Annotated in this window: 42 protein-coding genes; 28 read left to right on the top strand and 14 right to left on the bottom strand. The window is 71.0% G+C overall.

Going from position 1 to position 46096, the window contains the following annotated elements; genetic code table 11:
- On the bottom strand, window positions 1–1253 hold a 1253-nt coding region (locus tag OKJ99_RS37730; RefSeq protein WP_326022922.1), incomplete at its 3' end, for a PucR family transcriptional regulator ligand-binding domain-containing protein.
- 223 nt (window positions 1254–1476) lie between these two features.
- Here OKJ99_RS37730 and OKJ99_RS37735 point away from each other — a divergent pair.
- Window positions 1477–2994: an APC family permease gene (locus OKJ99_RS37735; protein WP_326022924.1), complete on the top strand. Its 1518-nt coding sequence runs from the start codon at window positions 1477–1479 to the stop codon at window positions 2992–2994.
- 51 nt (window positions 2995–3045) lie between these two features.
- On the opposite strand, the gene OKJ99_RS37740 is transcribed toward OKJ99_RS37735, so the two are convergent.
- Window positions 3046–4848, bottom strand: coding sequence for a glycoside hydrolase family 15 protein (locus OKJ99_RS37740; RefSeq protein ID WP_326022966.1), 1803 nt, complete (start codon window positions 4846–4848; stop codon window positions 3046–3048).
- Between the two features lie 538 nt (window positions 4849–5386).
- Between OKJ99_RS37740 and OKJ99_RS37745 the strand changes: the two genes are divergently transcribed.
- The 11 genes from OKJ99_RS37745 to OKJ99_RS37795 all read left to right on the top strand — a co-directional run bounded on the left by OKJ99_RS37745 (window position 5387) and on the right by OKJ99_RS37795 (window position 18197).
- Window positions 5387–7072: a CTP synthase gene (locus OKJ99_RS37745; protein ID WP_326022925.1), complete on the top strand. Its 1686-nt coding sequence runs from the start codon at window positions 5387–5389 to the stop codon at window positions 7070–7072.
- A 117-nt stretch (window positions 7073–7189) separates the two neighbouring features.
- Complete coding sequence (locus tag OKJ99_RS37750) at window positions 7190–7828, top strand: NUDIX hydrolase (RefSeq protein ID WP_326022927.1); 639 nt, start codon at window positions 7190–7192, stop codon at window positions 7826–7828.
- A gap of 322 nt (window positions 7829–8150) precedes the next feature.
- Entirely contained in the window at window positions 8151–10136 is a 1986-nt protein-coding gene (locus tag OKJ99_RS37755; protein ID WP_326022967.1) for a tetratricopeptide repeat protein, read from the top strand.
- A 144-nt stretch (window positions 10137–10280) separates the two neighbouring features.
- Window positions 10281–11396 (top strand): alanine dehydrogenase, encoded by a 1116-nt coding sequence (ald, locus tag OKJ99_RS37760; protein WP_326022929.1) that lies wholly within the window; start codon window positions 10281–10283, stop codon window positions 11394–11396.
- Window positions 11397–11738: 342 nt separating this feature from the next.
- On the top strand, window positions 11739–12920 hold the full coding sequence (locus OKJ99_RS37765; RefSeq protein ID WP_326022931.1) for a ParA family protein: 1182 nt from the start codon (window positions 11739–11741) through the stop codon (window positions 12918–12920).
- Window positions 12905–13486 carry a hypothetical protein gene (locus tag OKJ99_RS37770; RefSeq protein ID WP_326022933.1) on the top strand — a complete coding sequence of 194 codons (582 nt, stop codon included), beginning with the start codon at window positions 12905–12907 and terminating at the stop codon, window positions 13484–13486. The genes OKJ99_RS37765 and OKJ99_RS37770 overlap by 16 nt, the downstream gene beginning before the upstream one ends.
- 18 nt (window positions 13487–13504) lie before the next feature.
- On the top strand, window positions 13505–14476 hold the full coding sequence (locus OKJ99_RS37775; protein WP_326022934.1) for a segregation and condensation protein A: 972 nt from the start codon (window positions 13505–13507) through the stop codon (window positions 14474–14476).
- Window positions 14473–15105 (top strand): SMC-Scp complex subunit ScpB, encoded by a 633-nt coding sequence (gene scpB, locus OKJ99_RS37780; RefSeq protein WP_326022935.1) that lies wholly within the window; start codon window positions 14473–14475, stop codon window positions 15103–15105. Before OKJ99_RS37775 ends, scpB begins: the two co-directional genes overlap by 4 nt.
- An 11-nt stretch (window positions 15106–15116) precedes the next feature.
- On the top strand, window positions 15117–16322 hold the full coding sequence (locus OKJ99_RS37785; RefSeq protein WP_326022936.1) for a pseudouridine synthase: 1206 nt from the start codon (window positions 15117–15119) through the stop codon (window positions 16320–16322).
- A 112-nt stretch (window positions 16323–16434) separates the two neighbouring features.
- Window positions 16435–17181, top strand: a complete 747-nt coding sequence (locus tag OKJ99_RS37790) for an NUDIX hydrolase (RefSeq protein WP_326022937.1) — start codon at window positions 16435–16437, stop codon at window positions 17179–17181.
- Window positions 17178–18197, top strand: a complete 1020-nt coding sequence (locus OKJ99_RS37795; protein ID WP_326022938.1) for an ADP-ribosylglycohydrolase family protein — start codon at window positions 17178–17180, stop codon at window positions 18195–18197. Before OKJ99_RS37790 ends, OKJ99_RS37795 begins: the two co-directional genes overlap by 4 nt.
- A 14-nt stretch (window positions 18198–18211) precedes the next feature.
- Here the strand turns inward: OKJ99_RS37795 and OKJ99_RS37800 are convergent, their stop codons facing one another.
- The 3 genes from OKJ99_RS37800 to OKJ99_RS37810 are packed head-to-tail and all read right to left on the bottom strand — an operon-like array spanning window position 18212 to window position 19948.
- The gene (locus OKJ99_RS37800) at window positions 18212–18676 is read right to left on the bottom strand and encodes a Rieske (2Fe-2S) protein (protein WP_326022939.1); all 465 of its coding nucleotides are present in this window, start codon (window positions 18674–18676) and stop codon (window positions 18212–18214) included.
- Window positions 18673–19251 (bottom strand): DUF6529 family protein, encoded by a 579-nt coding sequence (locus OKJ99_RS37805; RefSeq protein WP_326022940.1) that lies wholly within the window; start codon window positions 19249–19251, stop codon window positions 18673–18675. The genes OKJ99_RS37800 and OKJ99_RS37805 overlap by 4 nt, the downstream gene beginning before the upstream one ends.
- A 31-nt stretch (window positions 19252–19282) precedes the next feature.
- Window positions 19283–19948 (bottom strand): hypothetical protein, encoded by a 666-nt coding sequence (locus OKJ99_RS37810; RefSeq protein WP_326022941.1) that lies wholly within the window; start codon window positions 19946–19948, stop codon window positions 19283–19285.
- 202 nt (window positions 19949–20150) lie between these two features.
- Here OKJ99_RS37810 and aroH point away from each other — a divergent pair, with 202 nt between their 5' ends.
- The 5 genes from aroH (at window position 20151) to der (ending at window position 24614) form a co-directional block, all read left to right on the top strand.
- A complete protein-coding gene (aroH, locus tag OKJ99_RS37815; RefSeq protein ID WP_326022942.1) occupies window positions 20151–20513 on the top strand; it encodes a chorismate mutase in 363 nt (120 codons plus the stop codon).
- On the top strand, window positions 20510–21595 hold the full coding sequence (locus tag OKJ99_RS37820; protein WP_326022943.1) for a prephenate dehydrogenase: 1086 nt from the start codon (window positions 20510–20512) through the stop codon (window positions 21593–21595). The genes aroH and OKJ99_RS37820 overlap by 4 nt, the downstream gene beginning before the upstream one ends.
- A gap of 125 nt (window positions 21596–21720) precedes the next feature.
- Complete coding sequence (cmk, locus tag OKJ99_RS37825; protein WP_326022944.1) at window positions 21721–22413, top strand: (d)CMP kinase; 693 nt, start codon at window positions 21721–21723, stop codon at window positions 22411–22413.
- Window positions 22410–23057, top strand: a complete 648-nt coding sequence (locus OKJ99_RS37830; RefSeq protein ID WP_326022945.1) for a lysophospholipid acyltransferase family protein — start codon at window positions 22410–22412, stop codon at window positions 23055–23057. Before cmk ends, OKJ99_RS37830 begins: the two co-directional genes overlap by 4 nt.
- Window positions 23058–23138: 81 nt before the next feature.
- Entirely contained in the window at window positions 23139–24614 is a 1476-nt protein-coding gene (gene der, locus OKJ99_RS37835) for a ribosome biogenesis GTPase Der (protein ID WP_326022946.1), read from the top strand.
- Between the two features lie 76 nt (window positions 24615–24690).
- Here the strand turns inward: der and OKJ99_RS37840 are convergent, their stop codons facing one another.
- Both OKJ99_RS37840 and OKJ99_RS37845 read right to left on the bottom strand, forming a co-directional pair.
- Complete coding sequence (locus tag OKJ99_RS37840) at window positions 24691–24978, bottom strand: hypothetical protein (RefSeq protein WP_326022947.1); 288 nt, start codon at window positions 24976–24978, stop codon at window positions 24691–24693.
- A 205-nt stretch (window positions 24979–25183) separates the two neighbouring features.
- The gene (locus OKJ99_RS37845; protein WP_326022948.1) at window positions 25184–25984 is read right to left on the bottom strand and encodes a hypothetical protein; all 801 of its coding nucleotides are present in this window, start codon (window positions 25982–25984) and stop codon (window positions 25184–25186) included.
- A 400-nt stretch (window positions 25985–26384) separates the two neighbouring features.
- Here OKJ99_RS37845 and OKJ99_RS37850 point away from each other — a divergent pair, with 400 nt between their 5' ends.
- Both OKJ99_RS37850 and OKJ99_RS37855 read left to right on the top strand, forming a co-directional pair.
- Window positions 26385–27038: a LysM peptidoglycan-binding domain-containing protein gene (locus OKJ99_RS37850; protein WP_326022949.1), complete on the top strand. Its 654-nt coding sequence runs from the start codon at window positions 26385–26387 to the stop codon at window positions 27036–27038.
- Between the two features lie 60 nt (window positions 27039–27098).
- Window positions 27099–27659 (top strand): transglycosylase family protein, encoded by a 561-nt coding sequence (locus tag OKJ99_RS37855; protein WP_407700842.1) that lies wholly within the window; start codon window positions 27099–27101, stop codon window positions 27657–27659.
- Here OKJ99_RS37855 and OKJ99_RS37860 read toward each other — a convergent pair.
- From OKJ99_RS37860 to OKJ99_RS37870, 3 genes are read right to left on the bottom strand one after another with little or no spacing between them, the layout of a single operon-like run.
- On the bottom strand, window positions 27634–28362 hold the full coding sequence (locus OKJ99_RS37860) for an ATP-binding cassette domain-containing protein (RefSeq protein ID WP_326022950.1): 729 nt from the start codon (window positions 28360–28362) through the stop codon (window positions 27634–27636). The genes OKJ99_RS37855 and OKJ99_RS37860 overlap by 26 nt on opposite strands.
- Window positions 28359–31049, bottom strand: a complete 2691-nt coding sequence (locus tag OKJ99_RS37865) for an ABC transporter permease subunit (protein WP_326022951.1) — start codon at window positions 31047–31049, stop codon at window positions 28359–28361. Before OKJ99_RS37865 ends, OKJ99_RS37860 begins: the two co-directional genes overlap by 4 nt.
- A gap of 13 nt (window positions 31050–31062) precedes the next feature.
- Window positions 31063–31527, bottom strand: coding sequence for a hypothetical protein (locus OKJ99_RS37870; RefSeq protein WP_326022952.1), 465 nt, complete (start codon window positions 31525–31527; stop codon window positions 31063–31065).
- A gap of 156 nt (window positions 31528–31683) precedes the next feature.
- On the opposite strand from OKJ99_RS37870, the gene OKJ99_RS37875 reads away from it, so the two are divergent.
- The 4 genes from OKJ99_RS37875 (at window position 31684) to OKJ99_RS37890 (ending at window position 35782) form a co-directional block, all read left to right on the top strand.
- On the top strand, window positions 31684–32256 hold the full coding sequence (locus OKJ99_RS37875; protein ID WP_326022953.1) for a hypothetical protein: 573 nt from the start codon (window positions 31684–31686) through the stop codon (window positions 32254–32256).
- Window positions 32231–33520, top strand: a complete 1290-nt coding sequence (locus tag OKJ99_RS37880; protein ID WP_326022954.1) for an ABC transporter substrate-binding protein — start codon at window positions 32231–32233, stop codon at window positions 33518–33520. Before OKJ99_RS37875 ends, OKJ99_RS37880 begins: the two co-directional genes overlap by 26 nt.
- Window positions 33521–33686: 166 nt before the next feature.
- Window positions 33687–34934 carry a glycosyltransferase family 4 protein gene (locus OKJ99_RS37885; protein WP_326022955.1) on the top strand — a complete coding sequence of 416 codons (1248 nt, stop codon included), beginning with the start codon at window positions 33687–33689 and terminating at the stop codon, window positions 34932–34934.
- Between the two features lie 65 nt (window positions 34935–34999).
- Window positions 35000–35782: a hypothetical protein gene (locus OKJ99_RS37890; RefSeq protein ID WP_326022956.1), complete on the top strand. Its 783-nt coding sequence runs from the start codon at window positions 35000–35002 to the stop codon at window positions 35780–35782.
- A gap of 4 nt (window positions 35783–35786) precedes the next feature.
- Here the strand turns inward: OKJ99_RS37890 and ctaD are convergent, their stop codons facing one another.
- On the bottom strand, window positions 35787–37472 hold the full coding sequence (ctaD, locus tag OKJ99_RS37895) for an aa3-type cytochrome oxidase subunit I (protein WP_326022957.1): 1686 nt from the start codon (window positions 37470–37472) through the stop codon (window positions 35787–35789).
- 377 nt (window positions 37473–37849) lie between these two features.
- Here ctaD and OKJ99_RS37900 point away from each other — a divergent pair, with 377 nt between their 5' ends.
- The gene (locus OKJ99_RS37900) at window positions 37850–38065 is read left to right on the top strand and encodes an I78 family peptidase inhibitor (RefSeq protein WP_326022958.1); all 216 of its coding nucleotides are present in this window, start codon (window positions 37850–37852) and stop codon (window positions 38063–38065) included.
- 127 nt (window positions 38066–38192) lie between these two features.
- On the opposite strand, the gene OKJ99_RS37905 is transcribed toward OKJ99_RS37900, so the two are convergent.
- Both OKJ99_RS37905 and OKJ99_RS37910 read right to left on the bottom strand, forming a co-directional pair.
- Window positions 38193–39182: a phosphatase PAP2 family protein gene (locus OKJ99_RS37905; protein WP_326022959.1), complete on the bottom strand. Its 990-nt coding sequence runs from the start codon at window positions 39180–39182 to the stop codon at window positions 38193–38195.
- 222 nt (window positions 39183–39404) lie between these two features.
- Window positions 39405–40538, bottom strand: coding sequence for a hypothetical protein (locus OKJ99_RS37910; RefSeq protein WP_326022960.1), 1134 nt, complete (start codon window positions 40536–40538; stop codon window positions 39405–39407).
- Between the two features lie 260 nt (window positions 40539–40798).
- Here OKJ99_RS37910 and OKJ99_RS37915 point away from each other — a divergent pair, with 260 nt between their 5' ends.
- On the top strand, window positions 40799–42448 hold the full coding sequence (locus OKJ99_RS37915) for an MFS transporter (RefSeq protein WP_326022961.1): 1650 nt from the start codon (window positions 40799–40801) through the stop codon (window positions 42446–42448).
- 31 nt (window positions 42449–42479) lie between these two features.
- On the opposite strand, the gene OKJ99_RS37920 is transcribed toward OKJ99_RS37915, so the two are convergent.
- Complete coding sequence (locus OKJ99_RS37920) at window positions 42480–42929, bottom strand: cell division protein SepF (protein ID WP_326022962.1); 450 nt, start codon at window positions 42927–42929, stop codon at window positions 42480–42482.
- A gap of 327 nt (window positions 42930–43256) precedes the next feature.
- Here OKJ99_RS37920 and OKJ99_RS37925 point away from each other — a divergent pair, with 327 nt between their 5' ends.
- The 3 genes from OKJ99_RS37925 to OKJ99_RS37935 form a co-directional block, all read left to right on the top strand.
- Window positions 43257–44552, top strand: a complete 1296-nt coding sequence (locus OKJ99_RS37925; protein ID WP_326022963.1) for a DUF5685 family protein — start codon at window positions 43257–43259, stop codon at window positions 44550–44552.
- Window positions 44553–44767: 215 nt separating this feature from the next.
- The gene (locus tag OKJ99_RS37930) at window positions 44768–45673 is read left to right on the top strand and encodes a S1 family peptidase (RefSeq protein WP_326022964.1); all 906 of its coding nucleotides are present in this window, start codon (window positions 44768–44770) and stop codon (window positions 45671–45673) included.
- 163 nt (window positions 45674–45836) lie between these two features.
- Window positions 45837–46096 (top strand): SPFH domain-containing protein (locus OKJ99_RS37935; protein WP_326022965.1); only part of this gene is annotated, 260 nt, incomplete at its 3' end.

The following is a 46096-nucleotide window of genomic DNA, read 5'->3' on the forward strand; positions in this document are numbered from 1 at the left end:
CCGACCACCACGACCGGCGGCAGCGCGCCCGCCCGCTGCATCCCGGCCCGCGCCACGCCCGCCCGCAGCGCCGCCGCGACCCGGTCCGCGACCGCCGCCCGCTCGGACTCCGTACGCAGCCCGAGCAGCAGCGGCACCCGCCCCTCCACGGGGCGCACGCCAAGCAGCACCGGCACCCCGACAGAGGCCAGCTCCTCGGACACGGCCCGCGCGAGCACCGCCCAGCCGCCGCCCGGCGAGGAGCCCATCGGTGTTTCCGGCGTCCCCGGCAGCTTCATCACGACGGGCAGCAGCGGCCCGCTCACGGTCGGCTTGAAGCCGAGGACGCGGGCCTGCGCCGGGGCGTCGTCCGGCGCGATCCGGCCCTCCGCGAGGTCGGTGAGGAAGTCGCCGCGCCCACGGGCGGCCAGCTCCTCCTCCTGGCGGGCCTGCATCAGCACCACGGCGAGCGACCCGGCGGCCCGCTCGGTGGCGATCCGGTGCACGGGCGCGAGCGCCCCCGACACCGGCAGCAGCACGAGCCTGGCCCGTACGGACCCGGCTCCGGGACCGCCGCCCGGCACGTCCACGAGGACGGCCCCGCCCGGCGGCTCGTCCTGATGCGCGGCGCGCATGCCTTCCCACACCTGGAGCGGATCGGTGATGTCGTCCTCGGCCCCGGCCGCGTAGAGCAGCTGCCCGTCGGCGGTCTCCAGGAAGACCGGATTTCCGCTGAACTCGGCGAGGATACGCAGGACTTGGGGGACTCCGCCGCCGTCGAGGAGGGCGTTCGTGCAGCGCCGGTGCACCTCTTCCGCCCGCTGCAGCAGCGCGTAGTGACCGTTGACGATCTCGGTGTGGATCTCCTCCGTCACCGTCACGAACGGCACCTCGCGGTGCAGCTGCACCAGCGGAAGGCCCGCCGCCCGCGCCGTCTCCACGAGCGCCGCGGGCAGCCGCGCGAACCGCTGGCCCAGCTCGATGACGAGCGCCGCGATGCCCCGCTCGGCCAGCTTGCGCACGAAGGCGCGCTGTTCGGCGGGGCGCGTCCCGACCCCGTAACCCGTGGTCAGCAGCAGTTCGCCGCCCTTGAGCAGCGACGCGATGTTCGGCACCTCACCGGCGTGCACCCAGCGCACCGTCCGCTGCAGCCGCTCCCCGCCCGCCACCACCTCGGGAAGCCCGCTGCGCAGTCCGGGCAGTTCCAGGGCGCGCCGTACGGTGATGCCGCCGGGCGAGGAGAAGGCGGAGAACTCGGGCGAGGTGCTGTCCATGACACGGACGCTACCGGCGCGGGCGTTTCCGGAACATCTCCACCCGGTCACGGGGGCGATCACGGGCGCCGAATCCGCGACAACTCGTCGCCCCGTGGCGGCATTTGTACGACCGGCTGTCTGTTGTGGCGTAGGTCACGTCCCGGCCACACTGGCGTTTCCGTAGGCGCACCGCATGTCGATCTACGGATTCCGCAGCAGCGCCCCCGAGAGAGGGACGAAAATGCCAAGAACAGCGCCAGACGCAGGGCGGCCGGAGCCGGTGCAGCGGCTGAAGGCGAATTCGGTGGGGCTTGTCGGCGTGGTCTTCATGGCCGTCGCGACGGCCGCCCCGATCACCGCGATGACCGGAAACCTGCCCATCGCCGTCGGCTTCGGCAACGGCACGGGCGCCCCCGCCGGCTACCTCTTCGCGACGCTCGTCCTCACCGTGTTCTCCGTCGGCTACGTCGCCATGGCCAAGCGGATCACGGCGGCCGGCGCCTTCTACGGCTACATCTCGCACGGCCTCGGCCGGATCGCCGGCATGGCCTCAGGGATGCTCGCCGTCCTCGCGTACATCGTGTTCGAGGCGTCGATCGTCGGCGTCTTCTCGTACTTCGCGCAGACCACCGTCCACGACCAGCTCGGCTGGGACATCCCGTGGATCGTGTACGCGGCGGTCATGCTCGCCGTCACCGCGGTCCTCGCCTTCTTCGACATCAACCTCACCGCGAAGGCGCTCGGTGTGATGCTGATCGCCGAGATCGCGGTGCTCTTCGCGGTGGCGACGGCGGTGCTGATCCACGGCGGTGGCCCCGACGGCATCCCCGTCGAGCCGATCAACCCGAAGAACGCCTTCACGGGCGCCTCGGCGGGGCTCGGCCTGTTCTTCGCGTTCTGGTCGTGGGTCGGCTTCGAGTCGACCGCGATGTACGGCGAGGAGTCCCGCGACCCCAAGCGGGTCATCCCGCGCGCGACCCTCATCTCGGTCGTCGGCGTCGGCCTCTTCTACGTCTACGTCTCGTGGATGACGATCGCGGGCAACGGCCTGGCCGGCTCGGTGAAGGTCTCCTCGGGGACCAGCCCGCTCGACCTCTTCTTCGACCCGGCCCACTCCTTCATCGGCGCGTGGGCGGTCGACACCTTCCAATGGCTGCTGATCACCGGCTCGTTCGCCTGCGGCATGGCCTTTCACCAGTGCGCGTCCCGCTACTTGTACGCGATCGGCCGCGAGGGCTTCCTGCACCCCGCGCTCGGCCGTACGCACCGCACGCACGGCTCGCCGTACGTTGCCTCGTTCGTGCAGTCGGTCATCGCGGTGGTGCTCGTCGGCGCGTTCTGGGTGACTGGCCAGGACCCGTACATCCACCTCTACACGCTTCTCGCGATCCTCGGCACGATGGCGATCCTCATCGTCCAGACCCTGTGCTCCTTCGCCGTCATCGGCTACTTCCGTCGCAACCACCCCGAGGACCGGCACTGGTTCAGGACCCTGCTCGCGCCGCTGCTCGGCGGCATCGGCATGACGGCGGTCGTCGTCCTCCTCGTCCTCAACATGGACACCGCCGCGGGCACGGCCGCCGGCTCCCTGTTCTTCAAGGCCATCCCGTGGATCGTCGGCCTCGTCTTCTTCGGCGGCCTCGCCCTCGGCCTGTACGTCAAGACCCGCCACCCGCACCGCTACGAGGTCATCGGCCGCGTCGTCCTGGAGGACGCGGCCGAACGCGAGGACCAGCCGGCCCCCACCCCCACCGCCTGACCACCCGACCGAAGGGGAGCGCGCCGCCAACGAGGTGATATATGCGGTGAGTTAACCTCCGTACGCGCCCGAAGCCGTCAGCCGCAGTGCCGTGTCGATCAGGGGTACGTGGCTGAACGCCTGTGGGAAGTTGCCGACCTGGCGCTGCAGCCGCGGATCCCACTCCTCGGCCAGCAGGCCCAGGTCGTTGCGGAGCGCGAGCAGCTTCTCGAACAGCTTGCGGGCCTCGTCGACCCGGCCGATCATCGCGAGGTCGTCCGCCATCCAGAACGAGCAGGCGAGGAACGCCCCTTCGTCGCCCGGCAGCCCGTCGACACCGGCGTCGTCGCCGTCCGTCGGGTACCGAAGGATGAAGCCGTCCTCCGTCGACAGCTCCCGCTGGATGGCCTCGATGGTGCCGATGACCCGCTTGTCGTCGGGCGGCAGGAAGCCCATCTGCGGAATCAGCAGCAGCGACGCGTCCAGCTCCTTGCTGCCGTACGACTGCGTGAAGGTGTTGCGTTCCTTGTCGTAGCCCTTCTCGCAGACGTCCCGGTGGATGTCGTCGCGCAGGTCGCGCCACTTCTCCAGCGGGCCGTCCGCGTCCCCGGACTCGATGAGCTTGATGGTGCGGTCCACGGCCACCCACGCCATGACCTTCGAGTGCACGAAGTGCCGGCGCGGACCGCGCACCTCCCAGATGCCCTCGTCCGGCTCGTCCCAGTGACCCTCCAGGTACCGGATGAGCTTGAGCTGGAGCAGCGAGGCGTAGTCGTTCCTCGCGAGGCCCGTCATGTGCGCGAGGTGCAGCGCCTCGGTGACCTCGCCGTACACGTCGAGCTGGAGCTGGTGCGCCGCCCCGTTCCCGACCCGGACGGGCCCCGAGTTCTCGTATCCGGGCAGCCAGTCCAGCTCCGCCTCGCCGAGCTCCCGCTCACCCGCGATGCCGTACATGATCTGGAGGTTCTCCGGGTCCCCCGCGACGGCCCGCAGCAGCCACTCGCGCCAGGCCCGTGCCTCCTCCCGGTACCCGGTGCGCAGCAGGGAGGAGAGGGTGATCGCCGCGTCCCGCAGCCAGGTGTAGCGGTAGTCCCAGTTCCGTACGCCACCGATCTCCTCGGGCAGCGAGGTCGTCGGCGCGGCGACGATGCCGCCCGTCGGCGCGTAGGTCAGGGCCTTGAGGGTGATGAGCGAGCGGACGACGGCCTCGCGGTACGGGCCGTGGTACGTGCAGTGCTCGACCCACTCCCGCCAGAAGTCCTGCGTCGCGACGAGCGCGCCCTCGGGGTCGGGCAGCGGTGGCTGGTCCTTGTGCGAGGGCTGCCACTGGATGGTGAAGGCGACCCGGTCACCGGGCGCCACCGTGAAGTCCGAGTACGTCGTGAGGTTCTTGCCGTACGTCTCGGTCTCCGAGTCCAGCCACACGGAGTCGGGCCCGGCCACGGCGACCGTACGGCCGTCCACCTTGTGCACCCACGGAGTGATCCGGCCGTAGCTGAAGCGCATGCGCAGCGTCGAACGCATCGGCACGCGCCCGCTCACGCCCTCCACGATCCGGGTCAGTTGGGGTGCGCCGTCGCGCGGCGGCATGAAGTCGGTGACCCGGACCGTGCCGCGCGGCGTGTCCCACTCCGACTCCAGGACCAGCGAGTCGCCGCGGTATCCGCGTCGTGCCGCTCTCGGCGGCTCGGTATCGGACGCATGGGCGGGGCCCAGGCGCCAGAAGCCGTGATCCTCGGTGCCGAGCAGCCCGGCGAAAATGGCGTGCGAGTCGAAGCGGGGCAGGCACAGCCAGTCCACTGTGCCGTCCCGGCAGACCAGGGCAGCGGTCTGCATGTCTCCGATGAGTGCGTAATCCTCGATGCGCCCGGCCACGTGCATCTCCAGTCGAACGGCCACGGTTGCAGTGAAAAGTTGGAGCGAAGAGTTGGAGCGAAGGGGTTGGGGGGATGAGACGACGGATCGTGTTGTTCCGTTGATACGCCGTCCGGATACGTGGTTGTCAAACGAACCGACGAGCCGGTTGTTCCGGTTGGGGATCGCGGCGAACGGACGGAGTGTTCCGATGAACGGTGGGGGACGGGCGGGGGTGTTGCCGTCGTGACGCCGTTTTCCGTTGTGACTCGCCAGCCGAGTGTCCGAGCAGGATACGTCGCGCTCAAGTGATCCGCGTGCCGCTCAGTGCATCGCGTTTCGGCCGTACGGGTGAGCGTCCGCGCCGTGTCCCACCTGCGTGGTGAGCTGTGCGCGGAGCGTGGCCGGAAGCAGCCTCGTCCCGTCGCTGATACCCTGGTAGCCCGTGAGCCGGTGGTCCTTGAACCCCCGAACCGCAGCGACGGCGCCTCCCAAAAACCAGGGCGAGCGCGTCGGTACGCACCCCCACGACCGCGACCACGGGAGCCCCCTCTTGGCCATGCAGCCGAAATCTTCGACGACCAAGCACATCTTCGTCACTGGGGGTGTCGCCTCGTCCCTCGGTAAGGGCCTCACCGCCTCCAGCCTCGGCATGCTGCTCAAGGCCCGTGGCCTCCGTGTCGTCATGCAGAAGCTCGACCCGTACCTGAACGTCGACCCGGGCACGATGAACCCGTTCCAGCACGGCGAGGTGTTCGTCACCAACGACGGCGCCGAGACCGACCTGGACATCGGGCACTACGAGCGCTTCCTCGACATCGACTTCGACGGTTCGGCCAACGTGACCACCGGCCAGGTGTACTCGCAGGTCATCGCCAAGGAGCGGCGCGGCGAGTACCTGGGCGACACCGTCCAGGTCATCCCGCACATCACGAACGAGATCAAGCACCGCATCCGCCGCATGGCGACGGACGAGGTCGACGTCGTGATCACCGAGGTCGGCGGCACCGTCGGCGACATCGAGTCGCTGCCGTTCCTGGAGACGGTCCGTCAGGTCCGCCACGAGGTCGGCCGCGACAATGTGCTGGTCGTCCACATTTCCCTCCTGCCGTACATCGGCCCGTCGGGTGAGTTGAAGACGAAGCCGACCCAGCACTCGGTTGCGGCGCTGCGCAACATCGGTATCCAGCCGGACGCCATCGTGCTGCGCTGCGACCGTGAGGTCCCGACCGCGATCAAGCGCAAGATCAGCCTGATGTGCGACGTCGACGAGGCCGCGGTCGTCGCCTGCCCCGACGCCCCCTCGATCTACGACATCCCGAAGGTCGTGCACAGCGAGGGCCTGGACGCGTACGCCGTCCGCAAGCTGGACCTGCCGTTCCGTGACGTGGACTGGACGCAGTGGGACGACCTGCTCGGCCGCGTCCACAAGCCGGACCACGAGATCGTCATGGCCCTGGTCGGCAAGTACATCGACCTGCCCGACGCCTACCTGTCGGTGACCGAGGCGCTGCGCGCCGGCGGCTTCGCCAACCGGGCCCGGGTCAAGATCAAGTGGGTCACGTCGGACGACTGCAAGACGCCGGCCGGCGCCAAGAAGACGCTCGGCGACGTCGACGCGATCTGCATCCCCGGTGGCTTCGGCGACCGCGGCGTGTCCGGCAAGGTCGGCGCGATCCAGTTCGCCCGCGAGAACAAGATCCCGCTGCTCGGTCTCTGCCTGGGCCTCCAGTGCACGGTGATCGAAGCCGCCCGGAACCTGGCCGACATCCCGGACGCCAACTCGACGGAGTTCGACGCGGCCACGGCCCACCCGGTCATCTCGACCATGGCCGAGCAGCTCGACATCGTCGCCGGCGAGGGCGACATGGGCGGCACGATGCGGCTGGGCATGTACCCGGCGAAGCTCGCCGAGGGCTCCATCGTGCGCGAGGTGTACGACAACAAGGAGTACGTCGAGGAGCGCCACCGTCACCGCTACGAGGTGAACAACGCGTACCGCGCCGAGCTGGAGAAGAAGGCCGGTCTGCAGTTCTCCGGCCTCTCCCCGGACGGCAAGCTCGTCGAGTACGTCGAGTACCCGCGCGAGGTCCACCCGTACCTGGTCGCCACGCAGGCGCACCCGGAGCTGCGCTCGCGTCCGACGCGTCCGCACCCGCTGTTCGCCGGTCTGGTGAAGGCGGCCGTGGAGCGCAAGGTGCAGGCCGCGCAGGGCGGTTCCGCGGGGGCCAAGAAGGCCAAGTAAGGGCTCTGCGGGGCTTGTAACACAAGCGATGTACGGTAACCGGGGTGTACGCCTTTTGCGGCGTGCGCCCCGGTTTCTTATGAGTACAGCTCATGCGTACGTAGGAGGGCTTTCGGTATGACGGCCAACACGCCGCTCGTGGACACCGCCGAGGAGTGGGAGGTCCGCGCGACCGACACCCCCTTCGTCGGGAACAAGACCTCCGTACGCACGGACGACGTCGTGATGCCGGACGGCTCCGTCGCCCGCCGCGACTACCAGGTGCACCCCGGCTCGGTGGCCGTGGTGGCCCTCGACGACCAGGACCGGGTGCTCCTCCTCAAGCAGTACCGGCACCCCGTGAGCATGAAGCTCTGGGAGATCCCGGCCGGTCTGCTGGACATCCCCGGCGAGAATCCGCTGCACGCGGCGCAGCGCGAGCTGTACGAAGAGGTGCACGTCAAGGCCGAGGACTGGCGGGTCCTCACCGACGTCTACACGACGCCGGGCGGCTGCTCCGAGGCCGTACGCATCTTCCTCGCGCGGGACCTCTCCGAGGCGGAGGGTGAGCGGTTCGAGGTGGAGGAGGAAGAGGCGGACATGGAGTTCGCCCGCGTCCCCCTCGCGGAGCTCGTCCGGGGTGTGCTCGCGGGCGAGCTGCACAACAACTGCCTTGTGGTGGGCGCGCTTTCGCTTGCGGCGGCCTTGGCGGGCGACGGCCTTGACGCCCTCCGCCCGGCGCTGGCGGAGTGGCCCGCGCGGCCCTTCGAGGCCTGACGGCCGCGGGGCTCCGCCCCGGACCCCGCGCCTCAAACGCCGACAGGGCTTGATCGTGGTCACATCATCCGCTGATCCGATCAGGTGACTTGGGCGCGGCGTCCGCCAAGGCCACCCACACCCCCTCAACTAGGCTCGGGACCGCCCCCTGCCGACCCCCGGAGGGGATGGGTGAGACGGAGCGTGGCCCGTGACGGATCAGGCGGTCGAGTCGGACGACGTGACGGAGGTCGAGTCGGCCCCCGGGCGGTCCCGCAAGAGGCGTCGCACCCGTCGGGGGCAAGAGGTGGCGGAGCGTCAGTTTTTGGGGCGCAAGCGGGAGTTGTCGCAGCTCCGGTCCGATATCGAGCGGGCCGGGCTCGACACGCTCTCGGGGCGCAAGGCGCCCCGCGCCCGGGTGCTCCTGATCGCGGGGCGCCCGGGCACGGGGCGTACCGCCCTCGCCGAAGAGCTGTTGCGGGACGTCTGCGACCAGTACCCCGACGGCACCCTGCGGACCCGCCTCGCCGCCCCCGACGGCACCCCCGTACCCACCGAACACGTCCTTCGTGACCTGCTGAACACCCTCGAACTGCCCGCCCCGGCCGGGGAGAGCGCGGACGACCTCTCGGAGCGGCTGCGCGAGGGCCTCGCTGTGCGCCGCGTGGTGCTGCTGCTCGACGACGCGGGCAGCGCCGAACAGGTCGACCCGCTGCTCCCCGACACCCCGGACTGCCTCGCCGTCGCCGTCGCCGAGGGGCCGCTGACCGGCATCCCGGACGTACGGCCCTGCACGCTCGGCGGTCTCGACACCAAGGCCGCGCTCGAACTCCTCACCCGGCACACCGGTTCGGTCCGCGTCACCTGCGACCCGCGCTCGGCCGAGTCCCTGGTGGAGCTGTGCGGAGCCGAACCCGCCGCCCTGGAGATCGCGGGCGGCTGGCTCGCCGCCCGCCCCAAGGAGTCCGTCGCCGACCTGGCCAAGCAACTGCACGCCCTGGAGCCGGACGGCTCGGCCCCCCTCGCCCGCGTCTTCCGCTTCGCCTACGAATCGCTGCCGGGCCCCGCCGCCCGGATACTGCGCTACCTCTGCCTCGCCCCCGCGGGACATGTCGACCCGCACACCGCGTCGGCGCTCGCCGGCTGCTCGGTCGCGGCGGCCCACTCCACCCTCGACGCCTTCGTCACCCTCGGCCTGGTCCGCGGCGTGGACTCCGAGCTGCCGCAGTACGAGGTGCCCGGCTGCCTCGCGCCGTTCCTGCGCGGCCTCACCGAGACGGTCGACCGGCCTGCCGAGGTGCAGCTGGCCCGCGCCCGGATGCTGGAGCGGACCGTGCGGCTGCTCACCTCGTGCCGCGCCGTCACCGAACCCTTCGACTCCCCGGCCCGCAAGAAGCTCGCCGGACTGCCGAGCGCGCTGCGCTTCGCCGACCGGGAGACGGCCGCCGAGTGGCTGCGCGCGCGGCAGCCCGCGCTGCTCGCCGCCGCCCGCCTCGCCGTCGCCGACGGGGAGTTGGACACGCTGGCCCGGCGCCTCATGGCCGCTCTCGTACGGGCGATCGTGGCGCACCGGGGGACCGAGGACGCCGCGTCCGAGCTGTACGGGATCCACCGGCTCGTGCTCGATGTCGCCGAGCGCCGCAACCTGCCGAGGGAGAAGGCCGCCGCCCTGCTCAACCTCGCCGACCTCGACGCCAGGACCGGCCGCACCCACGAGGCGCTGGCCCGCTACCGGGCCGCGCTCGACGCGGGGCGCGCCGCGCAGGACCCGTACGCGACGGGCCGCGCGATGGAATCCGTAGGCGGTGCCCACCAGTCGCTGGGGGACTGGCAGCGGGCCGCCGACTGGTACGGGCGGGCCCTCGCCCAGCGGGTCACGCGCGGCGAGCGGGCCGACGCCGCGCGCCTTCATGGCCGTATCGCCGGAGTCCACACGTACGCGGGCCGCTACGGCGAAGCGCAGCGGTCCCTGCGCTCGGCCGTGGCCGGATACCGCAAGGAGGGCGATGTGCCCGCACAGGCGCGGGCGTTGAGCGAATTGGCGCGGGTGCTCGAATACGCCGGCCGGCCCGAGGAGTCGCTGCACACCTGCCAGGAGGCGATCGAGTGGGCGCGCCAGGCGCAGGACGCGCGGTTGCAGGCCGCTCTCCAGCTGCGCCTCGCCGACACCCTCGACCGGCTCGGCGACCCCGCCGCCGCCAAGCTGCACCGGGGGGCGGCCGAGCGCATGCTGGGAGAGGAGCTCACCGGCGCCGGTCGAGCGGAAGCAGATCCTTCGGATCAGCCCGCCGATGCCTACGAAATCCGTAGCGCATCCGCAGAAGATTGATGCATCGAAAGGCTAGACAGCTCAATAACCTTCATTAGACTGGCTCTGCCGCGGTCATCCGTGGCGTCTCCCGGTGCGTCCCGTGGTGTGCCGGTATGCAGTGCATTGCCCGTTTAATCCCTGAGCCAAGGACCGTGATCGACGATGAAGGTCGGCATCCCCCGCGAGGTCAAGAACAACGAGTTCCGGGTGGCCATCACCCCTGCCGGCGTGCATGAGCTGGTACGCCACGGCCACCAGGTCTTCGTCGAGCAGAACGCCGGTGTGGGCTCCTCGATCACGGACGACGAGTACGTCTCGGCCGGTGCGCGGATCCTCGGCACCGCCGACGAGGTCTGGGCCACGGCGGACCTGCTCCTGAAGGTCAAGGAGCCGATCGCGGAGGAGTACCACCGCCTCCGCAAGGACCAGACGCTCTTCACGTACCTGCACCTGGCCGCGTCCAAGGAGTGCACGGACGCGCTCCTGGAGTCGGGCACGACCGCCATCGCGTACGAGACGGTCGAGACCGCGAACCGCCAGCTGCCGCTGCTCGCCCCGATGTCCGAGGTCGCGGGCCGCCTCGCCCCGCAGGTCGGCGCCTACCACCTGCTGGCCGCCAACGGCGGCCGCGGTGTGCTGCCCGGCGGTGTGCCCGGCGTGCACGCGGGCAAGGCCGTCGTCATCGGCGGTGGCGTCTCCGGCTGGAACGCCGCGACGATCGCCATCGGCATGGGCTTCCACGTGACCCTGCTCGACAAGGACATCAACAAGCTCAAGGAGGCCGACAAGGTCTTCGGGACGAAGATCCAGACGGTCGTCTCCAACGCCTTCGAGCTGGAGAAGGCCTGCCTGGAGGCCGACCTCGTCGTCGGCGCCGTCCTGATCCCCGGTGCCAAGGCGCCGAAGCTGGTCACCAACGAGCTCGTGTCCCGTATGAAGCCCGGAAGTGTCCTTGTCGACATCGCGATCGACCAGGGTGGCTGCTTCGAGGACTCGCACGCGACCACGCACGCCGAGCCGACCTTCAAGGTGCACAATTCGGTCTTCTACTGCGTCGCCAACATGCCCGGCGCGGTGCCGAACACCTCGACGTACGCGCTGACCAACGCCACGCTCCCGTACATCGTGGAGCTCGCCAACCGCGGCTGGGTCGAGGCCCTGCGCCGTGACGCGGCCCTCGCCCTGGGTCTCAACACCCATGACGGCAAGGTTGTTTACAAGGAGGTCGCGGAGGCGCACGGCCTCGAGCACCTCGAGCTGGAGAGCCTCCTCGGCTGACCCATCCCGAAGGCGACGTCAACAAAAGTCGTCAATCTCACGCCTACGGCCGGACCTTGTGAGGGGTCCGGCCGTACGTGTAGGGGAACGGGACGGGTCCGGACATGGTCAACTCGCCTTGAACGTAACCCTTTAACCGATTCGCGCAGCGGCGAAATGCACCGAAGAGCCGTCGTACGCCCTTGACATGAGGGTGTTTCGTTACCGACACATCGTGCCGGGTCCGGCGGATTGTGTTGCTGCGGAGCGGTGACACGCCATAGAGTCGCCAACCGTCGGCATGGTGCCACGCTGACCTATCGATAAATGTTCCTGGTCATATCCAAGGAGGTAAGACGACTTGTGAATGAGTCGACATTTACTCCCGGAGGTGGCCAGCCAGGCGGACAGGTTCCCGCGGGGCTTCAGGCTGTCGGCTCCGTCGCTGTGCGTACCTTCGCTGCTCAGCAGCAGAGCAGTTATCAGGGCATCCCCCAGCAGACGCCGACGCAGACAGCACACCAGAGCATGGATGGCCATCACGTGAACGCCATGGCCGGCGACCGAAGTGGCGACACACAAAGCCACTTCGCCGACTACGACACCCTGCCCGAGGGGTCGTTCTACGACCCCGACGCCGAGTACGAGCCCGACCCCGAGTACGCGGCCACGCTCGCCCCTGACGCTGCCCGCCAGCGTCGCGAGCGCGTCGGTCCCACCGGGCGTCCGTTGCCGTACTTCCCGATTCCAGGACCGCTGACGGACCACGGCCCCGCGAAGATCATCGCGATGTGCAACCAGAAGGGCGGCGTCGGCAAGACCACGTCGACCATCAACCTGGGTGCCGCGCTCGCCGAGTACGGCCGCCGGGTCCTGCTCGTCGACTTCGACCCGCAGGGCGCGCTCTCGGTGGGCCTGGGTGTGAACCCGATGGAGCTCGACCTCACGGTCTACAACCTGCTCATGGAGCGGGGGATGGCCGCGGACGAGGTCTTGTTGAAGACCGCCGTTCCGAACATGGACCTGCTCCCCAGCAATATCGACTTGTCCGCTGCCGAGGTGCAGTTGGTCAGCGAGGTGGCGCGCGAGTCCACGCTGCAGCGGGCGCTCAAGCCGCTGATGGCCGACTACGACTACATCGTGATCGACTGTCAGCCCTCGCTCGGCCTGCTGACCGTGAACGCGCTGACGGCCGCTCACAAGGTCATCGTCCCGCTGGAGTGCGAGTTCTTCGCGCTGCGTGGTGTGGCCCTGCTGACCGAGACGATCGAGAAGGTCCAGGAGCGGCTCAACCCGGACCTGGAGCTCGACGGGATCCTCGCCACGATGTACGACTCGCGGACCGTGCACAGCCGTGAGGTGCTCGCGCGCGTGGTCGAGGCGTTCGACGACAACGTGTACCACACGGTGATCGGCCGGACGGTTCGCTTCCCGGAGACCACGGTCGCCGGTGAGCCGATCACCACGTACGCCTCGAACTCGGTCGGTGCCGCGGCCTATCGCCAGCTCGCCAGGGAGGTGCTCGCCCGGTGTCACGCCGAGTGAGTCTGCCGGGGGCCGACGAACTGTTCCGTACGACCGGGGGCATGGGGCTGCAGTCGTCGTCGCCGAGGCGCTCGGCGAACGGCGAGGCGCGGGTCCCCCCGCCTGCCGGGGAGAGCGACGAGGCGGCCGCCGCCTCCGACGGTGACGCGGAGGCGGCTCCGGCCTCCTCCGGTTCCGGTGAGCACTCCGCCGCCGAGGCCGAGTCGGACGCCGGGTCGCGGACCCGGGCCGCCGCGGCGGAGGGTGCGGAGAAGGCGGGGCGCAGGGCCTCGGGCGGAGCGCAGGAAGGTTCCGGTGGGCGGAGTTCCACCGCGGCGGCGCGGAAGCGGTCGCGGGCGGCCAACCGGCGGCCCAGCGGGCGCGAGCGGCACGACGAGAAGATCACCGTGTACGTGTCCGCCGAGGAGCTGATGGACCTCGAGCACGCGCGGCTCGTGCTGCGCGGTGAGCACGGGCTCGCCGTCGACCGGGGGCGCATCGTGCGCGAGGCGGTCGCCGTGGTCCTGGCCGATCTGGAGTCCCGTGGGGACGCGAGCATTCTTGTACGTCGACTGCGTGGGCGGTAGCGGTAGCCTCCGGCAGTGATGCCCGTGAACGAATCCTCCGCGCCGTCCTCACCCGGTCGTCGGCGTGCGCTCGGTCGTGGTGCGCTCTCCGAGCCCGAACCGTCGGTTTCCGCCGAGCCGGAGCCGGAGCCGACGGTCGAGTCCGGGGAGGAACCAGCCGAGGTCGACGACGGGAAGTTCAAGGTTCGGCTCGATAATTTCGAGGGGCCGTTCGATCTTCTGCTGCAACTCATCTCCCGGCACAAGCTCGACGTCACCGAGGTCGCGCTGTCCAAGGTCACCGATGAGTTCATGGCCCACATCCGGGCCATGGGGACCGACTGGGACCTCGACCAGACGACGGAGTTCCTCGTCGTCGCGGCGACGCTGCTCGATCTGAAGGCCGCCCGCCTGCTGCCCGCCGCCGAGGTGGAGGACGAGGGCGATCTGGCCCTCCTCGAAGCGCGGGACCTGCTCTTCGCGCGGCTCCTTCAGTACCGCGCGTACAAACGGATCGCCGACGTCTTCAGCGGGCGGCTGGAGGACGAGGCGCGGAGGTATCCGCGGACCGTCGGGCTCGAACCGCACTATGCCGAGCTGCTGCCCGACGTCGTCATCAACATCGGGGCCGAGGGGTTCGCCAGGCTCGCCGTGAAGGCGATGCAGCCGAAGCCCAAGCCGCAGGTGTACGTCGAGCACATCCACGCGCCGCTGGTCAGCGTGCAGGAGCAGGCCCAGTACGTGGTCGCCCGGCTCAAGGAGGTCGGCGAGGCCCCGTTCCGCGAGCTCGTGGCCGACACCGACGACACGCTCACCGTCGTCGCCCGGTTCCTCGCGCTGCTCGAGCTGTACCGGGAGAAGGTCGTCGGTCTCGATCAGGAGACCCCGCTGGGGGAGCTGGTCGTGCGCTGGACCGGGGGCGACGCCGACACCGAGCCCGTGGTCACGGACGAGTTCGACCGGGCGCCGGAGGTGCCCGAGGTCCCCGAGCAGAAGGAGGCTGCCACGTGAGTGAGCAGGATCCCGGTGGCGTGGCGGAGCTTGACCTCAAGCCCGCCCTGGAAGCCGTACTCATGGTGGTCGACGAGCCCGCCACCGAGGAACATCTGGCCAAGATCCTGCAGCGGCCCAGGAGGGCCGTGAGCGATTCGCTGCGGGAGCTGGCCGACGAGTACCGCGTGCAGGGTCGCGGCTTCGAGCTGCGGGTCGTGGCGGGCGGCTGGCGGTTCTACACCCGGCCCGAGTACGCGGCCGCCGTGGAGGGCTTCGTGCTGGACGGGCAGGTGGCGAGGCTCACTCAGGCGGCCCTGGAGACCCTCGCCGTCGTCGCGTACCGGCAGCCGGTCAGCCGTTCCCGGGTCTCCGCGGTGCGCGGAGTGAACTGTGACGGGGTCATGAGGACCCTGTTGCAGCGGGGTCTGGTGGAGGAGGCGGGCGCGGAACCCGAAACAGGTGCGATCCTGTACAGGACGACGAACTACTTCCTGGAGCGGATGGGCCTGCGCGGCCTGGACGAGCTGCCGGAACTCGCGCCCTTCCTCCCCGAGGCGGACGCGATCGAGGGCGATACGCAGGAAGGGGTCCCGTCGTTCGACCCGGACGCACCCGATGCGCCGGGTGCCGACGTAGTACACGACTAGACGGAACTTTGATGCGAAGCAGTAGCGGCAGGAACAGCAGCGGAAACAACGGCGGGAGCCGTGGTGGCAACAGCAGCGGCCGCGGCGGGAACAGCGGGGGCCGCGGTAACTACCGCGGCGCCGGCGACAACCGCGACGACAGGCGCGGCGGCAGCGGCAACCGCGCCGACAACCGCTCCGACAACCGCGCGGACAAGCGCGACGACAAGCGTGACGACAGGCCCGCCCGCCCGAAGCGGCCGCGTCCCGAGGAGCGGCAGTACGACGTAGGCCCGAACCCGTCCAGGGAGGGTTCGAAGTCGGGCCGTGGCGCCTCCGCGCGCGGCGGTGCCAAGGGCGGCCCCAAGCGTGGGCAGCAGCCGCAGTCGGGCGGCCGTGCCCGCACGGCTCCCTCGCGTTCGCGTGAGTACGAGACGCGGACCGAGGAGCGCAACCGCGAGCGGTACGCGGGCAAGCCGGAGGTCAAGCTCCCCAAGACCTTCCCCGGTGCCGAGCAGGAGGGCGAGCGGCTCCAGAAGGTGCTCGCTCGTGCCGGCTACGGCTCGCGGCGTGCCTGCGAGGAGCTGGTCGACGAGTCCCGCGTCGAGGTCAACGGCGAGATCGTGGTCGAGCAGGGCATGCGCGTCGACACGGAGAAGGACGAGATCAAGGTCGACGGTCTGACCGTGGCCACGCAGTCGTACCAGTTCTTCGCCCTGAACAAGCCGGTCGGTGTCGTCTCCACCATGGAGGACAACGAGGGTCGGCAGTGTCTCGGGGACTACACGAACAACCGTGAGACGCGGCTCTTCCACGTCGGTCGGCTCGACACCGAGACCGAGGGCGTCATCCTGCTCACCAACCACGGTGAGCTGGCCCACCGCCTCACGCACCCGAAGTACGGCGTGAAGAAGGTCTACCTCGCGCACCTCGTCGGCCCGATCCCGCGCGACCTGGGCAAGCGGCTCAAGGACGGCATCGAGCTGGAGGACGGGTACGCGCGTGCGGACCACTTCCGCATCGTCGAGCAGACCGGCAAGAACTACCTGGTCGAGGTCACCCTGCACGAGGGCCGCAAGCACATCGTGCGGCGGATGCTGGCCGAGGCCGGCTTCCCGGTCGACAAGCTGGTGCGGGTCGCCTTCGGGCCGATCACGCTGGGCGACCAGAAGTCGGGCTGGCTGCGGCGTCTGTCGAACACCGAGGTCGGCATGCTGATGCAGGAGGTCGACCTGTAGGTCGATCCGAAGGTCGATCCGTAGGTCCTGTAGGTCGGGCCTACGCGGGTCTTGTGTGCGGCGACCCCCTCCTTTTAAGGTCTGTTGGACCAATAAGGGAGGGGGTCTTCGCATGTCCGACAACGGTCCTGTGGCGGGCTACGACAAGCACGCCTACGAGCCCTTCGCCGTCACCGTCGACCTGGCCGTGTTCACGCTCCGGGCGGGACGGCTGCACATCCTGCTCGTCGAGCGCGGTCATGAGCCGTACGCGGGGCGCTGGGCGCTGCCCGGTGGATTCCTGGAGCCGCACGAGTCCGCGGAGGGCGCGGCGCGGCGCGAGCTCGCCGAGGAGACCGGGCTCGCCGATGTCGCCGGCCTGCACCTGGAACAGCTGCGTACGTACAGCGAACCGGGGCGCGATCCCCGGATGCGGGTGGTGTCCGTCGCGTTCGCCGCGCTCGTGCCGGACGCCCCGCAGGCGCACGGCGGCGGGGACGCGGCGCGGGCCGCCTGGCTGCCGTACGGGACCCAGGGCCCGCTCGCCTTCGACCACGACCGGATCCTCGCCGACGCCCAGATCCGGGTCGGCGGGAAGCTGGAGTACACCTGCCTGGCCACCGCGTTCTGCCCGCCCGAGTTCACGCTCGGCGAGCTGCGGCAGGTCTACGAGGTGGTGTGGGGGACCGACCTCGACCCGGCGAACTTCCGGCGCAAGGTGCTCGCGACGCCCGGCTTCGTCGAGCGGGTCCCCGGCGCCTCCCGGCTGACCGGCGGGCGCGGCAAGCCCGCGGCGCTGTTCCGGGCCGGCGACGCCACGTCCTTGCACCCACCGCTGCTGCGCCCCGCGCACGAGCCCACGGAGAGGCCCCGCCGATGACGAACCGCCGCCCCGCCACCGGATCGCTGCTCGGCCTCGCGCTCGGGGACGCCCTCGGCTACCCGACCGAATTCAGCGACGTACCCGCGATCCTCGACGCGTACGGGCCCTGGCGGGAGATGGAGCTGCCCGGCCACCCCGTCGCGTACATCACCGACGACACGCAGATGGCGCTCGCGGTGGCGCGGGCGCTGCGCACCGGCATGGGGCACGGGACGCTCGGCCCTGAGCGGTTCGAGCGCCCGCTGCGCGAGGAGTTCGTCGACTGGTACCTGTCGCCCGACAACAACCGCGCACCCGGCAACACCTGCCTGCGCGCGTGCGGCCTCCTGCGGACCGGGAGCCGGTCCTGGCAGGACGCCAGCCAGATCCACTCCAAGGGCTGCGGCGCCAACATGCGCGTCACGCCCCTCGGACTCGCCCCGGGCCTCAGCGACGAACAGCGGGCGGGCGCCGCCCAGTTGCAGGCGGGCCTCACCCACGGCCACCCCACGGGCCTCGCCGCCGCCGACCTCACCGCGCACGCCGTACGCCTCCTCGCCGAGGGCGCCGAGCCGACCGGGCTCGTCGGGATGCTGCGTTCGTACGCGTACGAGAACCGCGAGACGTACCACGAGGCCTGGCTCGGTGACCTGTGGCGGCGCGGCGAGGAGTCGACGCCGCAGCGGTTCATCGCGCGCGGCTGGGACGAGTGCCTCGGCGTCCTCGACCGGCTGCGGGGCGCGCTGCGCGAGCCGTCCCCGGAGACCGATCCCTGCCTTGACACGGGTGCCGGCTGGATTGCCGAACAGGCCCTCGCCACCGCGTTGCTGTGCTTCCTGCTGTTCGTCGACGAGCCGGTGCTCGCGCTGCGCCGCGCCGCCTGCACCTCCGGCGACTCGGACTCGATCGCGGCCCTGGCCGGGGCCTTCGCGGGCGCCCACCTCGGCGCCGACGCGTGGCCGAAGGAGTGGGTCGAACGCATCGAGCACCGCGACGAGCTGCTGGGGTTCGGGGCGGGGTGGGACCTGGCGTAGGCCGTGGCGGCCGGTCAGGCCAGCGTGATCGAGTCTCCGGTGACCTTGATCTGGCGGGTGTCCAGGGGGCGGGGGGCCGGGCCGCCCGCCACCGAGGCGTCGGCGACCTTGAACTTCGAGCCGTGGCACGGGCAGTTGATGGTGCCGCCGGAGACGTCCTTGACCGTGCAGCCCTGGTGCGTGCACACCGCGGAGAAGGCCTTGAAGTCGCCCTTCGCCGGCTGGGTCACCACGACCTTCTCGTCGGGGAAGACCTTGCCGCCGCCGACCGGGATGGCGGAGGTCTTCGTCAACTCGTCCGCCGCGGGGGGCTGTTGTGAGCCGCCGGAGCTCTTCGCGGACGAGGCCGGCGCCTCGGACGTCGCGGCCGCCTCGTCGCCTCCGCCGCCCTGGTCCTCGTCCCCGTACTTGCTGCAACCCGCCGCCAGGGCCGCCGCGCCCGCGACCAGGACGCTCCTGCGTGACGCGGTGCGCCTCATGTCGTCACTCCCACCGTCCGGAAGAACCACAGTGCCGACGTCAACCACAGCAGTGTCAGGACCGCGAACGCAAGACCGCCCACCACCGGCAGCAGCCACCCCGGCAGCCGCTCCGTGCGCAGCAGCAGCATCTTGGCGCTGAACGCCCCGAAGAAGAAGCAGCCCAGGAACGAGTGCCACAGGACGCGTGTCGAGTACGTCTGGTAGCCGAGCGCGTAGAGGCAGTGCACCGCCACCGGCACCGCGATCAGGAACGCGATCCGGCCCGACCAGCGGTGCAGCGCGGGCGCCCACGACGGGCCGCGCAGCTTCCCGTACACCATGAACGCCGAGACGATCTGGACGAGCGCGAAGGCGAAGGCCGCCGTCGCCAGCCAGGACTTCACCGCGCTCGTACTGGAGAAGCCGGCGAGGTTGAACGCCGTGCCCTCCGGGTCGTGCACCCTGCCGTACGCACCGAGCGCCACGGCCACCACCGCCGCGACGAGCGCGGGGACCAGGTAGCGGGCCGCGGACGGGCGGCGGTGGTCGGGGTTCGGGAAGTTCTGGGTGGCGGCGTTCGGGTCGACGGTCATGGGAACCCTCTCTGAACCCTCTGCGGGCTGCTCAGGGGACGACCGGGCGGGCCGTCAGGCGCTCGCCGTCGACCGTGACCGCCCCCGAATCCGGGTCGATACGTGGGGCGGCGGACGGCTTGTCGTCACGGCGCACGATGCCCACCTGGCGGCCGTCGGGCAGCACGATCCAGCCGCCGTCGACCTTCGCGCCGCGCACCTCGGTGGTCGCCCGGTACAGGCCGGACGGCTTGACGGCCTTCTTCGCCGTGAAGCCGTAGGGGTGCTTGTCGATCTCCGCGGTGCCGCGCACCCGGTCGTCGGCGAGCCTGCCCTCCAGCTTCGCGCCGTGCTTGCCGGACAGCTTCATCTCACCGTTGTCCTCGACGTTCCCCTTCAGCCACGACTCCTTGGAGCGGCCGTCGCAGAAGTAGGCGATCGCCTTGTCGCCGCGTACGGATATGGAGATCGCGGACGTGTCGTCGTCGGTGCGGCCCGCGTAGCTCGTCTTGGGACCGGCCGTCCGCGTCGGGCTCGCCTTCGAGGGCGACGCCGACGGTGCGGCCGGGGCCGAGGTCGAGGGTGTGGGCGACGCCGACGCCGCGGGAGCCTCCCCGTACGAAAAGGTGCCCTCGCCCGTCGTCGCGTTGAGCGACAGCATGAACAGGCCGAGGGCCAGTCCGGCGAGCAGTGTGAACAGCGGCCCGGAGCGCTTCATGGCCGAGCCTCCCCCCGAGGCGGCAGCGGTGGCGCCTCCATGCAAGCAGCTCCGGCCGGGTGGCGACAGGGGGCGGTTCGGTTGACATTGGCGCGACCCCGCGGCGTGCGTCTCGGTGGACGGGCGCCGCGGGCCCGCGCCGACCACCTTGATTACGCTGGTCCCCTATCCAATTGCGTGTACGTGGAAAAGGGGCAGTGACGTGGCGGTACGAGCGGTCCGGGGCGCCGTCCAACTCGAGCGGGACGAGGCCGGCCACATGGACGAGCAGGTGAGCGAGCTGCTCACCGCCGTCCTTGAGCGCAACGAGCTGACCGGCGACGACCTGATCTCCATCTGGTTCACGGCCACGCCCGATCTGCACTCCGACTTCCCGGCGGCCGCCGCCCGCAAGCTCGGCATCGTCGACGTACCCCTGATCTGCGCGCAGGAACTCGACATCGCCGGCGCCCTGCCGCGCGTCGTCCGGATCCTCGCGCACATCGAGACCGAGCGGACCAAGGCCGAGGTCGCGCATGTCTACCTCGGGGCCGCGGCCACCCTCCGCAAGGACATCGCCCAGTGAGAACCGCACTCGTCATCGGCACCGGCCTGATCGGCACCTCCGCCGCCCTGGCCCTGGCCTCGCGCGGCGTCACCGTGCACCTCGCCGACCACGACCCCGGGCAGGCCCGCACCGCCGCCGCGCTCGGCGCCGGGACCGACGAGGCGCCCGAGGGACCCGTCGACCTGTGCATCGTCGCCGTGCCGCCCGCGCACGTCGCCGCGCAGCTCGCCGACGCGATGCGCCGGGGCCTGGCCCGTGCCTACATCGACGTCGCCAGCGTCAAGGGCGGCCCGCGCCGCGAGCTCGAGGAAATGGGCCTCGACCTCACCCCGTACATCGGCACGCACCCGATGTCGGGCCGTGAGCGCAGCGGCCCCCTCGCGGCCGACGCCGACCTCTTCGAGGGGCGGCCGTGGGTGCTGACCCCGACCCGCGACACGGACACCGAGGTCCTGAACCTCGCCCTGGAACTGGTCGCCCTGTGCCGGGCCGTCCCGGTCGTGATGGACGCCGACGCCCACGACCGGGCCGTCGCGCTCGTCTCGCACATGCCGCACCTGGTCTCCAGCATGGTCGCGGCCCGCCTGGAGCACGCCGAGGAGGCCGCCGTACGGCTGTGCGGGCAGGGCATCCGCGACGTGACGCGGATCGCCGCGTCCGACCCGCGGATGTGGATCGACATCCTCTCCGCGAACCCGGGCCCCGTCGCCGACCTGCTCTCCGCCGTCGCGGGCGACCTGGAGGAGACGGTGCAGTCCCTGCGCTCCCTGCAGTCCTCGGACGACGCCAAGCGCCGCGAGGGCGTGGACGGCGTCGAGACGATGCTGCGGCGTGGCAACGCGGGCCAGTCCCGGGTCCCCGGCAAGCACGGCGCGGCTCCGGCGGCGTACGAGATCGTGGCCGTTCTCATCTCCGACCAGCCGGGCGAGCTGGCCCGGATCTTCGCCGACGCGGGCGCCGCGGGCGTCAACATCGAAGACGTGCGGATCGAGCACGCGACCGGGCAGCAGGCCGGTTTCGTGCAGCTCATGGTGCAGCCGGCGCAGGCGCCGAAGCTGGCCGCGGCGCTGCGCGAGCGCGGCTGGGCGATGCGTCCGTAGCAGTGTCGGCAGGGGCGCCGGTGGAGGCACGTAAGAAGGGGTCTTCCAGAGCCAGTAACCTTGTGCGGGGCGCTTCCGCGTCTCGTACCCATGCCCCCGTGCACTGAGAAAGGTGTCCGTCACCTATGGAAACCGCCGCGACCGCCGCCGCAGCAGTGATCGTCGCCATCGACGGACCCTCCGGCACGGGCAAGTCGAGCACCTCCAAGGCCGTGGCCTCCCAGCTCGGCCTGAGCTACCTGGACACCGGCGCCCAGTACCGGGCGATCACCTGGTGGATGGTGAACAACGGCATCGACCTGGACGACCCGTCCGCGATCGCCGCCGTCGCGGGCAAGGCCGACATCGTCTCCGGCACCGACCCGGCCGCCCCCACCATCACGGTGGACGGCACGGACGTCGCCGCCCCGATCCGCACGAGCGAGGTCACCTCCAAGGTCAGCGCCGTCAGCGCTGTCCCCGAGGTGCGCGCCCGGATCACCGAGCTGCAGCGCTCCATCGCGCTCGGCGCGGAGAAGGGCATCGTCGTCGAGGGCCGTGACATCGGTACGACCGTGCTGCCCGACGCCGACCTGAAGATCTTCCTCACCGCCTCGCCCGAGGCCCGCGCCGCCCGCCGCTCCGGCGAGCTCAAGGGCTCCGACGTGAAGGCCACACAGGAGGCCCTCGTCGCCCGCGACAAGGCCGACTCGAGCCGCAAGACGTCGCCGCTGGCCAAGGCAGGCGACGCCGTCGAGGTCGACACGAGCGACCTCACGCTGCAGCAGGTCATCGAGTGCGTCGTCACGCTCGTCGAGGAGAAGCGAGCCGCCAAGTGACTGATGCGCCCTCCGAGCGAGGCGCCGAAGTGGGCCGACGCATCGGCGTCGGCCTCATGTACGGGCTGTGGAAGCCGCGGGTCCTGGGATCCTGGCGGGTCCCGGCGACCGGCCCGGTGATCCTCGCGGTGAACCACTCCCACAACATCGACGGCCCCATGGTCATGGGCGTCGCCCCGCGCCCGACGCACTTCCTGATCAAGCAGGAGGCGTTCGTCGGACCGCTCGGCCCTTTCCTCGACGGGATCGGGCAGGTGAAGGTCGACCGCACGAGCGCGGACCGCACGGCCATCACGCGGGCGCTCGGCGTCCTCACGGACGGCGGCGTCCTCGGCATCTTCCCCGAGGGCACGCGCGGCGAAGGCGACTTCGCCTCGCTGCGGGCCGGACTCTCGTACTTCGCGGTGCGCAGCGGGGCGCCGATCGTTCCGGTCGCCGTCCTGGGAAGCACGGAGCGGCCGGGACGGTTGATAAAGAAGCTGCCCCCGCTCAGGAGTCGCGTCGACGTCGTCTTCGGGGATCCTTTTGAAGCGGGCGACGGGAGCGGGCGGCGTACCCGCAAGGCGCTCGACGAGGCCACCGTGCGCATCCAGGAACGGCTCAGCGGCCACCTGGACCATGCCAGGCGCCTGACCGGGCGCTGAGCGAGACTTTCAGTAGTGCGGCTTTCCTGACACGAGGCGGGCGCACCGATCACCACGAATGAACGACGAGGTACGGACTTCATGAACGACCAGATCCAGCCCGAGGGATCCCCGGAACACGAGCACGGGGAGCTCGGCGACGCTGAGTACGCGGAGTTCATGGAGCTCGCCGCGGAGGAGGGCTTCGACCTCGACGCCGTCGAGGGCGCGCTCGGCGAGGCGGGCCACGGCCCGCTGCCCGTCCTCGCCGTCGTCGGCCGCCCGAATGTCGGCAAGTCGACCCTGGTGAACCGCATCATCGGCCGCCGCGAGGCCGTCGTCGAGGACAAGCCCGGCGTCACGCGTGACCGCGTCACGTACGAGGCCGAGTGGGCGGGCCGCCGCTTCAAGGTCGTCGACACCGGCGGCTGGGAGCAGGACGTGCTCGGCATCGACGCCTCCGTGGCAGCGCAGGCCGAGTACGCCATCGAGGCCGCCGACGCCGTCGTCTTCGTCGTCGACGCCAAGGTCGGCGTCACCGACACCGACGAGGCCGTCGTGCGCCTGCTGCGCAAGGCCAACAAGCCGGTCGTGCTCTGCGCCAACAAGGTCGACGGCCCGAGCGGCGAGGCGGACGCCTCGTACCTGTGGTCCCTCGGCATCGGCGAGCCGCACCCGGTCTCCTCGCTGCACGGCCGCGGCACCGGCGACATGCTCGACGCGGTGCTCGAAGCCCTGCCGGAGGCGCCGCAGCAGACCTTCGGCGGCGCCGGGCTCGGCGGCCCGCGCCGCATCGCGCTCATCGGCCGCCCGAACGTCGGCAAGTCCTCCCTCCTGAACAAGGTGGCCGACGAGGACCGCGTCGTCGTCAACGAGATGGCGGGCACCACCCGCGACCCGGTCGACGAGCTGATCGAACTCGGCGGCATCACCTGGAAGTTCGTCGACACGGCGGGCATCCGCAAGCGCGTCCACCTGCAGCAGGGCGCCGACTACTACGCCTCGCTGCGCACCGCGTCCGCCGTGGAGAAGGCGGAGGTCGCGGTCATCCTGATCGACGCCTCCGAGTCGATCTCCATCCAGGACCAGCGGATCGTGACGATGGCGGTCGAGGCGGGCCGCGCGATCGTCCTCGCCTTCAACAAGTGGGACACCCTCGACGAGGAGCGTCGCTACTACCTGGAGCGCGAGATCGAGACCGAGCTCGGCCAGGTCGCCTGGGCGCCCCGGGTGAACGTGTCGGCACGTACGGGCCGCCACATGGAGCGCCTGGTCCCCGCGATCGAGACGGCCATCGAAGGCTGGGAGACGCGCATCCCGACGGGTCGGCTCAACGCCTTCCTCGGCGAGCTCGTCGCCTCCCACCCGCACCCGGTGCGCGGCGGCAAGCAGCCCCGCATCCTGTTCGGCACGCAGGCCGCGTCCAAGCCGCCCCGGTTCGTGCTCTTCGCCTCCGGCTTCATCGAGCACGGCTACCGCCGCTTCGTGGAACGCCGCCTGCGCGAGGAGTTCGGCTTCGAGGGCACGCCGATCCACATCTCCGTACGCGTGCGTGAGAAGCGCGGCAAGAAGAAGTAGAAGTAACGCGGTTCGGACGAACGCCGCCGGTGGAGGCATCCACTCGGCGGCGTTTTCCTGTGCGGGGTGCGGGAGGTCAGTGCTCCCGGCGCGGACCCGGCGGCAGGGCCGCGGGGAAGTGCCGTCCCGTGGTGTGCTGCTGCGGGTACGGCTGCCAGCGCGGCGGGTGGTGCGGGCGCGGGCCGTGCAGCGGGTCGAAGCCCCTGAACCCCAGGTACTCCTCGCCGCTGCGGTCGCCGGGCAGCGTCCGGAAGGACCGGCTGTACTCGGCGTACAGGGCGTCGTAGATCGGGGTCACCGATGGGCCGCCCCCCGCGTGGCCACCCACAGCATGGCCGCCCTGCTGGTCCTCCGCGGGACGCATCGATGGGATGGGGTTCTGATACGGCTGGTGCCGCCGGGACGAGTGGGCGGAAGCGGACGCGGGGGATGAGGTGGGGTCGTATGGGTGCACGTATGTGCCAACGAACCGGGCCCCCGACGGATGCGCCCTTGGCCTGCGCTGTTGCGGGCTGTCAGCGGTGTGACCGGCGCATTCGTGGGGGCCCGCGGGGTGCGGCCCGGGTGGCTCAGGTGCCGGCGAGCGGCATGGCGGCGGCCACCAGTCGTCCGTTCGCCGCCGCCTTGTCGAGGGCCTGACGGAGCAGGTCCTCGCGCGGCTGGTGGCCGATCGAACCGGCGGAGGCGGCGAAGACGAGCACCGTCTGCGTCTTGTTCGCCGCGGTCCGCCAGCCCTCCGTCACCAGCAGCGGCTGGTGCGCCTGCCACCAGGCGACCTGGGCGGGGGAGCCGCCGGTGCCGGGCTGCAGGATCGCGTGCAGCTGGCCCATGGCGAGCAGCACCGACCAGCCGCCGAGGATCGAGGGGACCCCGTCCAGCGTGGTGGCCGGCATGAAGCCCTGCTCGATCAGGAGCGGCAGGAAGTCGTCCCCGCCCGTGGTCGTGCCGGGGCGGGCGATGGGGCCTGTCGGCTCGACGACGAGGGCCGGGTGCGTCGTGTCACCGATCAGGATGAGGCCGCTGGTCACGCCGAGCACGGCTTGTGACGGCGCGGTCGGGGTGCCGTCCGGCTGCGCGGCCGCGGCGTCCTGTTCGCCGCCGCCGATGGACTGCACGGCGCCCTGCAGCTGGTCCTCCGCGACCTGGACGACCTGCGAGGGCAGGCAGGTGGCATGGGCGAAGGCGAGCACGGCGGTCTCGTCGCCGACGAACAGCACGGTGCTGGTCGGCTGCTGCTGCGAGTCGCCCGGCGTGCGGCAGGAGGTGCAGTCGTAGCTGCCGGGGGCGTTGTCACCGGCCATCAGCCGGTCGGCTTCTTCGTCGCCGATCTCGGCGCGTACGTCGTTGCTGACGTCGAGCAAGCGAGGCACGGGGACTCCTCAGGGATCTGTTGGACCGATCGGGGTGATCGGCCACGGTCAGGCGAGTGCTTATGAAGGGACAACGGATGATCTGTGTCCTCGGTCACGCCCGGATCGGAACGGAATCGCCTCATCCGACGCACACCGTGAACGACCGCCCGGAATCCGTCACTCCACGCCAACTTGTTGGTTTTCCAAGGAAGTTGGACCGGTGAAGTGGGTCACAGATCATCAAGGTGACAGGTCGACAAATACTGAAATCGTTGTATGTATCGGCTGGCCTGAAATCGCCGGTACCCCGGGTAACGGCGAACTGGCCTGGCGGGACGAGCCGTTGGTTGCCGCGGCCGTCGTGGGCTGCCTAGATTCCACCGCCGTCCGCAACGAGCAGTCCACGAGAGGGATTCTCATGTCCGCGCCGATCCGTACGGCACGCACGACAACGGCTCGCACGACAGCGGTCTTCGCCGGGGTGGCCCTCGCCGCCCCACTCGGTCTCCTCGCCCTCGCCGGCCCCGCCCCAGCGGCGGACGGCGGCATCTGGGACCGCATCGCCCGCTGCGAGAGCGGCGGCAACTGGCACATCAACACCGGGAACGGCTACTACGGCGGGCTCCAGTTCTCGGCAGGCACCTGGCGCGCGTACGGCGGAGGGGCCTATGCCGCGACGGCCGACCGGGCCACCAGGGGGCAGCAGATCGCTGTCGCCACCAAGGTGCAGCGCGCGCAGGGGTGGGGCGCCTGGCCCACGTGCTCGGCACGGGCCGGGGCGTACGGCGGCGCGCCGGGCGTGCAATCGGCCCCCAGGGCCGTTCCCAAGGCGGCACCCAAGGCCGCACCGAAACCGGCTCCCAAGGCCGCCCCGCAGAAGCAGCGCAGTTCAGGCCACACCGACCGCGGCGCCGCCCGTCGTGGCGGCTACGTGGTCCGCGGCGGCGACACCCTCGGCCGTATCGCCGCGGCCCACGGCACCACCTGGCAGCACCTGTACACCGCGAACCGGGCGGTGATCGGCGGTGACCCGGACCTGATCCTGCCGGGGCAGCGGCTGCGGCTCGGCTGACCGCGCATGCGCCGCGCGGCACGACGGGAGGCCGCACCCCGGCTGCCTAGCGTCCGCGCTATGCACCTGACCGCTACGTTTCCGAAGGCACACGGCCCGCGGCGATGGGCGGCGGCCCTGCTGGGCATGCTGCTCGCACTGGCCGCGCTGCCGGCCCTCGCCGCCAGAGCGGACGCCGCCGAGCCGTACGACTGCGCCAAGACCGAGTGGCCGTGGTCCTGCCTCGCGGAGTGCGAGAGCGGCAACGACTGGGACGAGAACACCGGCAACTCCTTCTACGGGGGGCTCCAGTTCCAGCAGTCCACCTGGGAGGAGCACGGCGGTCTGCAGTACGCGCCGCGCGCCGACCTCGCGACCCGTGCCGAGCAGATCAAGGTCGCAGAGGAGGTGCTGCGCACCCAGGGCTGGGAGGCGTGGCCGGTCTGCTCCAAGCGGTACGGGCTCAAGGGCCGCGTCCATGTGGTGCAGCGCGGCGACACGCTGGCGTCCGTCGCGCGGCGCTTCGAGGTGGAGGGCGGCGCGCAGGCGCTCTACAAGGCCAACCGCGATGTGATCGGGCCGCACCCGGACCGGCTGGAGGAGGGCATGACGCTGGTCATTCCCGACCCGAAGAAGTCGTAGGGTCCGGCGGATCCGGCAGGTCCGGCAGGTCCGGCGGTGCGGTCTCGGCGGCCTCGCCCCGGAACACGACCGTGCCGCGGCCGAGTTCGTAGACGAACACCGGCGCTCCGTCCGGCGCCCCGCGCAGGCCGGGCGGCAGGCGCTGCTCGGCGAGCACCACGCAGGCGTCGAGCGCGCGCAGGAGGGCGTACGTGCGGATGGCGACCGGCGGGGCCATGCCCTGGGTGGGCTCGTCGACGAGGACGACGCGGGCGGGGGCGAGCAGGGCGCGGGAGACGGCGAGCATCCGCTGCTCACCGCCGGAGAGGGTGCCGGCGCGGCGGGCGAGGAGGGGGTGCAGCTCGGGGTAGGCGTCGAGGGCGGCGCCGAAGTCCCTCTTGTTCGCGGCCTGCCGGAGGTTCTCGGTGACGGTGAGGCCGGCGAAGACGGCCTGCCGGTCGGGTACGAAGCGCAGGCCGGCCGCGGCACGGGCGTGGGCGGTCAGCCGGGTGACGTCGGCTCCGTCCCACACCACCGATCCGGCGGAGAGCCGTACGGTGCCGGCGAGGGCGCGCAGGGCGGTGGTGCGTCCGGAGCCGTTCGGCCCGAGCAGCACGGTGAGCGCGCGGGCGGGGGCGGCGAGGGTGACGCCGTGGAGCGCTTCCAGGGGGCCGTAGCGGACACGGGCGTCGCGCAGTTGGATGCCGCCTGGCTCGGCCGTCATGAGGGCTCCGGGGTGCGGTCGAGGACGGAGTCCGGCGAGCCCGAGCTCACGATGCGGCCCGCCGCCATCACGTGCACGGTGTCCGCGAGCTCGGCGACGAGGTCCAGGTCGTGCTCGACGACGAGCACGGCGACGCCGTCGGCGGCGAGCGCCCTCAGCAGCCGGGCGAGGGCGGCGACTTCCGTGGGGTCGAGTCCGGCGGTCGGTTCGTCGAGCAGCAGCACGTGCGGATCGCCTGCCAGCGCGCGGCCCAGTTCGACCCGGCGCAACGTTCCCGTGGGCAGCCCGTCCGTCTCCTGCTCGCCCCGCAGCCCGAACAGCCGCGTCATCCGTTCCGTGGCACCCGGGTCCCGTACGCGGCCCTGCTCGGCGCCGATCCGAATGTTCTCGGCCACGGTCAACGAGGGGAAGACGACGAGCTGTTGGAAGGTCCGCGCGATGCCGAGGCGCGTCCGCGCGTGTGCGGGTAGGCGTGTCACGTCTCGTGGGCCGAGGAAGATGTGGCCGGTGTCGGGTCGTACCGTCCCGGCGAGGCAGTGGAAGAGGGTGGTCTTTCCGGCGCCGTTGGGGCCGACCACGGCGGTTACGCTGCCGCTGGGGAGCCGGATGGTTGTGTCTTGGAGGACGGTGTGGGGGCCGTAGGTGACGGTGAGGTGGGTGGCGGAGAGTGTGGGGGGTGTGGTGGGGCGGCGTCTCGTTGCGGTCGACCGTGTGTGCGCCACGGGGCTCTGCCCCGGACCCCGCTGCTCAATCGCCGCAGGGGCTTGAATTGCCCGCTGGGCGTGTGCCGGCGGGGCTTGAATTGCCCGCTGGGCGTGTGCCGGCGGGGCTTGAATTGCCCGCCGGTCGAGCGCCGCAGGGGCTTGATGTGCAGGGGGTTGGAGTGGGATTGCTGCTGCTCGCTCGGTGAGGCGGCTTCGGTGTCGGTTCCGTGTGTCCAGGCCTCGGCCCACCAGTACCGCCAGTACGCCGATGGTCAGCGCCGCCACTCCGCCCCGTGCCCCCGCGTCCAGGCCCACCAGTAGGCCCGCCCCGAGCAGCGCGCCGAGCGGGTTGTCCGCGCCCAGGACGACCACCGCCGCGAACCACAGCAGGCCCCGCACCGGGTCGTACGCCGACGGGTCGAAGGAGTGCAGGCCGAACGTCAGCAGCCCGCCTCCCAGCGCCGCGAGCCCCGCCCCCACCACGAACACCGCGACCTTCAGGCCCGGCACCCCGACCCCCGCCGCCGACGCCCCCGCCTCATGGTCACGGACCGCCGCGAGCGCCCGGCCCACCCGGCCCCGCCGCAGGCCCGCCACGACCACCAACGCCCCGCCCAGCAGCGCGAGTTCGAGTACGTAGAACACCCGGTCGTCCCCGAAGCCCGCGGGTCGCGGCGGTGTGAGGCCCGACGCCGCGTACGGCTGCGCGAACACGAACCGGCTCACCCCGACCCCCACCGCGAACGTCGCCAGCGCCAGCGCGAGTCCGTGCCGCCGGATCGCGGGCGCGGCGGTCAGCAGCCCCAGGGGTGCCACCATCACCACGGACGCCAGGATGGCGAGTAGGCCCGGGAGTTGGGGGAAGCCCGGAAACCGGCCGGTGGAGAGCAACGTCGCGAACAGGGCGCCAAGGCCCGCGAACGCACCCTGACCGAGGGCGAGTTGACCCGCGCGTCCCGTCACCACCACCAGCGACAGCAGGATCAACGCCAGCGCCGGAACCTGGATCGACGTCCGCAGGTCCGAACCCGCGAACCCGAGCGGCAGCAGGAACAGCACCCCCGCCACCAGCCACGCCCCTCGCGGAGCGGCCCGCGTCCGTCGCGTCACGGCCGTCGGCAGCGCCCCCTTCCCGTCCACCCCCGGCAGCGCGAGCGCCGCGACCAGCAGCGCCACCACGAACAGGTTCGCCCCCACCGCCTGGACGAGCGGCTCGGCCCACCCGCGCGGATGCAGCCGCGTCAACTGGCTCTGCGCGACCCCGATCGCGAGCGCCGCCGCCACCGCCACGCCGAGCCGACGCATGCCTGCCGCCACCGCCACCGCCACGACCTCCATCACCAGCAGCGGCAGTCCGTACGGGTCCAGGCGTACGTAGGGGGCCAGGAGCACCCCCGTCAGGCCCGCGGTGAAGGTGCCGAACGCCCAGCCCGCCGCCGCGACCCGGTCCGCGTCGATCCCGCCGAGCACGGCCAGCGGACGGTTGTCGACGACCGCCCGCAGCTCGCCGCCGAACCGCGTCCGGCGCGTCACCGCCCACACCGCGCCCCCGATCGCGCAGGCCACCGCGAGCTGCCCCCACGGCTCCCCGGGGATCAGCCTCGGCGCGTCCTCCTGCGCGCCCGTGCCCCACAGCAGCGCCGCCGCCCCGACGAGGAGGACGAAGACGCCGATCGAGGCGACCAGGGTGCGCGCCTGGTCGCCGCCCGACAGGGCGAGCGGCCTGAACACCCAGCGTTCCAGGGCGAGTCCGAACCCCGGCGCCACCACCAGGAGCACCAGCGCCGCGGCCGCCCACAGCGGGACCTCCCACCCCACCACCAACTGCCGCAGCAGATACGCGCAGAGCATCGCGATCGCCCCGTGCGCGAAGTTGAGGACACCCGTCGCCCGGTAGGTGACGATCAGGCCGATCCCGGTGAGCGCCGCCGCCGCTCCCACCGAGAGCCCGGCGAGCGTGAGGTCGTACGTGAGGGACGACACGAACCCCGACTCCTCAACTCCCGGTGAGCGGTTCGCAGATGGGGCACGGGCCCAGGCCCGCCTCCGTGATCGCCCCCGCGTCCGCGGGGACCGCCCGCGGCTTGCCCTCGACGAGCGGGCAGTCGGCCCGGTGCCACAGCGTGCCGCCGGGAACCATCAGCAGCCGGCCGCTGGAAGCGAGCGGGGGAGCGGGATCCGTGGTGGCGGGCGCCGGATCGGCCGTGACCAGCAGCTCGTAGAGGCGCTCCACGCGCGACGCGGCGAGCGTGCTCCTGCCGTACGCGAGGAGCACCGCGCCCGCGATGATCAGGGCCGCGCCCGGCACCGTACAGGAGGCCAGATAGGGGAGTTGGCGCTCGGCGAAGCGTTCGCCCGACATGCCGTACCAGCCGACCACGCAGAGCGCCGCCCCGGCGGCGAGCGCCGCGAGTCCCGCCCACAGGGCGGGGTGCACTGAACGTAGTCGGGCAGTCCGCATCGCCGGCCCCCACTGGTGCGCGCGTGTGTCTGGCCTTGTCCGCCGATCGCTTGCACTATGCCTTCTGGAGTCCAACTCGGAAAGCTCCGGGGACAGTTGGCCGACCCCTTTGATCCTGTCGGCCCGGCCCCGGACCGACACCCGGCGGTGAGCCTGATGGTTTTCGGGAGCACACCTCGCGCGACCCGCGGACGGGGCGCGGCCCTCGCCCTCGCCCTGGTCCTGACCCTCGGCCCTGCCCTGGCGGCCTGCGGTGACGACAGCGGCGGTGACGACAGCGCCCCGCCGACGCCGAGCCCGAAGCCGCCCACGAGCGGGGAGCCCACGAGTGCGGAGCCCTCGTCGGCGCGGCCCAGTGGGAGCGGGCCCGCCGACCGGGCCGCCGCAGAGAAGGAGATCAAGACCAACTGGAAGAAGTTCTTCGACCCGAAGGTCTCGATGAAGGAGAAGGAGGCCGTCCTGGAGGACGGCGCCAAGATGCGCCCGGTCCTGAAGAGCTTCAGCGGTGACAAGCGCGGCGGACAGGTGGAGGCCACCGTCACCAAGGTCGCCTTCACCTCGGCGACCGCGGCCGACGTGACGTACGGCCTCGCCCTCAAGGGCGCGACGGTGCTGCCCGACGCCAAGGGGACGTCGGTCGAGCGGGACGGCATCTGGAAGGTGTCCGTCAACACCCTGTGCGCGCTGGTGCAGTTGAGCGGCAATGCGTCGCCCGGCCCGGGCTGCTGAGGCGCTGGGTGTCCTCACCGCGGGCCTGGCCCTGGTGGCCGTCGCGGCCTGCGGGTCCCGGTTGCCGGAGAGCGACTTCGAGGACCGCTCCACGCCGGCGCCGCGCTCCACCGCGCCCCTCCGCGTCGGCATCATCACCAGCGCCACCAGCCCCGTCGGCGGCGCCACCTTCACCGACACCCGCGACGGCGCACAGGCGTACTTCCGGAACCTGAACCGACAGGGCGGCATCCAGGGGCGCCGCGTCGAGGTGCACCTGTGCGACGACGGCGGCAGCGGCGTCGGCAACACCGCCTGCGTGCACAAACTCGTCGACGAGCAGAAGGTCGTCGCCCTGGTGGCCACCACGTCGCTGGACTACGCGGGCGCGGAACGCGTCTCCCACGCGCGCGTGCCCGACATCGGCGGCCAGCCGATCGGCGCCGCCTACGACACGTATCCGCACCTGTACGGGATCTACGGCAGCCTCGCGCCGCGCGACGGGACACCGGGCTGGGGCGGGAAGCTGTACGGCGGCACCGAGGTCTACCGCTACTTCAAGCGCGAGCACGGCGCCCGCACCGCCGCCGTCGTCTCCTACAACCAGGCCGCTTCGGCCGCGTACGCCCGTCTGGTGACGCGCGGACTGAAGGCCGAGGGCTACCGCGTCGTCACTGAGCAGCTCGACTTCGCGCTGCCCAACTTCAAGGCCGCGGCCGCCGACCTGAAGGACGAGAAGGCCGACCTCGTCTTCGACGCCGTCGACGCGCACGGCAACGCACAGCTCTGCGAGGCCATGGACCAGGTCGGCGCCCGCGTCACCGCGAAGGTCACGAACGTACAGAACTGGACCTCGTCCGTCCGCTCCGCCTACAAGGACGCGCCGCACTGCCGCGCCTCCCTGTGGGCCACTGGTGCGAGCCGCAACTACGAGGACACCGGGCACCCCGCCGTACGCGCCTTCCGCGCCGCCACGAAGGATCTGAAGACGCACTCGCAGTGGCAGCTGGAGGGCTGGGCCGCCGCGATGTGGTTCACGGACGCCGCCCGTTCCTGTCGCACGGTCACGCGCGCGTGCGTCGACCGTTTCATGGAGCGCGGAGTACGGTACTCGGCCGATGGCCTGCTGCTTCCCGTGACGTTCGCGAGGCGCGCGGAGCCGCCGAGAACTCGAAAGACGTGCCTGTCGGTCGCGAGATGGACCGACACGGAAGGTTGGGTCACCCAGAACGGTGGCATGTCGAACACCTGTTTTGACGTCCCACAGCTCTCCTACCAGCCGTGACGTGACTCCTGATGGGTGAGCCGGCGCGATGGTTCCCGAAAACGCCTACCAATCCGGCATCCGTTCAGGAACAACATGATGATGAGGAACAACCCTCGCCTGGTCATCTCCGTCTAAGTACCCGGTAGGCGGAGAAGGCGGACTGTTCAGACAGATACGAGGGCGCATGCAGATTTCTTTCCTGATTAACAATGCGTACGGGATCGGAGGGACGATCCGCACCACGTACAACCTTGCCAGCGCGCTTGCCGACCACCACGACGTGGAGGTCGTGTCCGTCTTCCGGCACCGCGACGAGCCGGTGTTCGCGCCGGATTCGCGCGTGCGGGTGCGCCACCTCGTCGACCTGCGCAAGGGCACCGCCGGATACGAGGGCGATGACCCGGAGTTCCTGCGGCCCGCCACGGTCTTCCCGCGCAGTGAGGGGCGCTACGAGCAGTACAGCGCGCTCACCGACCGGCGGATCGCCGCACACCTCGGCTCGCTGGACGCCGATGTCGTCGTCGGCACCCGGCCCGGGCTCAATGTGCACCTCGCCCGGGACACCAGGCGCGGGGTGCTGCGCGTCGGCCAGGAGCACCTCACCCTCGGCACGCACTCCACCGCACTCCGCCGTGAACTGCGCGGCAGCTACCCGCGCCTCGACGCGCTGACCACGACCACGGAGGCCGACGCCTACGCCTACCGCGAGCAGTTGCGGCTCCCCGGCGTGCGCATCCAGGCGATGCCCAACCCGGTGCCCGAGCCCGGCATCGCGCCCGCGGACGGCAGCGGCAAATGGGTCGTGGCGGCCGGCAGGCTCGCGCCCGTCAAGCGCTACGACCTGCTGGTGCGCGCCTTCGACCAGGTGCGTGCCGAGCGACCCGACTGGCGTCTGCGCATCTACGGGGGCGGCAAGCAGAAGGACAAGCTGCGCACGCTCATCGACGAGCTCGGCCTCTACAACCACGTGTACCTCATGGGGCCCGCCCACCCCATCGAACCGGAGTGGGCGAAAGGTTCCCTCGCCGCCGTGACCTCGACCTACGAGTCCTTCGGCATGACGATCGTCGAGGCGATGCGCTGCGGTCTGCCGGTGGTCTCCACCGACTGCCCGCACGGCCCCGGCGAGATCATCGACAACGGTGTCGACGGCCGGCTCGTCAAGGTCGGCAGCGTCGAGGCCATCTCCGGCGGCCTGCTCGAACTCATCAACAACGACACGCTCCGCCAGGAGATGAGCGCCCGCGCCCTCAAGGGTTCCGAGCGTTTCGACCCGGCACGGATCGCCGAGCGCTACGAGGACCTGTTCGGCTCGCTCAGCAGCCGCGGCGGCTCCCTCGGCCTGCTGCACCGGGCCCGCGGCTCGCTCCTCGGCGGCGCCTACGCGGTGCGCGACGTCCTGCGACCGCAGCGGAAGGGACACCCCGCATGACAGCCCCCACGGCCCTGCCCCCGCCGTGCCCCGAAGGCAGCGACAACAGTGACAGGAGCGTCCGCATGCCGCCCCGAGCCGACTGCATCGCCGACTCCGCCGGCGGGCTCACCTTCGACGTCACCGACCACGGTTCGCCCGACCCGGCCCACCTGGTACTCGTCGACCGGACCGCGGGGCACACGGTGCGGCTGCCGCTCACGCCCACCGGCGAGGGGCGGCTGCGCGCGTCGCTGCCGATAAGCGTCTCCCTCGCGGAGGGCCGCTGGGACGCGTACGCGCAGGTCGCGGGCGACGAGCCGGTGCGGCTCGCGCCGGGCGTCAACGACCTGCGCTCACTGGTGGACCGGGCGCCGAGCGGCTCGCGCGGCTACGTCGCCGTACGCATCCCGTACGCCACCAAGCACGGCAACCTCACCGTGCGCAGCTGGCTGCGGGCGCCGCACGCGGAGGCCGGTGAACTGCTCATCGCGGACGGCGAGCTGACCGTGCACGGGCGGATCTACGGCGCCTCCTTCACGGCGAAGGCGTACGCGGAGATCCGCTCCCGCGCCGCGCGCGGTCCCGTGCTGCGCGGCGAACTGGACTGGGACGGGCCGCGGTTCACGCTCCGCATCGGCTACGACGAGCTGCGCGAGGGCCGTTGGGACCTGTGGCTGCGGCCCGCGGGGGACGACGGGCCGCCGGTGCGGCTCGCCCGACTGCTCGACGACATCGCCGACAAGAAGCCGATCTTCACGTACCCGGTGGCACGGGTGACCGTCGCGGGCCGCGGCGAACTGGCCGCGGAGGCCTACTACACGGGGGCCAACGACCTTTCCGTGCAGGTGAGTTCGGTCCAGGGTTAGGGGCCTACTCCTTGCGCCCGGACTCCAGCGGCCGGTCCTCGTAGGCCGCGAACTCCGGGTGGTGCAGGTCGAACGCCGGGGATTCCGAGCGGATCCTCGGCAGCGTGACGAAGTTGTGGCGCGGCGGCGGGCAGGCCGTCGCCCACTCCAGGGACCTGCCGTACCCCCACGGGTCGTCGACCTCGACCTTCACCCCGTACTTCGTCGTCCTCCAGACGTTGTAGAGGAACGGCAGCGTGGAGAGGCCGAGCAGGAACGCGCCGATCGACGAGAGGGTGTTGAGCGCCGTGAAGCCGTCCGCCGCGAGATAGTCCACGTACCGGCGCGGCATGCCCTCCGCGCCCAGCCAGTGCTGGACCAGGAACGTCGTGTGGAAGCCGACGAACAGCGTCCAGAAGTGGACCTTGCCGAGCCGCTCGTCGAGCAGCTTCCCCGTCAGCTTCGGCCACCAGAAGTAGAAGCCGGCGAAGGTCGCGAAGACGACCGTGCCGAACACCACGTAGTGGAAGTGCGCCACCACGAAGTACGAGTCGGTGACATGGAAGTCCATCGGCGGCGAGGCGAGGATGACGCCGGTCAGGCCGCCGAAGAGGAACGTGGTCAGGAAGCCGACCGACCACAGCATCGGCGTCTCGAAGGACAGTGAGCCCTTCAGCATCGTCCCGGTCCAGTTGAAGAACTTCACGCCCGTGGGCACCGCGATCAGGAACGACATGAACGAGAAGAAGGGCAGCAGCACCCCGCCGGTGGCGAACATGTGGTGCGCCCACACGACCACCGACAGGCCCGTGATCGCCATCGTCGCGCCGACCAGCATCGTGTAGCCCCAGATCGGCTTGCGGCTGAAGACCGGCAGGATCTCGCTGATGATCCCGAAGAAGGGCAGCGCGATGATGTAGACCTCCGGATGCCCGAAGAACCAGAAGAGGTGCTGCCACAGCAGCGCACCCCCGTACTGCGCCTCGAACACCACGGATCCGAACCGCCGGTCCGCCTCCAGGCAGAGCAGCGCGGCCGCGAGCACCGGGAACGCGAGCAGCACCAGGATCGACGTGAACAGCGTGTTCCACGTGAAGATCGGCATCCGGAACATCGTCATGCCGGGCGCCCGCATCCCGATGATCGTGGTCAGGAAGTTCACCGAGCCGAGGATCGTGCCGAACCCGGCGAGCGCGAGCCCCATGATCCACATGTCGGCGCCGATGCCGGGGGAGCGGGTCAGGCTGTTCAGCGGCGCGTACGCGAACCAGCCGAAGTCCGCTGCCCCGCCCGGCACCACGAGCGAGCCGAGCACGATCAGGCCGCCGAAGAGGAACAGCCAGTACGAGAACATGTTCAGGCGCGGGAACGCGACGTCCGGCGAGCCGATCTGCAGCGGCATGATCTCGTTGGCGAAGCCCGCGAAGGTCGGCGTCGCGAACAGCAGCAGCATGATCGTGCCGTGCATCGTGAACAGCTGGTTGTACTCCTCGTTGGAGAGCACCTGCAGGCCGGGGCGGGCGAGTTCGGCCCGCATGAGCAGGGCCATGACCCCGCCGATCAGGAAGAAGCCGAACGACGTGATCAGGTAGAGGTGGCCGATCTTCTTGTGGTCGGTCGTGGTCAGCCAGTCCACGACGACCCGGCCCGGTCGTCGCTCGCGCGGCGCCCCCACCGTCGCAGGCCCGGCCTGCACCCCGGTCGTTCCCATCGCTTGCCCCCTCGCTGCTCGGCTGCGCGCCTCGGGCCTGCCGCGGACTCAGGCCATGATGCTCGCGTGGGTACCCGTGCGACAGAGGGCGTACCTCTGTTTCTGGCATGGACAGACAATTCCCGGACGGCCTCAACTCGCCCGTGCCGCCACCGTATTCGGAATGCCAGAGGAATTGAGCAAAAGGGTGCAGGGCTCGTGGAGGCGGCTCGGCGGAGACTTTTCGGCGGGCCGTGGGAATTCGATAAGGAGGGGCGTTACGGGTGAAAGTAAGGAGCAAGTAAGAGGCAAGGAACGCCCGATCGTGTGAGGAACTCCTAAAAAACAACTGTCGTGATCTTGTGACAAAAGCGTGACCCGCGGCCTACCGTGGCCGCATGGCACCCATCCCCACCCCGCCCGCGGAACCACAGGACAATCCGGACGCGTACGTCGGGCTCGACGCGCACAGTGCCGAGTCGCAGGCGGGCGCGCGTGGCTGGTCCACCGTCAGGCAGCTGCCGCCGGGCGCGATCATCACCATGGAGTACCTGGCCGGGCGGCTCAACTTCGAGGTCACCGAGGGAAAGGTGACGCGCTGCTGGAAGGGCTGAGGGCCCCCGGCCCGCCGTCCACCGGCCCCTGAAGCGTGCGAAGGCCCCCGAACCTGAAGCAGGTTCGGGGGCCTTCGCGGTGCGGGGCTTGGCTGTGCGTACCGGGCCCCGCCGTCTGTGGGCGCGCTCAGGACACCGTTCTCGTCGACGGCGCCCCGCGCGTGACTCTCTCCGTGGCCGGGCGGCGGCTGCCCGCCGGGGTGATCGGCGTGCGCTCGCCGCGCGGGGTGTGCGGGCCCTGTGGGAGCAGCTGGCGGCCGGCCCTGGTCGCGCCGACGGACTCGCGTGCGGGGGTCGCGGTCCTCGCGGGAACCGGCACGGGGTCGGACTCCGGCTGTGGCAGCCGGGCGCCGGAGCGGCGGCTGCGCAGGAGGTCGCGCAACGAGAAGATCCACGCCTCCGCGCGGGCCACCAGCGGCTCGCACCACGGCAGCGCGAGCAGGATGAGCAGGCCCGCGGCCCAGCCGAGCAGTACGTCGCTCAGCCAGTGCGTACCGAGATAGACCGTGGTCAGGCCGACGCTCAGGGAGATCACAGCGGAGACCGCGGACAGCCAGCGCCTGGCCCGCGGAGTGGAGGCGAGGTAGGCGAGGATGCCCCAGGTCACCACCGCGTTCGCGGTGTGACCCGACGGGAATATATCGCCGCCCTGCCACATCTCGCTCGACCCGATGGCGGTCGCGTAGTGCGGGCCCGCGCGGCCCATCCCGTACTTGGCGGCGCCCACCGTCACGTTGAGCAGCAGCAGCGAGGTGCCGAACATCAGCAGCGGGCGCAGCGTGTGCTGGCGCCACGAACGCCAGCCCAGCCACGACATCACCATGACGGCCGTCGGGCCACGCTGGCCGAGGACGACCCAGTAGTCGAGGAAGGCGTGGATGTCCGGCCACTGCTGGTAAGGCCGGAAGAACATGACCTGCCAGTCGACCGCGACCAGCCATGACGTGGTGAGCACTGCCGCCACGATCGTGAGGTAGAAGGACAGGGTCAGCCCGAAGAGCACGACCCGGTGCCGGCTCATGTGGGGGATGTCCACATGAGCCGGTCGTTCGGGCTCGCGATCGAGCCTGGCGAAGACCCGCTCCACACGGCGGGTCAGGTTTCGTTCGGTACGCACTCAATCGACGCTACAGCGACCGACAGGTGGACCAGAACGAATCAGGAGCTTTGTGATGACGATGTGATGTGGGATTGATCTCAGGTGGCCGATTATTCCCACGATTTCAACCACCCGGAAGGAAAGATTCCCGAATTCAAAGATCGTTTCCGGGGCTCATTATATGACGCTTATGAATGCGTTCACCTGATACCCGTACGGAATTGGCCGTTCACTCACCGCTCATGGCGGTCCCGACCCGTTCAACCAGAACGCTCCGTAGGCCGCCGACAACGCTGCGAGACCGCCGACCACCCCTGCGGAGCAGGCCGTACGCCACCGGGCGAGCGCCACCGCGAGCGGCAGCAGCAGCGGGAACGCGGGCAGCAGCAGCCGCGGCTTCGAGCCGAAGTACCCCGAGGCGCACAGCGCGAGCACGACCACGATGCCCGTGTAGACGAGCACCGGCACGGGCTGGTGCTGTCGCACCCCGGCGACGTACAGCCAGATCACCAGCGCGACCCCGACGATCAGCCCCACCCCGGCGAGCGCGCCCAGCGGCGACGTGAATTGGTCGGCGACGAACCCGGCGAAGGCGGCGCCCCCGTCGAAGCCGTTGCCCCACTGCGCCTGTACGTCGAGATAGCCGAAGAGCCCGCCACCGGTCCGCCGCCCGACCCACAGCACGTACGCCGCCGCGCCCAGCGGCGCGAGCAGCACCCCGAGAGCGAGCCGCCACGACACCCGCCGCTCCCGCGCGATCCACAGTGCCGCCGCCACCCACACCGCCACCACGACGGCCGCCCCGATCGGCCGGGTCAGACCCGCGAGGGCGGCGAGCAGCCCCGCGCTCAGCCAGTTCCGGCGCAGCACCGCGTACAGGCCCCACGCCGCGAGCGCCGTGAACAGCGCCTCGCTGTACGCCATCGACGCCACGATCCCGACGGGCAGCGCACCCCACAGCACGGCAAGCCAGATCCCGGCGGTCCGCCCGTGCAGCAGATCCCCGACGGCGAAGATCCCCCACGCCGCCGCGAGCGAGGCGAGCACGCTCACCACGAGGCCCGCGTCCGCGTACGACAGCGGGCTGATCGCCGAGACGAAACGTTCGAGCCACGGAAGCAGCGGAAAGAACGCGAGGTTCGAGTGCACGGAGCCGTCGGGCAGCGTCACCGACCAGCCGTAGCCGTGCTCGGCGATCCGTGTGTACCAGAGCGAGTCCCAGCGGGCCGTGAGCAGCGTGTGCGCGCTCTTGCCCGTCGCCGCGCTCCACACCGCGAGCACCAGCAGGCCGAGCACCCGCACCGCGGCGTATCCGAGCAGGGCGGGCACGGCGTGCCGCGGCGAGGGTCGATGTCGTTGGTCCACGTCCGTCACGGCCCCGATTATCGGCATCCGCCCCATGAGCCACGTCAGCAGGCCCCTTTCCCTCAAGTGGTGCACGCCACACCCGCGTGGAGATGCCTTGAGAGGTCCGCCACGTGTCATTGGCGAGAACTCGCGTACGCTGACGGCTTACTCGCCGTATCGCCGCGGGGCCGGGAGACCGCTCCTCCCGAGCCAGATCCCCGGACCAGGCCTATGCCGTCCCCAGTCCTGGGATCCGCCGAATGCGAGGACCACTGGGAGGTACGTACATGTCCGGGACGAACACGGCCTCCGGGCGCGCGCTCGGTCGCCTGGCCTCCATGGGAGCCCGCCCCCACCGCTGGGTCGTCCTCGTCGTCCTGTGCACGAGCCTCCTTCTGGTCGCCCTCGACTCGACCATCCTCTACGTCGCGCTGCCCGCGGTCACCGAGGACCTCAAGCCCACCTCCGTCGAGCTCCTGTGGATCGGCGACGCGTATCCGTTGGTGTGCGCCTCGCTGCTGATCCTGTTCGGCACGCTGGGCGACAGAGTCGGCCGCCGCAAGATCCTGCTGCTCGGCTACGGCCTGTTCGGCGCGGCCTCCGCGCTCGCCGTGGTCTCCGACACCGCGCAGGTGCTCATCGTGGCCCGCGCGTTCCTCGGCATCGGCGGCGCGATGATCATGCCCGCGACGCTCTCGATCCTGCGCGACGTCTTCCCCGACCGGCACGAGCGGGCCGTCGCGATCGGCGTGTGGACCGCGGTCGCCGCGGTCGGCGCCGCCACGGGACCCGTACTCGGCGGCTTCCTCGTCGAGCACTTCTGGTGGGGCTCCGTCTTCCTCATCAACATCCCGCTGATGTTGATCATGCTGCCGCTGTGCCGGGTCCTCGTGCCCGAGTCCAAGGGGCGCAGCGACGGTCCGTGGGACCTGTTCGGCGCGCTGCTCGCCGCGCTCGGAGTGCTCGGTGTCGTCTACGGCATCAAGGAACTGGGCACCAAGCGCGATCTGCTCGACGCCGAAGCCGTGCTGCCGTTCGTCGTCGGCCTCCTACTGCTCTTCCTCTTCGTGCGCCGACAGCGCCGCCGCGAGCACCCGCTCATCGACATGAAGCTGTTCTCGCGGGTCGCGTTCTCCACCTCCGTCGGCTGCATCGTCATCGCGATGCTCGCCCTCGTCGGCCTCGAACTGATCGCGGTCCAGTACCTCCAGCTGGTGCTCGAACTCAGCCCGCTGGAGACCGGCCTGCGGATGCTGCCGCTGACCTTCGCCGCGATGACCGCGGGCGTCCTGGGCTCGGCGGTCCTGCGCCGCTTCGGCCCGCGCGCCATGGTGTCGTCCGGCTTCGCGCTGACCGCCTGCGCGGTGCTGATGCTCTGCGCGATGGGCCAGCAGGACAAGCCGTGGCTGCTCGGCCTCGGCTTCGTCCTGCTCGGCTTCGGCTTCCAGAGCACGCTGTTCGGGGCCTACGAGTCGATGCTCACGGAGGCGCCCGCGGACGACGCGGGGGGCGCGGCCGCGATCGGCGAGACCTCGTACCAGCTGGGCGCCGGCATGGGCATCGCGCTGCTCGGCTCCGTGATGAACGCGGCGTACGCGCCCGGTCTCGGCAATGTGCCGGGAGTCTCCGACGGCACGTCGACCGCCGCGGGGCACTCTCTGGGGGAGGCGTACCAGATCGCCGCGCGGCTCGGAGGCACGGCGGGGGACGCGCTGCGGGAGGCCGCGCGCGCCGCGTTCGTGCATGGTCTGCACGTCACGCTGGTCGTCAGTGCGGTGCTGCTGTTCGTGGGGGCCGTCGCCGCGCTGCGACTGCCCCGGCGGATGGAGTGCGAGGCGCCCGAGGCGCCCGAGGTTCCCGCGGCGGACGACGCGGACGTGGCGGCGCCGCGACGGGCCTCGTCACGGACTGAGTCCTCGGCGTCCTCGGCCGCGTGACCCGCGGTTCGGGGGGAGGCCCCCGAACCGCTCAGCTCTGATTGAAGAAACCATCCGCCGGTTCCTTGGTGTCACGTCCCGAGACGATCTGCGTGTCCGCGGGGCTCAGCAGGAACACCCGTGTGGCGACCCGGTCGATCGAACCCCGGAGCCCGAAGATCAGGCCCGCCGCGAAGTCCACCACGCGCTTGGCGTCGGACGCCTCCATCGACGTGAGGTTCATGATGACCGGAACCCCGTCCCGGAACATCTCTCCGATGCGCCGCGCGTCCCGGAAGCTGTCGGGGGTCACCGTGCCGATGCGGCGGCCCTTCTCCTGGGCCTCCTCGGAGGCGACCTTCACGCGCGGGTCCGTGACCCAGGCAGCATCGCCGGCGGCGGCCGGCTCGGGCCCCTCGTCGTAGTCGTCGTCGTAGTAACGCTCTTCATCGTTGTCGTCGACGAGGCCAAGCCAGGCACTCGCCTTGCGCACCGATCCCATGGACGCCTCCTCTCAGCGGTTCCTCTGCGTTCCGCATGTCGTGCATCCCCAATGTTCGTCCATGATGCAGATGTGACGCCAAGGGGATAGTCGCCGCGCGGGGGTTTCGTGACGGTACTGGTGCACAGTCTGCGTGACGTTGTCCCCCAGTTCCCAAGGGTTGTACGGGATACGGCTGCTGATGGTGAGTGAAATATGATTCTTCACGGCGTATGGGTGACCTTCGGTGCGTACGGGTGAACGGGAAGGTCGCGCAAGGGCTCGATACGATGGCGTCGTCGCGCGGTCGAGTTGACGGGCCGTCATTCGACGTACGGGGGAGTCTTCTTGTTCGGCATGGTTCGGCCCTGCTCTCATCGGCTCGGTGAGAGCCTCAGGAACCAGTGGATGGCCCACCTCTGCGGGCTCTGTCTGGCACTGCGCGGTGACCACGGGCAGTTCGCCCGCGTCGCCACCAACTACGACGGCCTGCTCATCTCGGTCCTGACGGAGGCTCAGAGCGAGCGGGTAGGCGCGGCCGGGGCGTGGCGGCGGCAGGCCGGGCCCTGTCCGCTGCGAGGCATGCGGGGCGCGTCCGTGGCGCAGGGCGAGGGTGCGCGGCTCGCCGCGGCCGTCTCCCTGGTGCTCGCCTCGGCGAAGGTGCGCGATCACGTCGACGACCGTGACGGCCTGTTCGCGCGCAGGCCGGTGGCCGCGGCCGCGCGGAAGGTCGCCGCGGGCTGGACAAGGGCCGGGGCCCGTACGGGATCTGACGTCGGGTTCGACACGGCGGTCCTGGTCGACGCCGTCGAGCGGCAGGCCGGGGTCGAGGCGCTGGCCGGGCCCGGCACCAGCGTGCTCGCCGTGACCGAGCCGACCGGGACCGCGACCGCCGCCGCCTTCGCACACACCGCGACGCTCGCCGGCCGGCCCGCGAACGCCGAACCGCTCGCCGAGGTCGGCCGGTTGTTCGGGCGGCTCGCACATCTGCTGGACGCCGTCGAGGACCGGGACGCCGATGCCGCCTCCGGCGCCTGGAACCCGCTCACCGCCACCGGCACCTCGCTCGCCGAGGCGCGGCGCCTCGCCGACGACGCCCTGCACGGCATCCGGCTCGCGCTCCGCGACGTCGACTTCGTGGACGGCAGGCTGGCGCACCTGCTGCTCGCGCACGAGCTGGGCCGCTCGGTGGACCGGGCGTTCGGGACCGGGGCGTGCGCCACCGCCCACGCGCACTCCGGGGCGGCGTCCACGCCGCAGCAGGGCGACGGTTCGGCGCCGCGGGCGCCGGACGGGCCGGGGGGCTCGGGTCCGTACGGATCTCGCCATCCCTACGGCGGTGGCGATCCTTACGGGGGTGGCGATCCCTACGGCGGCGGTGGTCCTGGCGGGCCGGGGGGCCCGGGTGGGCCCGGCGGCCTCGGGGGCGACCCGTTCGGGAAGTCGCCGAAGCCGGGGAAGCGGGGGCTGCTCGCCGGGTGCGCCGTCGCGGTCGGGCTGTGCTGCACCTGCAAGGTGTGCTGCGCCGAGGAGTACGAGGGGGCGTGGTCCCGGAAGAAGCGCGAGGGCTGCTGCCGGAACTGCGACGGACCCGACTGCTGCGATTGCTGTGACTGCTGTTCGTGCTGCGACTGCGGAGTCTGAGGTACCGGCTCTGGACGGGGCGTGGCGGTTGCGAAGAACTGAGGGAAGTCCGAAAGGCGCTCTTGTGCGTGGCAGTTGGACCGGCGAATACTCCCGTCAGCGATTGTCAGGAGCACGGCGGGTGTCCGGGATCCGGACAGCCGCCCACATCCTGACTGCGCCTCACGGGCCCCACCCCACGAGGGCCCCCGACTTCCCTACGGGAGGAACGAGCAGTGAGGATCAAGCGCAGTACCCCCCGCAGCGGCAGAACCAGATCGACCCGGCTGATCGCCGTCGGTTCCGGTCTGCTCGCCGTGGCAGCATTCGCGATACCCTCCGCCAACGCGTCCGACGCCTCGCAGACGTTCAGCGCCGCCGAACTCACCCAGACCCGTGACGCCGTCCGGTCCGCCGATGTCGCCGGCACCGCCTGGGCCGTCGACTCCAAGACCAAGCAGGTCGTCGTCACCGTCGACAGCACGGTCTCGCAGGCCGAGATCAACAAGATCGAGAAGGCGGCCGGCGACACCGCGGGCGCCCTCAAGGTCGAGCGCACGGCGGGCACCTTCAAGAAGCTGGTCTCCGGCGGCGACGCCATCTACGCGAGCAGCTGGCGCTGCTCACTCGGCTTCAACGTCCGCAACAGCGCCGGGGCCTACTACTTCCTGACCGCCGGGCACTGCACCGACGGCGCCGGGACCTGGTGGTCCAACTCCGGGCACACCACGACCATCGGCAGCACCACCGGGTCCAGCTTCCCCGGCAACGACTACGGCATCGTCAAGTACGCGAGCGGGGTCTCCACACCCCCCGGTACCGTCGGCAGCGTGGACATCACGCGCGCGGCCACGCCGTCCGTCGGCACCACCGTCACCCGGCGCGGCTCCACCACCGGCATCCACAGTGGCCGGGTCACCGCCCTCAACGCCACGGTGAACTACGGCGGTGGCGACATCGTCTCCGGCCTCATCCAGACCACGGTCTGCGCCGAGCCCGGCGACTCCGGCGGCCCGCTCTACGGCGGCTCCACCGCCTACGGCCTCACCTCCGGCGGCAGCGGCAACTGCTCCTCCGGCGGCACCACGTTCTTCCAGCCGGTGACCGAGGCCCTCAGCGCGTACGGCGTGAGCGTCTACTGATCCGACCGCTCCACCGCGGGTTACGTTCCGCAGTCGCAGCCAGCAGTGGGAGCCCCCGCCCGGCCATTTCGGCCCGGCGGGGGCTCTCCCTATGCGCCCCTTACGGCGTTACGGTCGAAGTACACGCCTTTTGCGCCCACTTCGGACCCTGGGGGACCGTGAGATGGTCGAGGAACTGGTGACGGCGGGAGTGGCCGTCGTATGTGCCGGCGGGGTCTACGTGATGTCCGCGGCGCGGGTCGTCAAACAGTACGAGCGCGGGGTGGTGTTCCGGCTCGGCCGGCTCACCCGGTCCGTGCGCGGCCCGGGGTTCACGATGATCGTGCCGTTCGTGGACCGGATCCGTAAGGTCAACATGCAGATCGTGACGATGCCGGTGCCCGCGCAGGACGGCATCACGCGGGACAACGTCACGGTGCGGGT

The sequence above is a fragment of the Streptomyces endophyticus genome (assembly GCF_035798155.1).
GTDB classification, from domain to species: Bacteria; Actinomycetota; Actinomycetes; order Streptomycetales; family Streptomycetaceae; genus Streptomyces; species Streptomyces endophyticus.

What these genes read in the sequence shown, in the direction of transcription:
- OKJ99_RS37735 (WP_326022924.1), top strand. Translation starts at nt 1,477, where the DNA reads ATGCCAAGAACAGCGCCAGACGCAGGGCGGCCGGAGCCGGTGCAGCGG.
- OKJ99_RS37745 (WP_326022925.1), top strand. Translation starts at nt 5,387, where the DNA reads ATGCAGCCGAAATCTTCGACGACCAAGCACATCTTCGTCACTGGGGGT.
- OKJ99_RS37750 (WP_326022927.1), top strand. Translation starts at nt 7,190, where the DNA reads ATGACGGCCAACACGCCGCTCGTGGACACCGCCGAGGAGTGGGAGGTC.
- ald (WP_326022929.1), top strand. Translation starts at nt 10,281, where the DNA reads ATGAAGGTCGGCATCCCCCGCGAGGTCAAGAACAACGAGTTCCGGGTG.
- OKJ99_RS37775 (WP_326022934.1), top strand. Translation starts at nt 13,505, where the DNA reads ATGCCCGTGAACGAATCCTCCGCGCCGTCCTCACCCGGTCGTCGGCGT.
- OKJ99_RS37785 (WP_326022936.1), top strand. Translation starts at nt 15,117, where the DNA reads ATGCGAAGCAGTAGCGGCAGGAACAGCAGCGGAAACAACGGCGGGAGC.
- OKJ99_RS37790 (WP_326022937.1), top strand. Translation starts at nt 16,435, where the DNA reads ATGTCCGACAACGGTCCTGTGGCGGGCTACGACAAGCACGCCTACGAG.
- OKJ99_RS37795 (WP_326022938.1), top strand. Translation starts at nt 17,178, where the DNA reads ATGACGAACCGCCGCCCCGCCACCGGATCGCTGCTCGGCCTCGCGCTC.
- OKJ99_RS37800 (WP_326022939.1), bottom strand. Translation starts at nt 18,676, where the DNA reads ATGAGGCGCACCGCGTCACGCAGGAGCGTCCTGGTCGCGGGCGCGGCG.
- OKJ99_RS37805 (WP_326022940.1), bottom strand. Translation starts at nt 19,251, where the DNA reads ATGACCGTCGACCCGAACGCCGCCACCCAGAACTTCCCGAACCCCGAC.
- OKJ99_RS37810 (WP_326022941.1), bottom strand. Translation starts at nt 19,948, where the DNA reads ATGAAGCGCTCCGGGCCGCTGTTCACACTGCTCGCCGGACTGGCCCTC.
- cmk (WP_326022944.1), top strand. Translation starts at nt 21,721, where the DNA reads ATGGAAACCGCCGCGACCGCCGCCGCAGCAGTGATCGTCGCCATCGAC.
- der (WP_326022946.1), top strand. Translation starts at nt 23,139, where the DNA reads ATGAACGACCAGATCCAGCCCGAGGGATCCCCGGAACACGAGCACGGG.
- OKJ99_RS37840 (WP_326022947.1), bottom strand. Translation starts at nt 24,978, where the DNA reads ATGCGTCCCGCGGAGGACCAGCAGGGCGGCCATGCTGTGGGTGGCCAC.
- OKJ99_RS37850 (WP_326022949.1), top strand. Translation starts at nt 26,385, where the DNA reads ATGTCCGCGCCGATCCGTACGGCACGCACGACAACGGCTCGCACGACA.
- OKJ99_RS37855 (WP_407700842.1), top strand. Translation starts at nt 27,099, where the DNA reads ATGCACCTGACCGCTACGTTTCCGAAGGCACACGGCCCGCGGCGATGG.
- OKJ99_RS37860 (WP_326022950.1), bottom strand. Translation starts at nt 28,362, where the DNA reads ATGACGGCCGAGCCAGGCGGCATCCAACTGCGCGACGCCCGTGTCCGC.
- OKJ99_RS37870 (WP_326022952.1), bottom strand. Translation starts at nt 31,527, where the DNA reads ATGCGGACTGCCCGACTACGTTCAGTGCACCCCGCCCTGTGGGCGGGA.
- OKJ99_RS37875 (WP_326022953.1), top strand. Translation starts at nt 31,684, where the DNA reads ATGGTTTTCGGGAGCACACCTCGCGCGACCCGCGGACGGGGCGCGGCC.
- OKJ99_RS37880 (WP_326022954.1), top strand. Translation starts at nt 32,231, where the DNA reads ATGCGTCGCCCGGCCCGGGCTGCTGAGGCGCTGGGTGTCCTCACCGCG.
- OKJ99_RS37885 (WP_326022955.1), top strand. Translation starts at nt 33,687, where the DNA reads ATGCAGATTTCTTTCCTGATTAACAATGCGTACGGGATCGGAGGGACG.
- OKJ99_RS37890 (WP_326022956.1), top strand. Translation starts at nt 35,000, where the DNA reads ATGCCGCCCCGAGCCGACTGCATCGCCGACTCCGCCGGCGGGCTCACC.
- ctaD (WP_326022957.1), bottom strand. Translation starts at nt 37,472, where the DNA reads ATGGGAACGACCGGGGTGCAGGCCGGGCCTGCGACGGTGGGGGCGCCG.
- OKJ99_RS37900 (WP_326022958.1), top strand. Translation starts at nt 37,850, where the DNA reads ATGGCACCCATCCCCACCCCGCCCGCGGAACCACAGGACAATCCGGAC.
- OKJ99_RS37915 (WP_326022961.1), top strand. Translation starts at nt 40,799, where the DNA reads ATGTCCGGGACGAACACGGCCTCCGGGCGCGCGCTCGGTCGCCTGGCC.
- OKJ99_RS37920 (WP_326022962.1), bottom strand. Translation starts at nt 42,929, where the DNA reads ATGGGATCGGTGCGCAAGGCGAGTGCCTGGCTTGGCCTCGTCGACGAC.